Annotated in this window: 57 protein-coding genes and 1 tRNA gene (2 of these 58 cut by a window edge); 22 read left to right on the forward strand and 36 right to left on the reverse strand. The window is 67.1% G+C overall.

The window, feature by feature from the left end:
- The 3 genes in view from ACFK0J_RS27455 to ACFK0J_RS27465 are tightly spaced (at most 1 nt apart) and all read right to left on the reverse strand, a layout consistent with a single transcriptional unit that may run on beyond the window.
- Nucleotides 1-78: the beginning of a tripartite tricarboxylate transporter permease gene (locus ACFK0J_RS27455; protein ID WP_378732107.1), read on the reverse strand. The gene continues 1,449 nt to the left of window position 1, outside the view; the window shows 78 of its 1,527 coding nt (coding positions 1-78); the start codon lies at nt 76-78; its stop codon lies beyond the left edge, outside the window.
- A 1-nt stretch (nt 79) separates the two neighbouring features.
- Nucleotides 80-661 (reverse strand): tripartite tricarboxylate transporter TctB family protein, encoded by a 582-nt coding sequence (locus ACFK0J_RS27460; RefSeq protein ID WP_378732109.1) that lies wholly within the window; start codon nt 659-661, stop codon nt 80-82.
- Complete coding sequence (locus ACFK0J_RS27465) at nt 658-1,635, reverse strand: Bug family tripartite tricarboxylate transporter substrate binding protein (protein WP_378732111.1); 978 nt, start codon at nt 1,633-1,635, stop codon at nt 658-660. Before ACFK0J_RS27465 ends, ACFK0J_RS27460 begins: the two co-directional genes overlap by 4 nt.
- A gap of 179 nt (nt 1,636-1,814) precedes the next feature.
- Between ACFK0J_RS27465 and ACFK0J_RS27470 the strand changes: the two genes are divergently transcribed.
- A complete protein-coding gene (locus ACFK0J_RS27470; protein WP_378732113.1) occupies nt 1,815-3,395 on the forward strand; it encodes an ATP-binding protein in 1,581 nt (526 codons plus the stop codon).
- Nucleotides 3,392-4,075, forward strand: coding sequence for a response regulator (locus tag ACFK0J_RS27475; RefSeq protein ID WP_378732115.1), 684 nt, complete (start codon nt 3,392-3,394; stop codon nt 4,073-4,075). Before ACFK0J_RS27470 ends, ACFK0J_RS27475 begins: the two co-directional genes overlap by 4 nt.
- A gap of 17 nt (nt 4,076-4,092) precedes the next feature.
- On the opposite strand, the gene ACFK0J_RS27480 is transcribed toward ACFK0J_RS27475, so the two are convergent.
- The 3 genes from ACFK0J_RS27480 to ACFK0J_RS27490 all read right to left on the reverse strand — a co-directional run bounded on the left by ACFK0J_RS27480 (nt 4,093) and on the right by ACFK0J_RS27490 (nt 8,249).
- Nucleotides 4,093-4,881, reverse strand: a complete 789-nt coding sequence (locus ACFK0J_RS27480) for an ABC transporter permease (RefSeq protein ID WP_378743052.1) — start codon at nt 4,879-4,881, stop codon at nt 4,093-4,095.
- A 219-nt stretch (nt 4,882-5,100) separates the two neighbouring features.
- Entirely contained in the window at nt 5,101-6,873 is a 1,773-nt protein-coding gene (locus ACFK0J_RS27485; protein ID WP_378732117.1) for a hypothetical protein, read from the reverse strand.
- 230 nt (nt 6,874-7,103) lie between these two features.
- Nucleotides 7,104-8,249, reverse strand: a complete 1,146-nt coding sequence (locus ACFK0J_RS27490) for an acyl-CoA dehydrogenase family protein (RefSeq protein ID WP_218470386.1) — start codon at nt 8,247-8,249, stop codon at nt 7,104-7,106.
- Between the two features lie 254 nt (nt 8,250-8,503).
- On the opposite strand from ACFK0J_RS27490, the gene ACFK0J_RS27495 reads away from it, so the two are divergent.
- Nucleotides 8,504-10,498, forward strand: a complete 1,995-nt coding sequence (locus ACFK0J_RS27495; protein WP_378732119.1) for an ArnT family glycosyltransferase — start codon at nt 8,504-8,506, stop codon at nt 10,496-10,498.
- Between the two features lie 19 nt (nt 10,499-10,517).
- On the opposite strand, the gene ACFK0J_RS27500 is transcribed toward ACFK0J_RS27495, so the two are convergent.
- The 6 genes from ACFK0J_RS27500 to ACFK0J_RS27525 form a co-directional block, all read right to left on the reverse strand.
- The gene (locus tag ACFK0J_RS27500; RefSeq protein ID WP_378732120.1) at nt 10,518-11,423 is read right to left on the reverse strand and encodes a lysophospholipid acyltransferase family protein; all 906 of its coding nucleotides are present in this window, start codon (nt 11,421-11,423) and stop codon (nt 10,518-10,520) included.
- Between the two features lie 1,801 nt (nt 11,424-13,224).
- Nucleotides 13,225-14,682 (reverse strand): GTPase HflX, encoded by a 1,458-nt coding sequence (hflX, locus tag ACFK0J_RS27505; RefSeq protein ID WP_378743054.1) that lies wholly within the window; start codon nt 14,680-14,682, stop codon nt 13,225-13,227.
- A gap of 218 nt (nt 14,683-14,900) precedes the next feature.
- On the reverse strand, nt 14,901-15,782 hold the full coding sequence (dapF, locus tag ACFK0J_RS27510) for a diaminopimelate epimerase (RefSeq protein ID WP_378743056.1): 882 nt from the start codon (nt 15,780-15,782) through the stop codon (nt 14,901-14,903).
- 33 nt (nt 15,783-15,815) lie between these two features.
- Complete coding sequence (locus tag ACFK0J_RS27515) at nt 15,816-16,652, reverse strand: RNA methyltransferase (RefSeq protein ID WP_218470390.1); 837 nt, start codon at nt 16,650-16,652, stop codon at nt 15,816-15,818.
- A complete protein-coding gene (gene miaA / locus ACFK0J_RS27520) occupies nt 16,649-17,581 on the reverse strand; it encodes a tRNA (adenosine(37)-N6)-dimethylallyltransferase MiaA (RefSeq protein WP_378743058.1) in 933 nt (310 codons plus the stop codon). Before miaA ends, ACFK0J_RS27515 begins: the two co-directional genes overlap by 4 nt.
- On the reverse strand, nt 17,578-18,315 hold the full coding sequence (locus ACFK0J_RS27525; protein ID WP_378743059.1) for a hypothetical protein: 738 nt from the start codon (nt 18,313-18,315) through the stop codon (nt 17,578-17,580). The genes miaA and ACFK0J_RS27525 overlap by 4 nt, the downstream gene beginning before the upstream one ends.
- 253 nt (nt 18,316-18,568) lie before the next feature.
- Between ACFK0J_RS27525 and ACFK0J_RS27530 the strand changes: the two genes are divergently transcribed.
- Entirely contained in the window at nt 18,569-19,933 is a 1,365-nt protein-coding gene (locus ACFK0J_RS27530; protein ID WP_378732122.1) for a DUF349 domain-containing protein, read from the forward strand.
- 66 nt (nt 19,934-19,999) lie between these two features.
- Here ACFK0J_RS27530 and ACFK0J_RS27535 read toward each other — a convergent pair whose 3' ends face one another.
- Together ACFK0J_RS27535 and miaB are read right to left on the reverse strand one after the other, a co-directional pair.
- A complete protein-coding gene (locus ACFK0J_RS27535) occupies nt 20,000-20,578 on the reverse strand; it encodes a hypothetical protein (RefSeq protein WP_378732124.1) in 579 nt (192 codons plus the stop codon).
- Nucleotides 20,579-21,033: 455 nt separating this feature from the next.
- Entirely contained in the window at nt 21,034-22,605 is a 1,572-nt protein-coding gene (gene miaB / locus ACFK0J_RS27540; RefSeq protein WP_378743061.1) for a tRNA (N6-isopentenyl adenosine(37)-C2)-methylthiotransferase MiaB, read from the reverse strand.
- A 347-nt stretch (nt 22,606-22,952) separates the two neighbouring features.
- Between miaB and gluA the strand changes: the two genes are divergently transcribed.
- From gluA to ACFK0J_RS27565, 5 genes are all read left to right on the forward strand, one after another.
- The gene (gluA, locus tag ACFK0J_RS27545; protein ID WP_378743062.1) at nt 22,953-23,681 is read left to right on the forward strand and encodes a glutamate ABC transporter ATP-binding protein GluA; all 729 of its coding nucleotides are present in this window, start codon (nt 22,953-22,955) and stop codon (nt 23,679-23,681) included.
- A 67-nt stretch (nt 23,682-23,748) separates the two neighbouring features.
- Nucleotides 23,749-24,585, forward strand: coding sequence for a glutamate ABC transporter substrate-binding protein (locus tag ACFK0J_RS27550; RefSeq protein WP_378732126.1), 837 nt, complete (start codon nt 23,749-23,751; stop codon nt 24,583-24,585).
- Between the two features lie 96 nt (nt 24,586-24,681).
- On the forward strand, nt 24,682-25,362 hold the full coding sequence (locus ACFK0J_RS27555; protein WP_218470395.1) for an amino acid ABC transporter permease: 681 nt from the start codon (nt 24,682-24,684) through the stop codon (nt 25,360-25,362).
- Between the two features lie 67 nt (nt 25,363-25,429).
- Nucleotides 25,430-26,329 (forward strand): amino acid ABC transporter permease, encoded by a 900-nt coding sequence (locus ACFK0J_RS27560; protein ID WP_378732129.1) that lies wholly within the window; start codon nt 25,430-25,432, stop codon nt 26,327-26,329.
- A 218-nt stretch (nt 26,330-26,547) separates the two neighbouring features.
- Nucleotides 26,548-28,776, forward strand: coding sequence for a M20/M25/M40 family metallo-hydrolase (locus tag ACFK0J_RS27565; protein ID WP_378732131.1), 2,229 nt, complete (start codon nt 26,548-26,550; stop codon nt 28,774-28,776).
- Nucleotides 28,777-28,860: 84 nt separating this feature from the next.
- Here the strand turns inward: ACFK0J_RS27565 and recX are convergent, their stop codons facing one another.
- The 5 genes from recX to ACFK0J_RS27590 form a co-directional block, all read right to left on the reverse strand.
- On the reverse strand, nt 28,861-29,415 hold the full coding sequence (gene recX / locus ACFK0J_RS27570; RefSeq protein ID WP_378732133.1) for a recombination regulator RecX: 555 nt from the start codon (nt 29,413-29,415) through the stop codon (nt 28,861-28,863).
- A gap of 379 nt (nt 29,416-29,794) precedes the next feature.
- Nucleotides 29,795-30,841 (reverse strand): recombinase RecA, encoded by a 1,047-nt coding sequence (gene recA, locus ACFK0J_RS27575; RefSeq protein ID WP_218470399.1) that lies wholly within the window; start codon nt 30,839-30,841, stop codon nt 29,795-29,797.
- A 144-nt stretch (nt 30,842-30,985) separates the two neighbouring features.
- Complete coding sequence (locus ACFK0J_RS27580; RefSeq protein WP_378732136.1) at nt 30,986-31,534, reverse strand: nuclear transport factor 2 family protein; 549 nt, start codon at nt 31,532-31,534, stop codon at nt 30,986-30,988.
- A 14-nt stretch (nt 31,535-31,548) separates the two neighbouring features.
- Nucleotides 31,549-32,436 (reverse strand): pyridoxamine 5'-phosphate oxidase family protein, encoded by an 888-nt coding sequence (locus tag ACFK0J_RS27585; protein WP_378732138.1) that lies wholly within the window; start codon nt 32,434-32,436, stop codon nt 31,549-31,551.
- A 3-nt stretch (nt 32,437-32,439) separates the two neighbouring features.
- On the reverse strand, nt 32,440-32,901 hold the full coding sequence (locus tag ACFK0J_RS27590) for a VOC family protein (RefSeq protein ID WP_378732141.1): 462 nt from the start codon (nt 32,899-32,901) through the stop codon (nt 32,440-32,442).
- Between the two features lie 153 nt (nt 32,902-33,054).
- Here ACFK0J_RS27590 and ACFK0J_RS27595 point away from each other — a divergent pair, with 153 nt between their 5' ends.
- Nucleotides 33,055-33,573, forward strand: coding sequence for a CGNR zinc finger domain-containing protein (locus tag ACFK0J_RS27595; protein ID WP_378732145.1), 519 nt, complete (start codon nt 33,055-33,057; stop codon nt 33,571-33,573).
- A 3-nt stretch (nt 33,574-33,576) separates the two neighbouring features.
- On the opposite strand, the gene ACFK0J_RS27600 is transcribed toward ACFK0J_RS27595, so the two are convergent.
- The 3 genes from ACFK0J_RS27600 to ACFK0J_RS27610 form a co-directional block, all read right to left on the reverse strand.
- Nucleotides 33,577-34,821, reverse strand: coding sequence for a phosphotransferase (locus tag ACFK0J_RS27600; RefSeq protein WP_378732150.1), 1,245 nt, complete (start codon nt 34,819-34,821; stop codon nt 33,577-33,579).
- Nucleotides 34,818-35,009 (reverse strand): DUF3046 domain-containing protein, encoded by a 192-nt coding sequence (locus ACFK0J_RS27605; protein ID WP_378732153.1) that lies wholly within the window; start codon nt 35,007-35,009, stop codon nt 34,818-34,820. The genes ACFK0J_RS27600 and ACFK0J_RS27605 overlap by 4 nt, the downstream gene beginning before the upstream one ends.
- 88 nt (nt 35,010-35,097) lie before the next feature.
- Nucleotides 35,098-36,261 (reverse strand): glycosyltransferase, encoded by a 1,164-nt coding sequence (locus ACFK0J_RS27610; RefSeq protein WP_378732156.1) that lies wholly within the window; start codon nt 36,259-36,261, stop codon nt 35,098-35,100.
- Between the two features lie 209 nt (nt 36,262-36,470).
- Here ACFK0J_RS27610 and ACFK0J_RS27615 point away from each other — a divergent pair, with 209 nt between their 5' ends.
- Nucleotides 36,471-37,082 (forward strand): HD domain-containing protein, encoded by a 612-nt coding sequence (locus ACFK0J_RS27615; protein ID WP_378732159.1) that lies wholly within the window; start codon nt 36,471-36,473, stop codon nt 37,080-37,082.
- On the opposite strand, the gene ACFK0J_RS27620 is transcribed toward ACFK0J_RS27615, so the two are convergent.
- From ACFK0J_RS27620 to ACFK0J_RS27640, 5 genes are all read right to left on the reverse strand, one after another.
- Nucleotides 37,067-37,774 carry a PIG-L deacetylase family protein gene (locus ACFK0J_RS27620; RefSeq protein WP_378732162.1) on the reverse strand — a complete coding sequence of 236 codons (708 nt, stop codon included), beginning with the start codon at nt 37,772-37,774 and terminating at the stop codon, nt 37,067-37,069. The two genes, ACFK0J_RS27615 and ACFK0J_RS27620, sit on opposite strands and share 16 nt — an antisense overlap.
- 324 nt (nt 37,775-38,098) lie before the next feature.
- Entirely contained in the window at nt 38,099-38,275 is a 177-nt protein-coding gene (locus tag ACFK0J_RS27625) for a hypothetical protein (protein WP_218470409.1), read from the reverse strand.
- A 164-nt stretch (nt 38,276-38,439) separates the two neighbouring features.
- Complete coding sequence (locus ACFK0J_RS27630; protein ID WP_378732165.1) at nt 38,440-39,198, reverse strand: PRC and DUF2382 domain-containing protein; 759 nt, start codon at nt 39,196-39,198, stop codon at nt 38,440-38,442.
- A gap of 41 nt (nt 39,199-39,239) precedes the next feature.
- A complete protein-coding gene (locus ACFK0J_RS27635) occupies nt 39,240-39,407 on the reverse strand; it encodes a hypothetical protein (RefSeq protein WP_218470411.1) in 168 nt (55 codons plus the stop codon).
- Nucleotides 39,408-39,528: 121 nt separating this feature from the next.
- Nucleotides 39,529-39,798 carry a hypothetical protein gene (locus tag ACFK0J_RS27640; protein WP_378732168.1) on the reverse strand — a complete coding sequence of 90 codons (270 nt, stop codon included), beginning with the start codon at nt 39,796-39,798 and terminating at the stop codon, nt 39,529-39,531.
- 68 nt (nt 39,799-39,866) lie between these two features.
- Between ACFK0J_RS27640 and ACFK0J_RS27645 the strand changes: the two genes are divergently transcribed.
- The gene (locus ACFK0J_RS27645; RefSeq protein WP_378732171.1) at nt 39,867-40,553 is read left to right on the forward strand and encodes an HAD-IA family hydrolase; all 687 of its coding nucleotides are present in this window, start codon (nt 39,867-39,869) and stop codon (nt 40,551-40,553) included.
- Nucleotides 40,554-40,664: 111 nt separating this feature from the next.
- Entirely contained in the window at nt 40,665-40,859 is a 195-nt protein-coding gene (locus tag ACFK0J_RS27650) for a hypothetical protein (RefSeq protein WP_218470416.1), read from the forward strand.
- A 5-nt stretch (nt 40,860-40,864) separates the two neighbouring features.
- On the opposite strand, the gene ACFK0J_RS27655 is transcribed toward ACFK0J_RS27650, so the two are convergent.
- From ACFK0J_RS27655 to pgsA, 5 genes are all read right to left on the reverse strand, one after another.
- A complete protein-coding gene (locus ACFK0J_RS27655) occupies nt 40,865-41,746 on the reverse strand; it encodes a hypothetical protein (RefSeq protein WP_378732174.1) in 882 nt (293 codons plus the stop codon).
- A gap of 133 nt (nt 41,747-41,879) precedes the next feature.
- Nucleotides 41,880-42,710 carry a phage shock protein PspA gene (gene pspA, locus ACFK0J_RS27660; protein ID WP_218470417.1) on the reverse strand — a complete coding sequence of 277 codons (831 nt, stop codon included), beginning with the start codon at nt 42,708-42,710 and terminating at the stop codon, nt 41,880-41,882.
- 200 nt (nt 42,711-42,910) lie between these two features.
- Nucleotides 42,911-43,399, reverse strand: coding sequence for a helix-turn-helix domain-containing protein (locus tag ACFK0J_RS27665; RefSeq protein WP_378732177.1), 489 nt, complete (start codon nt 43,397-43,399; stop codon nt 42,911-42,913).
- 115 nt (nt 43,400-43,514) lie between these two features.
- Nucleotides 43,515-44,030, reverse strand: a complete 516-nt coding sequence (locus ACFK0J_RS27670; RefSeq protein ID WP_378743064.1) for a CinA family protein — start codon at nt 44,028-44,030, stop codon at nt 43,515-43,517.
- Nucleotides 44,031-44,047: 17 nt separating this feature from the next.
- Nucleotides 44,048-44,707: a CDP-diacylglycerol--glycerol-3-phosphate 3-phosphatidyltransferase gene (gene pgsA / locus ACFK0J_RS27675; RefSeq protein WP_378743066.1), complete on the reverse strand. Its 660-nt coding sequence runs from the start codon at nt 44,705-44,707 to the stop codon at nt 44,048-44,050.
- Between the two features lie 181 nt (nt 44,708-44,888).
- Between pgsA and ACFK0J_RS27680 the strand changes: the two genes are divergently transcribed.
- The 3 genes from ACFK0J_RS27680 (at nt 44,889) to ACFK0J_RS27690 (ending at nt 46,475) form a co-directional block, all read left to right on the forward strand.
- Entirely contained in the window at nt 44,889-45,455 is a 567-nt protein-coding gene (locus tag ACFK0J_RS27680; RefSeq protein ID WP_218470421.1) for an amino-acid N-acetyltransferase, read from the forward strand.
- Nucleotides 45,456-45,483: 28 nt separating this feature from the next.
- Nucleotides 45,484-45,768 (forward strand): YciI family protein, encoded by a 285-nt coding sequence (locus ACFK0J_RS27685; RefSeq protein WP_378732181.1) that lies wholly within the window; start codon nt 45,484-45,486, stop codon nt 45,766-45,768.
- A gap of 161 nt (nt 45,769-45,929) precedes the next feature.
- The gene (locus ACFK0J_RS27690; RefSeq protein ID WP_378732184.1) at nt 45,930-46,475 is read left to right on the forward strand and encodes a hypothetical protein; all 546 of its coding nucleotides are present in this window, start codon (nt 45,930-45,932) and stop codon (nt 46,473-46,475) included.
- A gap of 15 nt (nt 46,476-46,490) precedes the next feature.
- Here ACFK0J_RS27690 and ACFK0J_RS27695 read toward each other — a convergent pair whose 3' ends face one another.
- Nucleotides 46,491-47,474 carry a TerC family protein gene (locus ACFK0J_RS27695; protein ID WP_378732187.1) on the reverse strand — a complete coding sequence of 328 codons (984 nt, stop codon included), beginning with the start codon at nt 47,472-47,474 and terminating at the stop codon, nt 46,491-46,493.
- Nucleotides 47,475-47,604: 130 nt separating this feature from the next.
- Here ACFK0J_RS27695 and ACFK0J_RS27700 point away from each other — a divergent pair, with 130 nt between their 5' ends.
- The 3 genes from ACFK0J_RS27700 to ACFK0J_RS27710 all read left to right on the forward strand — a co-directional run bounded on the left by ACFK0J_RS27700 (nt 47,605) and on the right by ACFK0J_RS27710 (nt 49,522).
- Complete coding sequence (locus ACFK0J_RS27700; RefSeq protein WP_378732190.1) at nt 47,605-48,432, forward strand: class I SAM-dependent methyltransferase; 828 nt, start codon at nt 47,605-47,607, stop codon at nt 48,430-48,432.
- Nucleotides 48,433-48,507: 75 nt separating this feature from the next.
- On the forward strand, nt 48,508-49,128 hold the full coding sequence (locus tag ACFK0J_RS27705) for a hypothetical protein (RefSeq protein WP_378732193.1): 621 nt from the start codon (nt 48,508-48,510) through the stop codon (nt 49,126-49,128).
- Nucleotides 49,129-49,447: 319 nt separating this feature from the next.
- Nucleotides 49,448-49,522, forward strand: a tRNA-Leu gene (locus ACFK0J_RS27710).
- Between the two features lie 1,231 nt (nt 49,523-50,753).
- On the opposite strand, the gene ACFK0J_RS27715 is transcribed toward ACFK0J_RS27710, so the two are convergent.
- On the reverse strand, nt 50,754-51,935 hold the full coding sequence (locus ACFK0J_RS27715) for a PP2C family protein-serine/threonine phosphatase (protein WP_378732196.1): 1,182 nt from the start codon (nt 51,933-51,935) through the stop codon (nt 50,754-50,756).
- Nucleotides 51,936-52,075: 140 nt separating this feature from the next.
- Between ACFK0J_RS27715 and ACFK0J_RS27720 the strand changes: the two genes are divergently transcribed.
- Together ACFK0J_RS27720 and ACFK0J_RS27725 are read left to right on the forward strand one after the other, a co-directional pair.
- A complete protein-coding gene (locus ACFK0J_RS27720) occupies nt 52,076-52,558 on the forward strand; it encodes a MarR family winged helix-turn-helix transcriptional regulator (RefSeq protein WP_378732199.1) in 483 nt (160 codons plus the stop codon).
- A gap of 326 nt (nt 52,559-52,884) precedes the next feature.
- A complete protein-coding gene (locus ACFK0J_RS27725) occupies nt 52,885-53,232 on the forward strand; it encodes an STAS domain-containing protein (protein ID WP_378732202.1) in 348 nt (115 codons plus the stop codon).
- A 125-nt stretch (nt 53,233-53,357) separates the two neighbouring features.
- Here ACFK0J_RS27725 and ACFK0J_RS27730 read toward each other — a convergent pair whose 3' ends face one another.
- Nucleotides 53,358-53,939, reverse strand: coding sequence for a hypothetical protein (locus tag ACFK0J_RS27730; protein WP_378732205.1), 582 nt, complete (start codon nt 53,937-53,939; stop codon nt 53,358-53,360).
- Nucleotides 53,940-54,437: 498 nt separating this feature from the next.
- Here ACFK0J_RS27730 and ACFK0J_RS27735 point away from each other — a divergent pair, with 498 nt between their 5' ends.
- Nucleotides 54,438-54,650 carry a hypothetical protein gene (locus ACFK0J_RS27735; RefSeq protein WP_378732207.1) on the forward strand — a complete coding sequence of 71 codons (213 nt, stop codon included), beginning with the start codon at nt 54,438-54,440 and terminating at the stop codon, nt 54,648-54,650.
- Here ACFK0J_RS27735 and ACFK0J_RS27740 read toward each other — a convergent pair.
- Nucleotides 54,647-55,967 carry the 3' portion of a DNA translocase FtsK gene (locus ACFK0J_RS27740; protein WP_378732210.1) on the reverse strand. 1,250 nt of this gene lie beyond the right edge of the window, so the window shows 1,321 of its 2,571 coding nt (coding positions 1,251-2,571); the start codon falls outside the window, past its right edge; the stop codon is at nt 54,647-54,649. The genes ACFK0J_RS27735 and ACFK0J_RS27740 overlap by 4 nt on opposite strands.

Below are 55,967 nucleotides of genomic sequence, written 5' to 3' on the forward strand. Positions count from 1 at the left end.
CCCGACGGCGGCCAGTAGCAAGTGTGTCGGGGTCAGTGCGGTGCCGAATCCGGCGACCAGATTTCCCAGTGCGTCCAAGTCAGATCACCCGCTCGAGCGGGCCACCGGGCAGCGCGACGCCGAGCAGCTGCACGAAGACGATGTGGGTGACCAGCGCGAGGATGACCGCGACCAGCGGGTCACGTAACCAGTGCCTGCTACCCAACGCGTAGGCCGCCCCCCAGAACAACAGCGTGCCCGCGATCGGGAAGCCGACGATGTCGATGAGCACGATATTGGCGACGAACACCCCGACCAGCAGCGCGACGGTTCGCCACTCCGGCGGCGTGGACAGGTCGATGTCTTCGCCGCCCTCCGCCTCCCCCTTCCCGCCGCGCAACACATCGACGGCCAGCACGACGGCGACCAGCAGGAGCAGCGCACCCACCGCCACCGGCATTGCCTTCGGCCCGACCGGGCCACGCTGGGTGAAGTTCGTCGACATCGTCATGGCGTCGACGATCACCACGGCGCCCGCGCCGGCGAGCAGCGCGGCCACGGCGAGCTCGGAACGCTCGCGCAGCCAATCGGTCAGGCCGCCGGTATTCCCTCTCCCCTCGCCGCGCCCCTGCTCACCAGCGCTCGTCCCGGGACCGCTGCCCGCCGGTCCGCCGGTGCTCATCCCAGCCCCAGTTCCTTCAGCACCGAGCCGACCTGGTCGGTCTGCTGCTGGATGAAGGTGCCGAACTCGGCGCCGGTCAGGAACGCGTCACCCCAGCCGTTCGTGCTGACCGCGTCCTTCCACTGGGCCGAGTCGTGCATCTTCGTGTAGGCGTCGACCAAGGCCTTGCGGTCGGCGTCGCTGATGCCCGGCGGCGCGACGACACCGCGCCAGTTGGTGAATTCGACGTTGATACCAGCCTCTTTCAAGGTCGGCGCGTCGACACCCTCGATCCGCTTACCGCCGGTCACCGCGAGCACCCGCAGCTCACCGGCCTGAATTTGGTCGAGGTATTCGCCGACTCCCGAAACGCCGAAGGCAATCTTGTTGCCGAGCACCGATGCCAGCAGCTCGCCGCCGCCGTCGAACGGCACGTAATTGACCTGTCGCGGTTCGATACCGATGGCCTTGGCCACCAGCATCGGCGCCAGGTGATCAGGGCCGCCCGGTGCGGAGCCACCGCCGACGGGGACCGCACCCGGATTCGCCTTCCACTCGCCGACCAACTGCTTGATGTCGGTGTACTTGGAATTCTTCGACACCACGATGATGTCGGGCTCTTCGAGCAGCCGGGCGATCGGCGTGGTGTCGGACAGCTTCGACGGTGATTTGTTCGTATAGACGCTGCCGACGACACCCAGGCCCATCTGCATGACCAACTTGCCGTTGCCGTTCTCGCCGACCAGTCGGCCCAGGCCAACGGTGCCGCCTGCGCCCGGCAGGTTGAAAACCTCGACCGAGCGGGCGATTCCGGCCTCCTCCATCGCCTTCGCGGAGGTGCGGGCGGTGATGTCGTACCCGCCACCCGGGGAATTCGGCACCATGATCCGGACGCCGGTCAACTTGTCGGCCGAGCCGCCGGCACCGTTGCACGCCGTCAGCGCGACTGCCACGAAGACACCTATACAGGCGGTCAGCAGCTTCGGAGTTCTCACTGTCGATCCTCATCTCGCATCGTTGAGCTGGCCGAATTGTGAGCTGGCCCACCTGGTTCTGTCAGCTTTGCGGCCGAAACGGTCGTTGTGGTCATAGAGTTCACGCTGAATGCGGCACGCGCTCAGCACGTTTCGGTGAGACTGGCGGCGGGCACGGGGCCAGGAGGTACGAGGTAGACGTGGGCAAGAAGGGCTCGCTGGCGCGTCAATTGCTGGCCCTGCAATTGCTGATCGTGCTCGTGCTGCTCGCCGCGGTCGCCGCGGTGGTGGTCGCGCAGGTGAGCGAGACGTTCCGGAACACCGAGTCGCGGCGGATGCTCGGCATCGCCGAGGATGTCGCCGCCAACCCGAGTCTGCGTGTGCTGCTGGCCGATCCGAAGCAACATCTCCGGTTGGCGCCCTTCGCCGCATCGGCGCAGGTGGCCTCCGGTGCCGATGTGGTGGCAATCGCCAGAGCCGACGGCAAGGTGCTCACCTCGCAGAACCCGGCCGAGATCAGCAGGCCGCTCCAGTTGGCCGGTTCGACGGTGACCGAGGGCCGGGCCTGGGTCGGCGAGATCGACGGCTCGGTGATCGCGCATGTCCCGGTGATCGCGCAGGAGCAGCACCGGCTGGTGGGTTACGTTGCGGCGCAGAAGAAGCAACCCGCCATGTGGCAGATCCTGGTCGAGTCGTTTCCCGGGCTGCTCAGCCTGCTCGGCATCGCGTCCGTCGTCGGTGTCGCCGGTTCGCTGTCGGTAGCTTGGTGGCTGAAGCGACAGACCTTCGGGTTGGAGCCCGCCGAGATCACCGGACTCGTCGAACATCGCGAGGCGATGTTGCACGGAATCCGGGAGGGCGTAGTCGGATTGGACCAGCAGCAACGGATCACCTTGGTCAACGATCAAGCCAAAGCGCTGCTGACGCTCGGCGATGTGGTCGGGCGCAGTGTCTACGAACTCGGGCTCAACGAGCGGATCCTCGACGTGTTCACCGGGAAAGCCGAGGGTGCCGACTTGATCGGACTGCGCCGCGGCAAGGTGCTGGTGATGAACCGGACCCCGATCCGATGGGATCAGCACACGCTGGGTGCCGTTGTCACACTGCGTGATCGGACCGAACTGGTCCGGCTGCAAGATCAACTGACCGAGAATCGGAACACCGCGGACACGCTGCGCGCGCAGGCGCACGAGTTCAGCAACCGCCTGCACACCATCGCGGGACTGATCGAGCTCGGGGAGTACGACGAGGTGCATCGCTATGTCGACCGGGTCAGCGCCAATCGCGACCAGTGGCAGGCTCGAGTGACCAGCAAGGTCGGCGATCCGGCGGTGGCCGCGCTGTTGATCGCCAAAGCCAGCCTCGCCGCCGAACAGGGGGTCGGCTTGCGGTTGGCCGAATCGAGCGAACTGGGTGAGGTGGACACCGCGTTGTCCGCCGACATCGTCACGGTGCTCGGCAATCTCGTGGACAACGCGCTCGATGCGCTACCCGGTCCCGGTACGAGCACGGGGTGGATCGAGGTGGATCTGCGGCAGTCGGACACCGCGGTGCATGTGGTGGTCCGTGACTCCGGTCCCGGCGTTGCCCCCGAGATCGCACAGGAAGTGTTCCGGCACGGTTTCACCACCAAAGCCGCCGAGCAAGGCGGCCAGCGCGGTCTCGGTTTGGCCATCACCCGGCAGGCGTGTGTCCGGCGCGGCGGCGTCGTTTCCGTGCACAACGCCGAGGGTGCGGTGTTCACGGCGACCCTGCCGATGATCCCGGAGGGGCGCGGATGATTCGGGTACTCATCGTCGATGACGACTTCATGGTGGCGAAGGTGCACAGCGGGTACGTCTCGAAGACACCGGGATTCACCGTCGCGGGCGTGGCGCGTACCGGTGCGGACGCGCTACGCATGATCGGCGAACTACGTCCCGACCTGGTGCTGCTGGATATCTATCTGCCCGACATAGACGGGTTGTCGGTGCTGCGCGGTATTCGCGAAAGCGCCGAGGCGACCGATGTGGTGGTGATCAGCGCCGCCGACGACGTGGACACCATCCGCGCCGCCATGCGCGGTGGAGTGCTGCACTATCTGATCAAGCCGTTCACCTATGGCGCGCTCTATGACCAGCTCCAGCATTTCGCCGTATTGCACACCAAGCTCGGTGTGCTCTCGCGCGCCGCGCAATCGGATGTGGATCAGGTCTTCGCGGGTCGGCCGCGCGGCTCTGCGACGCTGCCGAAGGGCTTGACCGCGCAGACGGCGGAATTGGTAGCAGGCGTCCTGCGCGCGGCCGAGTCGGATCTGTCCGCCCAGGAATGCGCCGATGCCGCGGCGCTGTCCCGCGTCAGCGCCCGCAGGTATCTCGAGCATTTCGCGGAGACCGACCGCGCCGAGGTGCGCTTGCGTTATGGCGGGACCGGGCGGCCCGAGCGCCGGTATCGCTGGATCGCGGCCGATCCACGGCAGTAGCGACGCCGACCTGATCGCTACCGGCTCACCGCCTTCTTGTACTGGCGGATCGCCAAGGGCACCGAGATCACCAAGATCAGCGCGCTCCAGAGCAAGGAGGCCGCGACCGGATGCTGCATCGGCCATACGTCGGAGGCGGGCATTGCTGGATGGGTGTTTCCGAACAGCACTCGGGAGGCCTGGACGACCGCCGATACCGGGTTCCATTCGGCGATCACCTTGAGCACGGTGGGCAGCCGACTCGGATCCACGAAGGTATTGGCCACGAAGGTGGCCGGGAAGATGATCATGAATACCGCGTTATTGTAGACCTCCGGGGTACGGATCGCGAGGCCGACGATGGCCATCACCCAGGACAGCGCGTAGGCGAACAATAGCAGGATCCCGAAGCCCGCGAGCGCTTCCAGCAGCGAGGTGCGTACTCGCCAGCCGACCAGCAGTCCGGTGAGCCCCATGACGACAAGGCTGATCACATTGATGAAAACGTCGCTGACCGTTCGTCCGACGAGGACGGCCGAGGACGACATCGGCAGGGATCGGAAGCGGTCGATGATGCCCTTCTGAATGTCTTCGGCCATGCCGAGTCCGGTCCAGGTGCCGCCGAAGATGACTGTTTGCGCGAAGATGCCCGCGATCAAGAACTCCCGGTAGCTCATGCCCGGCATGTCGATCATGCTGCCGAGCACGAAGGCGAAGAGCAGCACGAACATGATCGGCGACAAGGTCGTGAAAACCAGCAGGTCGGGGACTCGCTTGATCTTGATCAGGTTTCGTTTGGTGATCGTCACGCCATCGCTGACCGCCATGGTTATCGAGTTCAACGCCAACCTCCTTCGGTAGGGCTCAGTAGCTGAACATCAACGACATAGGCAGCGGCGGCGTTGCGCCGTCGGCCGCGTCGACAGTATCGCGGGTGCCACCGACAAATCCGCCGTATCAACCACTAGAACGAAGCACGGGTAAAGCGTTGAGAATGAGCGTCCCGCCCGGGGAGGAGTTAGTTGCGCCTTTCGAGCGATCTGTCTTCAGCCGAGGGCGGCGATGCTTAGAAGTACGGTTACCAGGCCGAGTGCCGCCAACGCTGCTGTCGCGATAATCGCTCTCCTGCGCACACGATGATGCATGGCCGACGATGCGGCGAGGAATTCGCGTGCGAGGTGGGTGAGATTGTCGTGGCCAGTGTTCTCGGCCACGGTGAGACCGGCCCCACGGTAGCGCAACGACGGATCTCGGTGATGCGAATCCCATTCCGCCGCATCGATTTCCACCCGTTGACGAGTCAGGTGCCCGACCCGGTCCTCGTCGATCCAGGCCCGCAGCCGCGGCCACGCTTCGAGCACGATCTCATGGCTGAGATAGGCCGCGGTCGCGTCGACCGTTACCACGCGCGCGCGGATGAGGGCTTCCAAGACCGTCTCCGCGGTTTCGGGGTCGCCGGTGCGCTGAACCAGTTCGGCGCGTGTCGCATGGCGGCGCGTGTCGGGTGAATCCTGTCCGATGGTCACCAAACCGAGTAGTAGTTGCTGGGCGACGACTTGCTGGGCCGGGGACAACGCCGTCCACGCTTGTTCGGCGATCATGGCCACCGAACCTACGACTCCGCCTGCTTTGCGGTACCCGGCGAGGGTCAGCCGTCGATGCTCGCGCCGCCGCCAGGTTGCCGCCATGACGTGCGACAACAGTGGTAGCGCCGCCGGGTCGAAGCTGTGCTCACCGTGATGTCCGCTCAGCACGCACAGCTCGGCGAGCACCAACTCCTCCAAACCGGCCGCGAGTTCGAGGCCAGACCTCTCGGCGGGCTGCACGATGGCCCGAGTCAACTCGTCGGCGGACATCGAGCCGAGGCGATAGCTCGACTGCCGGAGGGCCTCGGCCAGGATCGGATAGGCGAAACACCGTGCGGAGAAGTCGGCACGTACCGCGGCGACGACGACAGTCGGACTTCCACCGCCGGGTGTGCCGAGTTCGCCGATGAGCTCGATGAACGCCTGCCGTTCCCGTTCGTCGCCGCAGACGGTGAACAGTTCCTCGAACTGGTCGATGACCACCAGGCGGCGGTCGGGCGACTTCGGCTCCACTGCGCCTGTGAGGGCCCGACGAACCGTCTTCGTCGGGGTCGCACCGGGCGTAACGCTGACGACAGACCATTCGTGCGGAGCGGTCCGGAAGGCAGGCACGAGTCCGGCCCGCAGCAGTGACGACTTGCCCGCTCCTGACGCGCCCACCAAGACGACCAGTCCGCCTCGTGCCGCGGTACTGCGCACCAGGTCGATGAGCTCCGTGGTCGCCTTCTCCCGGCCGAAGAACCGGTCCGCGTCGGTGGAGCAGTACGAGGACAGGCCGAGATACGGAGCGGTCGCGTCGACCAGTTCGGATTCCGGCTCCCGCGCAACCGCTGCCTCCCACAGCCTGCGCCATTCCAGCACCTGAAGCAGCGCCGCAGGTACCGGCGAACCTGATGCTTCGGCCTTGTCGATCAGCGTCAGCAGCACGGGTAGGAACGAGTCGAAGCGCGCGGGCAGGTTTCGCCCGGCCTTCCAATCGCTGATCCGTTGCGACCCGACGCCGCCGCTGCCGTCGGCGTGCCTGGTCGCGCGCATGTGCTCGTCCGCCGCCGCGACTCGCCGCAATGGCGGGCTGCCCGCCGCCGTGTACAGCGCCGCGAACCTTCGCTGGAATTCGGTTCTGGGTGAGACGATCCTGTTGCTGGCCTCAGTACCAATATCCGAAAGCCGTTGTGCGACACCGTGACCTGCGCGATCCGTCGATCGCGCGTTCTCGACCTTGTTGTCGGACACGTTAAATCCCCCCCGGGCTCAAACGCTGTCACCCGCCGGTTGTCCGGCAGGTGTTGGTGTGTCACTAGTTATTGACGCGAGCGGCCCCCAGACGGTTCCATCGTTTGCCAGAATCTTCCTGTGCGGCTGAGGGCCGGGATATTCGAAGCATCCGCAGACAGTGAAATGGCGGTACCCCCGGAGGGATACCGCCATAGAACAGCACCGGCTTCGGACCGGACGGCCGCCTATCAGGACAGTTTCAAGCTGCGCCCGATGATTTCCTTCATGATCTCGGTAGTGCCGCCGTAGATGGTCTGGACGCGAGCGTCCATGTAAGCCTTGGCGATCGGGTATTCCTTCATGTAGCCGTAGCCGCCGTGCAGCTGGAGACAGCGGTCGATGAGCTCGACCTGCTCCTCGGTGCTCCACCACTTGGCCATCGCGGCGTCCTCGACGGAAAGCCTGCCCGCGTTGAGGTCTTCGATGAAGCGGTCGACCAGGACGCGGACGGCCGTGGTCTTGGTGGCCAGTTCGGCGAGGACGAAGCGGGTGTTCTGGAAGGTGCCGATCGGCTTGCCGAAGGCTTTGCGGTCGCGCACGTACTGGATGGTCATGTCCAGGCAGGCCTCCATCGCGGCGGCCGCCATCACGGCGATGGACAGGCGCTCCTGCGGCAGGTTCTGCATCAGGTGGATGAAGCCCGCACCCTCCTGGCCGAGCAGGTTGGCGGCGGGGACGCGCACGTCGGTGAAGCTCAGCTCCGCGGTGTCCTGCGCCTTCAGGCCGAGCTTGTCCAGGTTGCGGCCGCGCTCGAAGCCGGGCATGCCGCGCTCGACGACGAGCAGGCTGAAGCCCATCGCACCCTTGTCGGGGTCGGTCTGCGCGACCACGATGACGATGTCGGAGTTGATGCCGTTGGTGATGAATGTTTTGGCACCGTTGAGCACCCAGTCGTCACCGTCGCGGACCGCGCGGGTCTTGATGCCCTGCAGGTCGGAACCGGTGCCCGGCTCGGTCATCGCGATGGCGGTGATGATCTCACCGGCACAGAAGCCGGGCAGCCAGCGCTGCTTCTGCTCCTCATTGGCCAGTTCCAGCAGATACGGTGCGATCACATCGTTGTGCAGCGCGAAGCCCAGACCGGAGTACTGGCCGCGGACCGACTCCTCGGCGACGATCGCGTTGTAGCGGAAATCCTTGACCCCGCCGCCGCCGTACTCCTCCGGCATGGCCATTCCGAGGAAGCCCTGCTTGCCGGCCTCGAGCCAGACCGAGCGGTCGACGATCCCCTGCTCTTCCCACTTCGCGTGGTTCGGTGCGACGTGCTGATCGAGAAACTTGCGGAACGACTCCCGGAACAAATCGTGTTCGGGTTCGAACAGTGTGCGCTCCACACCAACCTCCTAGTGACCACACGGGCCGGTCCACACCGACCGTCGTTGTCCCATACGGTACCCGGAACGAGAATCACAGTTCACTTCTGGGCTGGAATCGTTGCCTCACCAGGAGCGGTGCCGGCAGTCCAGGAAGAAGATCGAGATTCCTGACAAACCACACGGGCGCGGCGGTGTCCTCGACCACAGAATTTCGACCCGGCGTTAACCCGCTGTCCAACTTTTGGTGAACATCGGCATGCGACGGTGGGGCCATGGCGGCGACCCTCATCGCGACGGCTCCGACCGGCTCCGTTGCGTCTTCCCCCGGCTCGACAACCCTGCCACCGGCGCGTCCGGTGGAACGTCTCGGACTGGCCGTGCTGCTGGCCGGTACCGCGATCGCGTACCTGTGGAACATCACCGTCAACGGGATGGCCAACAACTTCTACGCGGGTGCGGCCTGGTCCGGGTCACAGAACTGGAAGGCACTGCTGTTCGGATCGCTCGACCCCGGCAATTTCATCACCGTCGACAAGCCGCCGGTGTCCCAGTGGATCATGGGACTATCCGGGCAGCTGTTCGGGTTCAGCAGCGCGAGCATGCTGGTACCGCAGGCGCTGATGGCGGTCGGCGCGGTAGCGCTGTTGCACGCGGCAGTGACGCGCGCGACCGGAAGCCGAGCCGCCGGACTGCTCGCCGGTCTGGCGCTGGCGGCAACTCCGGTGGCGGCCATGATGTTTCGGTTCAATCACCCGGATGCGGTGCTGGTGTTGTTGATGACCGCGTCCGCCTACTGCACGATCCGGGCGCTGGAGCGGGCGAACGGGCGCTGGTTGATGCTGGCCGGTGTCGCGCTCGGCTTCGCGTTTCTGGCGAAGCTCCTCGAAGGGCTGATGGTGTTGCCCGCGCTGGCCATCACCTACCTGATCGTCGCGCCTACTTCGTTGCGGAATCGGTTGTGGCACTTGGTCGGTGGAGCTGCGGCGTTGATCGTGTCGTCCGGCTGGTATGTGCTGCTCACCGCCGTCTGGCCGCCTTCGTCGCGGCCGTACCTGGCCGGGTCTTCGGATAACTCGTTCATGGATTCGGTGGTGGGGTTCAACGGCTTCGGCCGGTTTCTCGGCCATACTCCGTCGGCCGGTCGGATCGACCTGCCGTCCGGTTACCAAGCGCCGCCCGGGCTGCTGCAGAGCTTCAATGATTTCGGGTCGCCGGGGCTGGGCCGACTGTTCGTGGGCGAGAGCGGGTTCGAGATCTCGTGGTTGGTTCCTGCCGCGCTGCTGGCGTTCGTCCTGGTCCTCGCTTCGCGATGGGGGTTGCCGCGCACCGATCCGGTTCGTGGTGCGGCGCTGGTCTTCGGGTTGTGGCTGATCATCGTCGGCGGCGCGTTCAGTGCGATGGGCGCTATCGAGCACTCGTATTACACACTGGCGCTCGCGCCCGCCGCGGCCGGGACGGTCGCCGTTGGCGTGCACGAGCTGTGGCTGCGGCGCGAAGAGGCGTTCGGCAAGCTCGGTGCCGCTGCTCTCATTTCGGCCATGGGCGTATGGGCTTTTGTTGTGCTGCAACGGAATTCCGAATGGCTGCCGTGGTTGCGCTGGACCATCGCCGCGACCGCGGTGGTCGCCGCGCTCGGTCTGGTGATTACGGCGATACCGGCTACGGCTGCGTGGCGTACGGTGCGGGCTAGGGTGACAACGGTTTTGGTGGTCATCGGGGTGCTCGCCGGGCTCGGCGGGTCGGCCGCGTACGCGGCGGCGACGCTGCAGCAAGCGCACGGCGGGCGCAGTCCCGCTGTCGGTCCGGCCAAACCAGTGGAGACCGGGATCGCCGCCCTCATCCGGCGGCAAACGCAGAACTTCGCCGATGGTGGGGCGTTCACCAATCCGCAGCTCGTCACGATGCTGATGAATACGACGACAACGTGGTCGGCCGCGGTGGATCGGGGATCGATCGCCGCCGCACTGGAATTGGCCAGCCGCACACCGGTGATCGCCATCGGCGGGTTCGCCACGGAGGATCCGGCGCCGACGCTCGAGCAGTTCCAGGAGATCGTTGCCCGTCATCAACTGACCTATTACCTGGTGCAGGAGATGCAACTACCCGCGTCCTGGCGAGTCCCCGGCCAGCCAGGAACTCCACCACCGCCGGACAAGCCGTGGCAAGTGACCGGAAAGCCGGAGATCGCGGACTGGGTGTCCCACCACTACACCGCCACGCACATCGGCAGCATCGCCGTGTATGACCTACGGCCACAACCGAATTGACCTGCACCGTGCGAAACGGTCAGCGCTGGAGCCAGCCTCGCACGCGGCCGAGGAGAGTGCGGCCGGAGTCGCGGTCGCGTTCGGTGAAGAGGAATTTCAGTTCCTCTTCCAGGGCCTTACGGACTACGTCGCGCAATTCCTTTGCGGCCGAGCCGAGGTCTTCCGCGTCGCGCCAGGGAGCCGGGTCGATCGGGGCGCCCGCGGCGAAGTAGAAGCGTTCGGGGCGCGGGATGACGGTGGGGCCGAGGCCGCGGAGCAGCGGGGGTGTCAGTTCTGGGTTGAGGCCGAGGGCTTCGACGGTCCAGCGCAGCGGGCGCAGCAGGGGGTGGTCGCCGTCGATCACGATGTCGTAGGCGTCGTCGACGCCGATCATAGCGATGGGCACGATCGGCGCGCCCGCTTCGATGGCCATGCGGGCGAAGCCGGTGCGGCCCTCCCATTTGAGGACGTACTTCTCGTTCTTGCGGCGCACCGCTTCTCGGCCGCCGCCGGGGAACACGATCACGGCGTCGCCGCGCTTCAGCAGGGCGAGGCAGTTACCGCGGGTGCCGCGCACCGCGCCGTAGCGGTGCAGGAAGTGCCGCAGGCCCGGGACCGCGATCAGCACGTTCTCCGCGAGACCGCGGATCAGGCGACCGCGGCGGCGCAGCACCTCGGGCAGCAGCAGCGGGGCGTCGATGCCGCCCATCAGGTTGTGGTTGCCGACGAGCAGGACGGGACCGTCGGCCGGAATGTTCTCCAGCCCGTAGAACCGTGGACTCGTCCAGGCCCGCAACGGCGCGAGCAGTGCCTCGATCACTCGAAGATCGCTGTCGGTCAGCGAAACCACCAACGGCGCACCATCACTGAGTCCTGGTTCGTCGAGCAACAGAGCACCGGACGGCCGAACTCCGGAATCGGCCGAGCCAGAACGATCGTGCGACATACATCCCTCCTGATGTCGACACGAACGATACCGTAACGAAATCCACTGCGTCGCACCGAATGTGAGCCCACCCACAGTTCAACCGGTCTGCTATCAACCCCACCCCCCCACACCCCGCCTCCCAAAACCCCACCCCGCCTGCCACACACCAATTCCCACCCACACCCGAATTTGCTAACAATTTCCGCCGCACCAAACCCTTCGCACGCGCGACCATGTCTCGTACGCGCCAGCCCCCACAACAGTGCCCCGCCAAGCAACCCCAGGACGGCCAGCGGAACATGACAGCGACAAAGTGCGAGTAAGCCCTCAGTGAAGTCCCTCTCGCCCGACCACCTACCCCCGTAGGTGCCTCGAGCGGGACATGGCTGCGGCGAACTGCGGCTAGCCCCTCACTGAGGTCCCGCCCGGTGCTACCGCCACGGTCGGACCGCCCACCCGCGAGCAGCCTGCCGAGCGGGACATGACTGCGACAAAGTGCGAGTAATCCCTCAGTGAAGTCCCCTCGCCCGACCACCTACCCCCGTACGTGCCTCGAGCGGGACATGGCTGCGGCAAAGTGCGAGTAAGTCCTCGGTGAAGTCCCCCTCGCCCGACCACCTACGCCGGTAGTGCCTCAAGCGGGACATGGCTGCGGCGCGTCGCGAGTAAGCCCTCAGTGAAGTCCCGATCGGCCGACCCGCCGGGGGCGTGGCTGCGGCGAACTAGCTGCCCTCGGCGCGGTCCCGCCTGGTGCTACCGACAGTCAGACCGTCGACGACAGACAACGCGTGGGACATGGCTGCCTCGAAACGCGAGAACGCTCCACCCTGCCGTGCCCCTCAACGCTGGCGCCACGCGTGGACCGGCAAGACCCGCAACCGATCCGGATCCTCCGCCCGCCCACCCGCGGGCAGCCTGCCGAGCGGGACATGACTGCGACAAAGTGCGAGTAAGCCCCCCAGTGAAGTCCCGCTCGCCCGACCTCCTACCCCGGTAGGTGCCTCAAGCGGGACATGGCTGCGGCGAACTGGGGCTGGGCCCTCACTGAGGTCCCGCCCGGCGTAACCGCCACGTCGGACGGTTGGCGACAGACAACGAGCGGCATATGGCTGCCCCGAAACGCGAGAACGCTCCACCCTGGCGTGCCACTCCATGCGCGCGCCACGCATGGACCGGCAAAGCCGCCACATTCGACCCGGATCCTCCACCCGCCCACCCCACGAGCAGCCTGCCGAGCGGGACATGACTGCGACAAAGTGCGAGTAAGCCCTCAGTGAAGTCCCGCTCGCCCGACCACCTACCCCGGTAGGTGCCTCGAGCGGGACGTGGCTGCGGCAAAGTGCGAGTAAGTCCTCGGTGAGGTCCCGTTCGGCGCCAATTACTACTCCTGGCCGATGCTGATCGCTACTCCCGGCCGATGCCGATCACTACTCCCGGCGACGCCAATCGCTGCCCCTGGCCGACGCTGATCACTCCCGATTGGTGCCGATCACTACCCCCGGCCGATACCGATCACTCCGGATTGGTGCCGATCACTACCCCCGGCCGACGCCAATCGCTGCCCTCGGCCGATGCCGATCACTACTCCCGGCCGAAGCCGATCACTACTCTGGCCGGTTCTGATCGCTACCCGGTAGGTGCCTTGAGCGGGACATGACTGCGGCAAAGTGCGAGTAAGTCCTCGGTGAGGTCCCGTTCGGCGCCGATCACTCGCGATTGGTGCCGATCACTACCCCCGGCCGACACCGATCACTGCCCCCGGCCGACACCGATCACTACTCCTGGCCGGTGACCACTGCCCCCGGTCGACGCCGACCCACTACTCCGGGCTGTGGCCGTTGGTTTCTGGGGCGCCACCGGTGCTTGCGTGGGCGTATTCCGAGAGGGCGGCGGCGAGGGAGTGGGGGACGCGGGCGTGGACTCGGGTGCCGCCTTCCTCGTGGGTCGAGGTGATGATGCGGCCGTCGGCGTGGATGCGGGCCAGTAGGTCGCCGCGGCTGTAAGGGAGCAAGACGCTTACTTCTACGTCGAGGCCGCCAAGGACCTCGGCGAGGCGGTCGCGCAGGGCGTCGATACCGAGGCCGGTGTGGGCGGAGACGAACGCCGCGTCGGGGAGCTGGCCGCGGAGGCGGGTGAGCGCCATCGGGTCGAGGGCGTCGATCTTGTTGACTACCAGCAGTTCTGGCGGGGCGGCGGTGCCCTGCTCCTTGATCACGTCGGTGATCACCTCGCGGACTGCCTTGATCTGTTCGGCGGGCAGTGAGTCGGAGCCGTCGACCACGTGTAGCAGCAGGTCGGCACCGGTCACCTCCTCCAGCGTCGACCGGAACGCCTCGACCAGCTGGGTCGGCAGGTGCCGGACGAAACCGACGGTGTCGGTGAACACGACCTCGCGGCCGTCGTCCAGATCGGCGCGACGGGTGGTCGGATCCAGGGTGGCGAACAGTGCGTCCTGCACCAGCAGTCCCGCGCCGGTCAGCGCGTTCATCAGGCTGGACTTGCCCGCGTTGGTGTAGCCGACGATCGCGACCGACGGGATGCCGCTGGAGTTGCGGCGGGCCCGCATGGTGTCGCGCGCGGTCTTCATCTCGCGGATCTCGCGGCGCAGCTTGGCCATCCGCTCCCGAATGCGGCGACGATCGGTTTCGATCTTCGTCTCACCGGGACCACGCAGACCCACACCGCCACCGTTGCCACCCGCGCGGCCACCGGCCTGGCGGGACATGGACTCACCCCAACCGCGCAGGCGCGGCAACATGTATTCCATTTGGGCCAGCGCGACCTGCGCCTTGCCCTCGCGGGAGGTGGCGTGCTGGGCGAAGATGTCCAGGATCAGCGCGGTCCGGTCGATCACCTTGACCTTGACGACCTTCTCCAGCGCGGTCAGCTGCGCCGGGGTCAGTTCACCGTCGCAGATCACCGTGTCGGCACCGGTTTCCAGCACGACGGCACGCAGCTCGTCGGCCTTGCCCGAGCCGATGTAGGTGGCCGGGTCCGGCTTGTCCCGGCGCTGGATCAAGCCTTCGAGCACTTCGGAACCGGCGGTCTCGGCGAGCGCGGCCAGTTCGGTCATGCTCGCGTCGGCCTGCGCCGCGCTGCCCGTGGTCCACACGCCGACCAGCACGACCCGTTCCAGGCGCAGCTGCCGGTACTCGACCTCGGTGATGTCGGTGAGCTCGGTGGACAGCCCGGCGACTCGGCGCAGCGAGCTGCGTTCGTCGAGCTGCATTTCGCCGACCGTCGGCTCGGCGGCGGTCCAGCCGCCGGACCGCTTCATCCGCGCGGCGTGCTCGGCAACCACATCGCCGGTCGCGGCGTCGTCGGCAGCCGTGTCGTCGAGCTGGATGGCGTCATCGGCCGCCTCGGTGAAGTCGTCGGCCGGAGTGAATTCATACGTCTTTTTCGTCATACAAGGTCCATGGTCCCACGAGGTACCGACATAGCGCATCGGGATATTGCCCACGCCGTCCGCCGGTGTGTCGCGGAACGGTGGTTTCAGCGGCTCTGCCACCAGCTCTCGGCGAGGGTGCCCGAGGCGACCAGCACCGAGGGGCCGCGCAGCCAGGCGGTGCCATTGGCGAGCCGGACGGTGACCTCGCCGCCCGGGATCCGCACGCGCACCTCCCCGCTGTCGGTGGCGATCCGGAAACCCTCGCGGGCCAGTGCCGCCGCGGCCGCCGCGACGGTTCCGGTTCCGCAGGAACGGGTTTCGCCGACGCCGCGTTCGTAGACACGCATGTCGACAGAGCGGTCGGCGTCGAGCGCGGTCACGATCTCCACATTGACGCCGTGCGGGAACAGGTCCGGGTCATAGCCGGGCGGCACGGTGAGGTCGAGCTTGGCCAGCCCTTCCGCGGACAGACCGGGATCGACACAGGCCAGGTGCGGGTTGCCGACATCGATGCCGAGGCCGGAGTATCCCCACCCGGCCACGGTCGCGGTGGATTCGCCCAGTTCGCGCACGACACCCATCTCGGTGGTGACGTCACCGTCGACCGCGGTGGCGGCGTGCACGGTGGCCGGACGACCGCCCGCGCGGCTGCCGACGACGAATTCGTGCCTCGTCTCCAGGCCGGAAGCCACCAGGTAGTGCGCGAATACGCGAGTGCCGTTGCCGCACATCTCGGCGATCGAGCCGTCGGCGTTGCGGTAGTCCATGAACCAGTCGCTGTCGCGCACCCCGTCGGGCAGCTCGGCGAGCACGCCCGCGTCGCGCAACGCCCCGGCCCGCGCCACCCGCAGCACACCGTCGGCGCCGAGTCCGCGCTGCCGGTCGCACAGCGCGCTGACCCGCTCGGCGGTCAGCTCCAGCCGAACGTCGAGGTCCGGCAGCAGCACGAAGTCGTTCTCGGTGCCGTGGCCTTTGGTGAACGCGATGTCGGACACGTGCGTGTTCTCCCTACCTTGTCGTCATTTGGCAAACGTCCGACGCTGCCGCGAAATTTCGTACAGCGCGACGGCGGCCGCCGAGGGTGCGCCGAGCGAGCTCGCGGTGCCGCCCATCGGGATGTGCACCATATCGTCGCAGGCCGCCTGCCAGGCGGCGCTCATCCCGCTGGTCTCGTTGCCGATGACGAGGATGGTGGCCTCGGTGAAGTCGTAGTCATAGGCGGCGCGGGGGCCGTTCTCGTCGGTGCCGATGATCCGGGTGGGGATGCCGCGGCGGACCTGCCGGTCCCGGAATTCGACGACCTGTGCCGCCCCGGCCGCGCGCAGCACCGGCATGGCGAACAGCGAGCCGGTCGAGGCGCGGACGGCCTGCGGATCGTACTGGTCGGCGCCGTGTCCGGTGACGATCACGCCGCTGGCGCCGAACGCGTCGGCCGATCGGATCAGCGTGCCGAGATTGCCCGGCGAGTTCGGGCGATCGAACACCACGACGACGGGTGCGTCCTCGCCCGGCTCCCCCGGTTCGAAGGTGTCGAGTTCCTGCTGCCGCGACACCGCGACGGCCACCAGTTCCGGTATGCCGCCGACCTTTTCGCCGAGCTCGGCCATCAACTCCGGGACCAGGCCGACCTGCGGGACCTCGCTGGTGTCCAGCAATTCCCTGGCCCAGCTCGACAGTTCCGGGGCGCCGAGCCGGTAGAGCAGCGTCTCCAGCGGCCAGTCGTTGGCCACGGCCTGGGTGATCGGACGCACGCCCTGCACCAGGAAGCGGCCGTCCCGGTGGCGTTTGGTCCGGTTGTTCAGGTAGGCCTGCCACACCTGGACGGAGGCGTTGCGGGTGCTCACACGTCGGGTCACTGCGGAGTCCGTTCTTTCTCGTCGAGCAGGGCGAGGGTGCTCGCCACCAGATCGGGGGCGGCGCCGTTCACCCAGCGCACCCTGGGGTCGCGACGGAACCACGAGCGCTGCCGTCGGACGTAGCGCCGCGTGCCGATCAGGGTGCGTTCTTGTGCGTGCTTCAGGTCGTATTCGTTGTCGAGGTACGACAGGACTTGTGCGTAGCCGATGGCGCGCCGGGCGGTAACGCCCTCGCGCAGGCCGCGGTCGATCAGGGCCCGTACCTCGTCGACGAGTCCGGCGGCGAACATCAGCTCGGTGCGACGTTCGATCCGCTCGTCCAGTTCGGCGGTGTCGCGGTCGACGCCGATGATCACCGTGCCCCAGCGCGGCCTGCCGATCTCCGGCGCCGAGGCGGCGAACGGCTTGCCGGTGAGTTCGACGACTTCGAGGGCGCGCACCATGCGCCGTCCGTCGGTGGGCAGGATGGTGGCCGCCGCCGCGGGATCGGCCTGCCGCAACGCGGCGTGCACGGCTTCGACACCGCCCTCGGCGAGCACCGTCTCCCAGCGGGCGCGCACGGCCGGGTCGGTGGCCGGGAACTCCCACTTGTCCAGCAGCGCTTGGACATACATCATCGAGCCGCCGACGATGACCGGGACGTGCCCGCGCGCCATGATCGCGGCCACGTCCGCGCTCGCCGCGGCTTGGTAGGCGGCGACGGTCGCGGTTTCGGTCACGTCGAGGACATCGAGTTGGTGATGCGGGATGTCCCGCCGCTCGGCGACGGTGAGTTTCGCGGTGCCGAGGTCCATGCCGCGGTAGAGCTGCATCGCGTCGATGTTGACGATCTCGCCGCCGAGCTGTTCGGCCAGCTCGAGGCCGAGGTTGGACTTGCCGGTGGCGGTCGGGCCGACAACGGCGATCGGGGTGATGCCGGATTCGGTCACGGCCGCCACAGACTCACGTGATAGCCGACGCCGAACGGCGCGTCCCGGAACAGCGTCTCGACCATCGGATCAGTGTCGAACAACCCGGCCAGCACCTGATAGGCGGCCCGGCCGGACATGACGAGTTCCCCGCACAGTGCGGGATCCAGCGCCGTCAACCCGGCGCGATCACCGGCGGTCAACGCGCGATCGAGTTCGTCCTGGACAGCGGCGGCGCGTTCGTCGAGATAGCCCGGAGCCTTCAACGACAGGGTCGCGGCACCGTCGGCCACCACGAGCACACCGTGCCGCCCGCCGGAGCCATCCGTTTCCGCGCGCAGTTTCGCGCCGAGCTCGACACAGCGATCCGCGGCGGTGCCGTCGGCGACGATCCGCGCGTCCGCGCTCGTGCCCGGTGCGACCTGTCCCCGCAACCATCCGGCGATCAACACCGGCAGCGGAAGCTGGGCATCCGGCTCGCCCGCCGCGGCAGCCGACAGCGCGACCCGAACGTCGGCACCGAACCCACGAAACGTACCGACCGTCTCCGGCCCGAACACCTGGTCGGCGGCACCGGTACCGACGATTGTCCACCGGTCTGACACCGCCGCAAGGGCTTCCGCCGCAGCCAGCACAGCCGCCCGCAGCCGCGCCCGCGGATCATCGCGCTGACCGGGAACCGCGCCGGTCGCCGCACCGCAGAGCTCGGGCACCAGGATCGGCGGCGACGGGACCAGGGCGGCTATCGAGAACACGTGGTAACCGTAACCGTTGCGCAGGGCACCGATACGCACCGCGGGTACCGCCCGGCTTCGAGTGTCTCTGCCGCAAAGCTGGTCGAGATTGATACTGTTCGATGAGCTACAACCCAGGTCATCAGGGGTTGCAATCCCCGTGATTCCTCCGAGTGAAGGCATGGGTCGATGGTCACAAGAGCTCGGACCGGGTTCAATGGGATGAGCTAGGGCGTAACCAGGCAGCCGTGACGCGCGGCAGGGACGAGGAGCAATGACCGACAGCAACGGAACCGCGAAAGCCAGCCCCGGCGCAATGCCGCGCTCTTCCGGTGCCCCGAAACCCGGTGGCTCGATCCAACCGCCCAAGCCGCACGCGACCCCGGGCCAGGCTCAGCACCCGCATCCCGTCGTCGTGCCCTCGGTTACCGACCCCAGCGCCTGGGGCCGGGTCGACGAGGACGGCACCGCCTGGGTGAAGACCGCCGACGGCGAACGCCAGGTCGGCTCGTGGCAAGCGGGCGACGCCGCCGAGGGTCTCGCCCACTTCGGTCGCCGATTCGATGATCTGGCCACCGAGGTCGCACTGCTCGAGGCCCGCCTCGCCGCGGGCGCGGACGCCCGCAAGACCAAGGCCGCCGCCGTCGCCCTCGCCGAATCGCTGCCCACCGCCGCCGTCATCGGGGATATCGAAGGGCTCGCGAAGCGCCTGGCCGCGATCGCCGAACACTCCGAAGAGGCTGCCGCGCACGCCAAGGAGGAGAAGGACCGGGCCAGACACGAGCACACCGAACGCAAGGAAGCGCTGTGTGCCGAGGCCGAGAAGATCGCCGCCGAATCCACCCAGTGGAAGGCGGCGGGCGACCGGCTGCGCGAAATCCTCGACGAGTGGAAGTCGATCCGTGGCGTGGACCGCAAGGTCGACGACGCGCTGTGGAAGCGGTACTCCAAGGCCCGTGAGGCGTTCAACCGCAGGCGCGGCGCGCACTTCGCCGAGCTCGACCGGGAACGCGCCGCCGCGAAGACCCGCAAGGAAGAGCTGTGCGTGCGCGCCGAGGAACTGTCCGGTTCGACCGATTGGGTCGGCACCGCGGGCATCTTCCGTGACCTGCTCGCCGAGTGGAAGGCCGCGGGTCGGGCACCGCGCGAGGCCGACGAGGCGCTGTGGCGGCGCTTCAAGAGCGCTCAGGACGTGTTCTTCGCCGCCCGCAATGCCGCCGTCACCGAACGCGACGCCGAGTTCGACCAGAACGCGGCCGCCAAGGAAGAACTGCTGAAGGCCTACGAGCACATCGATCCGGCCAACGGTTTGGAAGCGGCCCGCGCCGCCCTGCGTGAGCTGCAGGACAAGTGGGACGCCATCGGCAAGGTGCCGCGCGAACGCATGCAGGAACTGGAAGGCAAGCTGCGCGCCATCGAGAAGCGGGTCCGCGACGCGGTCGACGCGCAGTGGCGCCGCACCGACCCGGAGGCAATGGCCCGCGCGGCCCAATTCCGGGAGCGGGTGGCGCAATTCGAGGAGCAGGCCGCCAAGGCGCAAGCCGCGGGCAAGGCTCGCGATGCCGAGAAGGCCCTCGAGCAGGCCAAGCAGTGGCGCGAATGGGCCGAAGCCGCCGAGGGGGCAGTCACCAACCGCTGACGCACCGAACGATCAAGGCGGGCTTCCAGCAATGCGCTGGAAGCCCGCCTTTGTCGTTGTGCGAGGTCAGTTTTCGCCGGTGAGGCGGCGGCGGTCGCGTTCCTCGGCGGCGGCCGACGCGGTGCGGCGTTGTTCTTCGGCGGCCAGTTGCAGGGCGGTGCGGCTCCAGACGACGCGGATCCAGTGGAAGGTCAGCACGATCGCGGCGATGGTGCCGAGGATGAGCCCGATTGCCGGGCCCGCGCCCTGGTAGTTGCCGATGCCGGGCGTCTGCCGGTGCCAGATGGAGAAGACGCCGAACACGCTGGTGATGGCGGTGCCCGCGACGGCGATCCAGGCGAGGAACCAGCGGCGGGTCATCAGGGCCAGCGTGGAGAAGCCGATGCCGAAGACGACGAGGAACCAGACGAAGATCCGCGACGGCAGGCCGATGTGCTCCAACCGGGCGGCCTCGGTGCTGAGCAGTACGTCGAAGCCGCGCGCGCCCCCGGCGTGCGGCAGCACCAGCGAGAGCAACAGGACGAACACCGCGCCCGCGACCACCATGGCGCGCACCCCGGGGTCGATCTCCCCGGCGATGCGACGTTCCACCGCGTCCAGGTCGTCGCGGAACTGTTCGAAATTGTTGGTCTCGACCGAGTTCACTGAACCCTCGTTTCCTTCGGCTCGTTCGTGGTTCGCTGCACTGCCCGCGTCCACTGTGCCATCACCGGATTCGGTCGGATCAGTCGACCCACTACCGCCGGTAGTAGGTTTGGGGTCTATCGGTTGCCCGGCCCCATCAGGCGTGGCGTCCGCTCCCCCGGCGCCCCGCACCCCGTCACGTTCTTCGCCCGGTCCGCTGCTCACGACTCCACCTCGCTAGCGCTCGGCTCCGTCGTGCGCAGTGGCGCGCTGCATCCTCGGTTCACTCGCTGACGCTCGCTCACGACTCCACCTCGCTGCCACTGGGTTCCGGCACGACACAGCTGGATGTGGCCATCGCAATGTGCTCACTCATGACCCGGCCTCGCCGCTCGCGCTCGACAGGACAACGGTACCGGCGATCGGCCCGCCCATCGCTGACCTTCGCCGCCACCCGATCCGTTCGCCGCGCTCCCTCACGCGCCGCATCCGGTCGAGCAGCCGGCGGCCGCGACCGGTTCCGGTGCGGGAGCGCCGATTCGGGGCAGCCCGAGCCCGACGCCGATGGGTTCGGTCTTCGGCGTGATGCCGCGTTCGTGCGCGTCACCGGCGGCGGTGCGGCGGTGCGACTTGATCGGGGCGTCGGCGATCAAATGATGCGGTGCCGCCTCGGTGATATCGACGGTGATGATGTCGCCGGGGCGGATCGACTCGGCGGTGCCGCCCGGTCGGAAGTGCACCAGCCTGCCGTCGCGGGCGCGGCCGCTCATGCGCGCGGTGGCGGCGTTCTTCTTGCCCGCACCGTCGGCGACCAGCAGTTCGACCTCGGTGCCGAGGAGCGCCCGGTTCGCGTCGAGCGAGACTTCCTCCTGCAACGCGATGAGCCGCTCATAACGTTCCTGCACAACGGCTTTCGGCAGCTGATCGGGCATCTCCGCGGCGGGCGTGCCGGGCCGCTTGGAGTACTGGAAGGTGTAGGCGCTGGTGAACCGCGCCCGGCGGACCACGTCCAGGGTCTCCTGGAAGTCCTCCTCGGTTTCCCCGGGGAACCCGACAATGATGTCGGTGGTGATCGCCGCGTGCGGCATGGCGGCCCGCACCTTCTCGATGATGCCCAGGTAGCGCGCCTTGCGGTAGGACCGGCGCATGGCTTTGAGCACCTTGTCCGAGCCGGACTGCAGCGGCATGTGCAGCTGCGGGCAGATGTTGGGGGTCTCGGCCATCGCCTCGATCACGTCGTCGGTGAACTCGGCCGGGTGCGGGGAGGTGAAGCGCACGCGCTCCAGTCCGTCGATGCCGCCGCACGCGCGCAGCAGCTTGGCGAACGCACCGCGGTCGCGCGCTTCGTCCGGATCGGCGAACGAGGCGCCGTAGGCGTTCACGTTCTGGCCGAGCAGCGTTACCTCCAGTACGCCCTGGTCGACCAGCGCCTGCACCTCGGCGAGCACGTCACCGGGGCGGCGGTCGACCTCCTTGCCGCGCAGCGAGGGCACGATGCAGAAGGTGCAGGTGTTGTTGCAGCCCACCGAGATCGACACCCAGCCCGAGTACGCGGACTCGCGCTTGGCGGGCAGGCTCGACGGGAACGCCTCCAGCGATTCCAGGATCTCCACCTGCGCCTCGGCATTGTGCCGCGCCCGTTCCAGCAGCACCGGCAGCGAGCCGATGTTGTGCGTGCCGAACACCACGTCCACCCACGGCGCCTTGCGCACCACCACGCCGCGGTCCTTCTGCGCCAGGCAGCCGCCGACGGCGATCTGCATGCCGGGCTGGTCGGCCTTGATCGACGCCAGATGGCCGAGGGTGCCGTAGAGCTTGTTGTCGGCGTTCTCGCGCACCGCGCAGGTATTGAGGACGACCAGGTCGGCCGTCGCCCCCGGCGCGGCCTTCACGTAACCCGCGTCCTCCAGCAGTCCGGACAAGCGTTCGGAATCGTGCACGTTCATCTGGCAGCCGAAGGTGCGGACCTCGTAGCTGCGCGTGCCTTCAGCGGGAAGTTGGGTGGGAGTCAACACTGGCCCGCCCGTCGCCCGACCACCGCCCCTCATCGAGTCGCTTCGCGACGCTGCGTCTCCGATCGAATCCACGCGTCCAGGGTACGGGGACGCGCAAAGCGGGTTTCGGGGGCATCGGCGCAGGCAACGGACGCCGCACCGGCTGGTCACGTGACACCGTTCCACCTATCCCCGGGCCACCCTGGGACCCGCACCGGAGGCATTCATCGGACGTATTACCGAGACGTGTCTTTTCGGCGCGGCGTGACGGTGTGTCGCGGAAACTCGGGCAAATCCGTGTTTTCCCCTTAAGGTCTTTGACCATGACCGACGACGCCGCCGCGCCCGATACAACGGGGGACGCTTCAACCGGGGACGCCAGCGCCGCCACCAGCGCGCCGATGATCTCGATGCGCAATGTGCAAAAGCACTTCGGTGAACTGCACGTACTGCGCGATATCGACCTCGAAGTTCCCAAAGGACAGGTAGTCATTGTTCTCGGACCCTCGGGTTCCGGGAAGTCGACGCTGTGCCGCACCATCAACCGCCTGGAACCCATCGACTCCGGTGACATCGCCATCGATGGTGTCCCGCTACCCGCCGAGGGCCGCGGCCTGGCCGCGCTGCGCGCCGATGTCGGCATGGTGTTCCAGTCGTTCAACCTGTTCGCGCACAAGACGATCGTCGAGAACGTCATGCTCGCGCCGATCAAGGTGCGCAAGATCAAGAAAGACGCGGCGCACAAGCACGCGATGGAACTGCTCGACCGGGTCGGCATCGCCGACCAGGCCGACAAGTACCCGGCCCAGCTGTCCGGTGGCCAGCAGCAGCGCGTCGCCATCGCCCGCGCGCTCGCGATGAACCCCAAGGTGATGCTGTTCGACGAGCCGACCTCGGCGCTGGACCCGGAGATGGTCCAGGAGGTGCTCGACGTGATGGTCTCGCTGGCCAAGGACGGGATGACCATGCTGGTCGTCACCCACGAAATGGGTTTCGCCCGCCGCGCGGCCAACCGGGTCCTGTTCATGGCCGACGGGCAGATCGTCGAAGACGCGGAACCGGAGGTGTTCTTCACCGCGCCGAAGTCCGACCGTGCGAAGGACTTCCTCGGCAAGATATTGAGCCACTGAAACGCCAGATCGACCCGCTGTGTGAAGACCACGGCCAGCAAACCCACGAGAGGGAGAAGGAAACTCGATGAGGATCAACCGTGCCCTGCGACTCGGTGTCGGAGCGATCGCTCTGACACTCGCCGCCGCAACCGCCACCGCGTGTGGCGGCGGTGACAGCAAGTCCGCCTTGGACAACGCCAAGGACGGCAAGCTCACCATCGGCATCAAGTTCGACCAGCCGGGCCTCGGTCTGCGCAACAAGGACGGCTCCTACAGCGGCTTCGACGTCGAGGTCGCCAAGTATGTCGCGGAAAAGCTCGGGGTGAAGCCGGAGGGCATCACCTGGAAGGAGTCCCCGTCCGGCCAACGCGAGACGCTGATCGAGAACGGTCAGGTGGACTACATCGTGGCCACCTACTCGATCAACGACGCGCGCAAGCAGAAGGTCGACTTCGCGGGGCCGTACTACATCGCAGGCCAGTCGCTGCTGGTCCGCGCCGACAACACCGACATCACCGGCCCGGACAGCCTCAAGGGCAAGAAGGTCTGCTCGGTGAAGGGCTCCACCCCCGCCCAGAACATCGAAAAGAACTTCAAGGACACCCAGCTGCAGGCCAACGACACCTACTCGCTGTGCCTCGAGGGCCTGCGCGCGGGTTCGTGGGACGCGGTGACCACCGACGACATCATCCTCGCCGGTTACGCCGCGCAGAGCACCGGCGCGTTCAAGGTCGTCGGCAAGCCGTTCACCACGGAGAACTACGGCATCGGCCTGAAGAAGGGCGACAAGGAACTCCGCGACAAGGTCAACGACGCGATCGAGGCGATGATCGCCGACCAGTCCTGGAAGAAGGCGTTCGACTCGACCGTCGGTGTGTCCGGCTACCAGGCGCCGGAGCCGCCGAAGGTCAATCGGTACTGAGCTTCCGCCTCGCACGGTGGTCCGGCCCCACAGGGCCGGACCACCTCCACATTTTTCCCCTGAGAATCGAGACCCGATGGGAGGGACGCGTACGCCGTGTTCGACCTGATCTCGAGGTATGACGACCAAATCCTCGACGCCTTCTGGGTGACCATCAAACTGACCGTCTTGTCGGCGGTCGGGGCGCTGATCCTGGGCACTTTCGTCGCCGCGTTGCGCGTGTCCCCGGTTCCGATCGCCCGTGCGGTCGGCACCGCCTACGTCACCATCTTCCGCAATACCCCGCTCACGCTGATCATCGTGTTCATGTCGCTCGGCCTCTACACCACCATGGGCTGGCGACTGGCCGGTGAGGGACCGAACTCGGTCGCGGAGAACAACTTCCGCTACGCCATCGTCGGCCTCAGCATCTACACCGCGGCGTTCGTCTGTGAATCGCTGCGATCCGGTATCAACACCGTGGCCATGGGCCAGTCGGAGGCGGGCCGGTCGCTCGGTTTGACCTTCGCCCAGAATCTGCGGCTCATCGTGCTGCCGCAGGCCTTCCGTTCCGTCATCGCTCCGCTGGGCAGCGTGCTGATCGCGCTGACCAAGAACACCACGATCGCCTCCGCCATCGGCGTGGTCGAAGCGGCGTTCCTGATGGCGAACATCAACGAGAACGAGGCAGCCGTCGTCGCCGTCGGTGCCATCTTCGCCCTCGGATTCGTCGTCCTGACCCTGCCGACCGGCCTGTTCTTCGGCTGGCTCGCCAAGCGATTCGAGGTCGCCCGATGAGCGAGCGAACAATGCACACAGCTGCCCCAGCGGTCATGACGGAACCGAGCGTCAGCGAGGTGGAGTCATGAGTGCCGCACCTTCGGTGCTGTTCGACGCGCCCGGTCCCCGCGGACGTCTTCGGCACCACTTCTACTCGGTCATCGTTGTCGCCGCCGTCGCGGCGCTGCTGTGGGTGCTGTACAGCGGCTTCGCCGACAAGGGACAGTTCACCGCGGAAAAGTGGAAGCCGTTCCTCGACGCCGAGGTCTGGCAGACCTACTTGCTACCCGGTCTGAAGGGCACCGTCGTCGCGGCGCTGCTGTCGATCGTGTTCGCGCTCGTGATCGGCATGGTCTTCGGCATTCTGCGCATGTCGGATCATCGCCCGGTGCGGTGGATCGCGGGTGCGGTCGTCGAGGTGGCGCGTGCCATTCCGGTGCTGATCCTGATGATCTTCCTGTTCGCGGTGTTCTCCAAGAACCGGGTCTTCCAGTCCGAGGACCTGGCGTTGGCCGCGGTCGTGATCGCGCTGACGGTCTACAACGGTTCGGTCATCGCCGAGATCGTTCGCGCGGGTATCCGGTCGCTGCCCAAGGGGCAAACCGAGGCAGCGGTCGCGCTGGGCATGCGGAAAAGCCAGCTGATGCGGCTGATCCTGCTGCCGCAGGCGATCACCGCCATGCTGCCCGCGCTGGTGTCGCAAATGGTGGTCGCGCTGAAGGATTCGGCGCTCGGCTACCAGATCACCTACACCGAGATCGTGCGCTCCGGCCAGCAGCTCGGTGCGGCCGAGCAGAACACCATTCCCGCTCTGATGGTCATCGCACTGGTCATGATCGCGTTGAACAGCGCCCTGACGTTCGTGGCGACCAAGCTGGAGGGACGACTGCGCGCCCGCAAGAAGGGTAAGGGTGGCGCCGTAGTAGCGGCCGACTCCATCCTCACCGACGCCGCCCCCGGAATGGACATCACCGGCAAGAAGTAACCGTTCGAATCGACGCTGCGCTGGATACCGTTCCAGCGCAGCGTCTTTTCTTTCCCTGTCGCGCGCATCATTTGTGACGGCGCGCACGAAACCGCCCGCAATTCGTGCGCGGGTCGAGAAACCGTGCGCGCCAACGGGCGCTGACCTCGATCGCGACCGGTCAGTCGGATCGGCCGACTACGATCGCGTCCGTGCGGGTAGGGCGACGAGTTTCTGGTTTGCTGGCGTTTGCTGTCTTGCTGGCCGTGGCTTTCCTGGCCGCGTGGGATCAGCAACCACGGGGTCATCGGTCGGAGTCCGCGCCTGTCGACGTTTTCAGTGCCGAACGCGCGTTCCGGGTGGTCGAGGAGATCGCGCAGCGGCCGCATCCGGTCGGCACCGCCGAACACGACCGCGTGCGGGACCATCTCGTCGCGGAATTGCGAGAACTCGGCTTGCAGACCGAGATTCAAGAGAGCATCGGCCGGTACCCGGCGGCCTTGCAGCGCGACGTGCTCGGGATCGGACGGGTCGCCAACATCATTGCCCGGCTGCCGGGGACGAATTCGACCGGAACAGTTTTCCTTACGGCACACTACGATTCCGTCGCTTCCGGGCCCGGTGCGAACGACGACGGGGTCGGGGTCGCGGCGGTGCTGGAGGACGTCCGCGCGCTACGGGCCGGCGGCACCACGTTGCGCAATGACGTGGTCGTCCTGCTGACCGACGCCGAGGAGACCGGGCTGCTCGGTGCGGAAGCCTTTGTCGCCGCGGGCAAGGACGGCAGAGACACCGGCGTGGTCATCAACCACGAGGCGCGCGGTGCGGGCGGTCCACCGTTGCTGTGGCGGACCACTCGGCCCGACGGCGCGCTGATCCGTGCGGTCGCGAACGCCGCACCGCATCCGAACACCGACTCGTTGTCCACCACGTTGGCCGGCGCGCAGACGTCGAGCAATACCGACTTCGCCTCGTTCGAGCCGGGCGGGCTGCGGGTGCTGGACTGGGCCTATGCCGGTCGAAGTGCGTACTACCACAACCGGCTGGACGACCCCGCGCACGTGGACTTGGCGACCGTGCAGCAGATGGGCGACAACAGTCTCGCCATGGTTCGAGAACTCGGCGACACCGACCTCACGGTGTCCGAGGATGCCGATCGGGCGTATTTCCAGTTGCCTTTCGGCGTTCTGGTGGTGCTGCCGCTCTGGGTGATCATCGCGCTCGCCGTCGCCACAGTCGTTGCCGTGGCCTTGATCGTCGGGCAACTCCGGCGCGCCGGTGAGACCAGTCTGCGGCGCGTACTCGGTGCGGCCGCAACGGCTGTCGTCGCGGCGCCGATCGCGACCGGTGCGGTGTACGGATTGTGGGAGGCGGTGAAGGCCATCCGGCCCGAGTATCGTCCCCTCTTCGTCGACCCTTACCGACCCGAGTTCTATTACGTCGCGATCCTCGTGGTGTCCGTCGCCGTGCTCGCCACCTGGTATGCGATCGCGCGGAGGTTGTTCGGCACGCCTGCCACGGCGGCCGGGCTGCTGTGCGGCATGGCGGTGCTCGGCGCGGTGCTCGCGGGCATCGCGCCAGCGGCCGCCCACGTGCTGGTTGTCCCCACCTTTGCGGCGGCGGTAGGTGTGGCGGCCACGTTCGCGGTGCCCGATCGCTGGCGGCTACCGGTGCTCACCGTCTTTCTCGTACCGGCGGCGGTATTCCTCGGCGGCGCAACCTGGCCCGTGCTGCAGACCGGTATCACCACTGCCCCGTTCCTGGTCGCTCCCGCGGTGGTGCTGCTCGGCGGTCTGCTCATGCTGACCCTCCCCCACTCGTGGCCGAACCGGCACGGATGGGCGATTCCGTCGGTCGCCTTCGCCCTTGCCGTCGTCCTCGCGGCCGTCGGTCTGGCCGTGGACCGTTTCGACGATCGCCATCCCCTGACCTCCCAACTCGTCTACGCACTCGACGCCGACCGGAACGAGGCCCGCTGGCTCTCCCGGGAAGTCCCCGACCGCTGGACCCGGCACTTCGTCGGCGACACCGCGCCAGACCAGCGGTTCGCCCAACTGTGGCCCACCGTCGTCGCCAGCGGCCCGGCCCCGGCCGAAGCGCTGGCCCCGCCGACCGCCGAAATCCTCTCCGATACCACCGAATCGGGGCAACGCACCGTACACCTGCGAATACGGTCACCCCGCGGCGCCACGAGCATCGCCCTGCGCTACGAAACACCCTTCCAGTCCTTGCGGGTCGCGGGCCGCGACATGAACCCGCTGCCGAAAACCGGCTTCCAGTTCTACGCACCCCCGCCCGAAGGCGTCGACGTACAACTCGTCGCCCCCGCGGGACCGTTGTCACTGACCCTGGTCGACTACACCTGGCTCCCCGACTCCAAAATCCAGTCCTACCGAAACCCCCCGGACGACATCTACTTCCGCCAGGACAGCACCGGAGCCGTCTTCACCACCATCCCAGGACTGTAGACGTCAGTTTCGACGACCCGCCGTGTTCAACGCCTGGTGGCGCCCGCTCCATCGAAACCGAACCAGCCACGGCCGGAACGTCGGCTAACTCGGATCGGCGTCGAGGTCTGAGGTGTCGATTTCGGCTTGGGCCAGTTCGGTTTTCACCACCGTGTATGCGACGGACTGGTTGTAGCCTCGGCGGGCGAGCATGCCTACCAGGCGGCGGATGGTTTTGTCGCGGTCGAGGTTGGTGGGGAGGCTGCGGAGTTTGCGGCGGACCAGGTCGCGGGCGCGGGATTCTTCGTCGTCGGCGGTGATGGCGTCCAGGGCGGGGGCGGCGTCGGATTGGGCTACGCCTTTGCGCCGGAGTTCTTGGGCCAGCGCTTGTTTGCCTTTGCCGGAGAAGGTGTGCCGGGAGTGCACCCATTGTTCGGCGAAGGCCGCGTCGTCGATGAGGCCGACCTCGGTGAGGCGGTCCAGGGCGCGGTCGGTGATGTCGGGGGTGAACCCCTTGGCCGCTAGGCGTTGGGCGAGTTCCGCGCGGCTGCGGGCGCGGACGGCGAGCAGGCGAAGACACGCCTCTTTCGCCTGCTCGACCGTCCCGCCTGGCGGTGTGGGCTCCGTGGAGCGCGCACCCCGCTCGGATCCGGCCGCCACCGGATCCGCCCATCGGCCGTCGGAAGGTGCGGAATCAGCCGACTGGGAGTCGTTGCGCCGGGACGACTTTCGCCGCCCACGGCGGGACTGTGCCGTTGCGAAGGACGCAGCCGCGGAGAAGGACCCAGTCGAACGCGCCCGCTGCGGATCGGACGCGCTCGACCGAGTTCCCATGGTGTCCGATTCGGCCGAACCACCTTCGGCCGTCCGGACTCGTCCGGGGTCCTGTTCGCCGGGCCGTGATCCCGTGGGACCGGTGGAGGCACCAGAGGCGGACAGGAGTTCTTGGAGTCGGCGTCGCATCTCCTGCACCGGTTCGGACCGCGACTCTTCGGGCGCGGTCCGGCGCGGCTGGGGCGAGCGTCGACCGTTCATCGGATCAGAAATCGGCGGGGACCTCGGCGGCGGCCGCATCCGCGGTCACGTCGGCGCCGATGCCGAGCTTCTCCTTGATCTTCTTCTCGATCTCGTTGCAGATGTCGACGTTGTCCAGCAAGAACTTACGAGCGTTCTCCTTGCCCTGGCCGAGCTGGTCACCCTCGTAGGTGTACCAGGAGCCGGACTTGCGAACGAAGCCGTGCTCGACACCCATGTCGATGAGCGAGCCCTCCTTGGAGATGCCGTGGCCGTAGAGGATGTCGAACTCGGCCTGCTTGAACGGCGGGCTGACCTTGTTCTTCACGACCTTCACCCGGGTGCGGTTACCGACCGCGTCGGTGCCGTCCTTGAGAGTCTCGATGCGGCGCACGTCGAGGCGGACCGAGGCGTAGAACTTCAACGCCTTACCACCGGTGGTGGTTTCGGGAGAACCGAACATCACGCCGATCTTCTCGCGCAGCTGGTTGATGAAGATGGCGGTGGTGTTGGAGTTGCTGAGCGCGCCGGTCATCTTGCGCAGTGCCTGGCTCATCAGGCGGGCCTGCAGACCGACGTGGCTGTCACCCATCTCGCCCTCGATCTCGGCGCGCGGCACCAGGGCGGCCACCGAGTCGATGACGATGATATCGATGGCACCGGAGCGGACCAGCATGTCCGCGATTTCCAGCGCCTGCTCACCGGTGTCCGGCTGCGAGACGAGCAGGGCGTCGGTATCGACTCCCAGCTTCTTGGCGTATTCCGGGTCGAGGGCGTGCTCGGCGTCGATGAACGCGGCGACACCGCCCGCGGCCTGCGCATTGGCCACCGCGTGCAGCGCGACGGTGGTCTTACCCGAGGATTCCGGGCCGTAGACCTCGACGATGCGGCCGCGCGGCAGACCGCCGATGCCGAGCGCGACATCCAGCGCGATGGAGCCGGTGGGGATCACCGCGAGCGGCTGACGTACCTCTTCACCGAGGCGCATGACCGCGCCCTTGCCGAAGCTCTTCTCGACCTGGGCCAGCGCGAGTTCGAGAGCCTTGTCGCGGTCGTACGCCTGTGGTGCCATGTCCTGATCCCCTTTTCGACGGGTAAGTCTCTGCTGTGGTTGGCGCCAACATTAGAGGGCGGCACCGACAAGTTCTGGCGCCAAGACTAGACGAACAGATGTTCGAGTCAAGCGACGCGCCGGGCCGGTCCGCTCTCCGCGCATTTACGCCAGGCCGAGTGCACCCGACGCGCGCAGCTGCTCTTCGGTGAAGAGGTGGCGGGGGCGCGGCCATTCCTCGTCGGCCGGGAAGCGGTGCCCGCGTATTACTGCTGCGGCAGGATCGAGTCGTCCCCCGGCTCGCGAACCGAAGATACGGCGGGCGGATTCGGGGATGCGGACGTCGTTGATACTCGCCTCGCGGCGGGCCATCAGACCGTCGGCAGCGAACTCCCACTGTTCGTTGCCGTAGCTGCGCCACCACTGACCCGACTCGTCGTGCCACTCGTACTGGAAGCGCACCGCGATCCGGTTGTCTTCGAAGGCCCAGAGGTCCTTGCGGAGCGCGTAGCCGTTTTCCGAAGCCCATTTGCGGGTGAGGAATTCGACGATCGCGGCGCGACCGGTGAAGAACTCGTCCCGGTTACGCCACACCGAGTCCTCGGTGTAGGCCGCGGCTACCCGCTCGGGATCGCGGGTATTCCACGCATTCTCAGCGGCGAGCACCTTCGCCTTGGCGGTTTCGAGATCGAACGGTGGCACGGGAGGTCGCACGAACGACTCCTCTCTCAGGGATTGACGGGGGATAGTTCGGGCGGACCCCAGCGCAGGGGGCCCGCGCCGGGGCGCTCGACGACCTCGGTGATGGTGAAGTCGATCGAGCACTGCGCACCGGTAGCGAAAGTCTCCGGCGCCCAGCTCAATTCGGCGGTACCGGTGAGTTGGAGGGTGCCGCCGGTGGCCCAGTCCGGGACGAGGATGCCGCAGCGCGGATTCACCTCGATATTCCCGAGTGTCATGAACATCGAGTTGCCTCGATAGTCGGGCCAGCGCAACCGCGTCGGCGAAAGCACCTGGAGGAAGCCGGGATTCCCGCCTCGATGCGAGGCATCGGCATTCCCTTCGGTATCGGCGGTGGCGACGAAGAACGCGTCGGCCGCCGCGATCGCCGCCTGCTGACGCGCGTCGAGTTCGGTGCCGTGCTGTGCGGGCGGCGGCTCGACGTCGGGCCGATAGGACTCGAGCTGCCTGCGCGTGATGTATTTCGGACAGTTGGAATAGACCTGGTCGGTGACGATGAGCAAGCCACCAGCCACCGCCGTCGCGGCACCGTTGACGCGCATCCGCCTGCGCCGCTGCGGTTGCAGGGCGATCATGCCGACCCGCGCCGGGCGGGTCAGCGCCTCCCGCAACGGATCCCCCGCGGTGGGCTGTGCGTCGACGGCGATGGTGTCCGCGTCGATGGCGTGCACGAATCCCGGCGGTCCGACCAGTTCGGTCGCCCACAACCGGCCCGCGTCATCGGCCGCGGCGATCACCACCATCGGCTGCTCGGCCAGGAAAGCGGCGGCGACGGCCGGGATGTCGGCCCGGATCATCCGGCCGACCCGGTCGGCGACCTGTGCCTGACCCATGCGCTGCTGGACGGCGAGTTCGCCTAGGTGGAAAGGCGTCATGGCTCAGAAGAATCCACAGGTCGGCGCGGCACCGGTCGGCGCGGGCGCGCATTCGGCGCCGGACGGCGCGTAGACCTCTAGCCGGATGCCGTCGGGGTCGACGAAGAAGATTCCGCCCGAGGCCACCCCCTCGCCGTGCGCGACGACGCCGTCGTACACGAATGGCACCGACTGTTCGCGCAGCGCCGCCTCCACCGCCCGCACCTGGTCGATGGTGTCGACCTGGAACGAAAGATGATGCAGCCCCGCCGTTTCGGCCGAGAATGCGGCTGCGCTCTGCTGCCACAGCGTCACCAGCAGCTTGCCGTCCGCGCCGAGGAACGCCCACTTCTGCTCGCCGTCGGTGCTCGCGGCGAGCTGCTCGAAACCGAGTGCGCGGCGGTAGAAGTCGACCGAACGGTCCAGGTCGGAGACGTTCAGGCCGATGTGCCCGGTGACGAGCTGGGGCGCGGCGACAGTGGTCATGGGATCCTCCTCGACAGGTAAACCGTCTTTATCGGTTTAACTGGTTAGAAGATAGCCGGAGCCGTGAACACCGGTCAACCTGTAAACTGAAAATAACCGGTTAGATAGGCGGTGGTCGACTCGGCGGCCAGAAGGAGGTCGATACCCTCAGTTATGCGCGATCCACGTCCCCACCTCGGCGAACCGCTTGCCCTCGACCTGTTGGACACGCGGTGGAACGAGAACGGACACCCGCAGGACCTGCTCACCGACGTGGCGGGCTTGGGCATCTGGCTGGCTTCGGCGGGGCTGGCCGATCGCGCGACCGCCGACCAGGCGACCCTCGACGCGGTCCTGACGGCCCGCACCGCCATCTACGACGTGGTGCAGAGCGCCGCGCACACCGCGCTGAACGAGGTGCTCGACCGCGGCCGAATCCGGCGCACCCTCACCGACACCGGCCCCGCGAATGTCATCGACGTCCCCGATCCCGCCTGGCTACCCGCCTGGCTGGCCGCCGACAACCTGCTGCACCTGCTCGCCGACGCGCCGGACCGCATCCGCCAGTGCGCCCACCCCGACTGCGTGCTGTTCTTCTACGACACCTCGAAGAACGGCACCCGCCGCTGGCATTCGATGGCGACGTGCGGCAACCGCACCAAGGCGGCCCGGCATTACGCCAAGAAGGCTTGAACCTCAGAACAATTCGTCGAGCAGATGGTAGTACGCCAAGCGGCGAGGGTCCGGTTCCGCCAGCCCGTACGCGGCGAAGAAGGCGGCCACCTCGGCGTCGCCGAAGTCGTCGCCCAGATCGCGTACGGCAAGGGCCAAGTCGCGGTACCGGTCCGCCACCCCGAGCGCGCCGACGTCGAGCAGGATCGGGCCCTCCAGCACGTTGGGCGGGGTGAAGTCGCCGTGCGCCACCACGAGATCCTCGTGGTCCGGGCGCTCGGCGAGTAGCCGGGCCAGGACGTCTTCGGGTGTCGCTCCCTGGTTCACGTCGTCGAAGTCGTCGCGATCGACCAAACCCTCGATCACCTGTCGGCGCGCCTGCGCCAGCACGACGTCGAGCCGTCCGTCGAAGGGGCACTCGGCGACCGGGATGCTGTGCAGCCGACGCAGCAGCGCCCCCATGATCGCGCCCACCGACGTGGCACCCGAACCCGCGTCGTCCCGCGCGGCCAGACTAGCAACGCCCGCGTCGGCGAGCACCAGCACGTCGCCGTCGAACTCGACCACCTCGGGAAGTTGGATTCCGCGGCCGCGCAGCCAGTTCAGCCGCTCGTGTTCGGCGGCGGCCTTCGATCCCCGCTTGACCCAATAGGTTTCGTTGACGAACGCGACCCCACCACTCATCCCCTCGTGCTCGTCCGACCAGGTCGGTGTGGCACCGAGCAGCGCGGCGACCTTCGGCGGCAACGGAATCGGCAGCGCGGGCAGCGTCTCCAGCGCGACCCGGGTGGATTCGATCAGTTCGGGATCGCCCTCGGCCGTGCGCAATTCGAGTGCCTCGCGCAGCAGTGCGTGCGCTTCGGTCAGCTGACCCTGTTCGGCCAGCGCCCTGCCGAGGTGCTGAACGGCGAACGACAGCACGTCCGGCGCGGCCAACCGAGCGTGTTCGACGGCCCGCCGGTACAGCGTCTCGGCGGTGCTCGCGTCACCTCGATAGCGGTAGACGTCGCCGAGATTGATCCACACGCTGATCCGGCGCTGCTCGGTGTCGACCAGTTCCAGCGCCCGATCCAGCCGATCGAGCGCCTCGTCGTAGCGTCCGAGCAGCATCAATTCGATCCCGGTCTGCCGGAAGCTCGCGAAGTCGTCCGGCTCGGTCGCCGCCAGCCGCGCGGTCAGCCGCTCCGGGTCGACCGGAATCATCCGCTGCCGCTCATCGAACCGGTATAGCGGCCCGTCCTGGTCGACCGTCTCGCCCGGCGTGCTCACCAGCGCGCCCGCGGGACATCGAACTCGGCGCAGAGGGCCCGCCACACATCGCGCGGGTCCACCCCGGCTTCGATCGCGTCGGCTCCCGTTCGCCCCAGCGCGGGGATCACGTGATCGGTCAGCAAAGCGTCACCCCTGGCCGTCCCGAATTCGGTATGCAACAGCTCCTGAAACTCAGTCAATCGCACCGTGCCCAAGATACCCGCGCGGTCCCGCGAGCCCCACCTGCCCCATCGTTCGTCGACCGTGGCCGCGTGGAGCTACACCCGACCGCCGCTACCACGCTCGCACCGTGTCCAGCACTTGGTGGCACAGCTGGATCGGATCGGCGACATCCCGAGCGCTCGCCGCCGCTCGTTCGGCGGCGGCGGTGAAGTGGGGCGTGGACAGGATTTCCAGGACGGCAGCCCGGACTGCGGCGGGCGTCAGGGGGCGCACCAGGAGGGAACTTCCTTGGCGGACAGCGCGATTAGCGAGCTCCCATTGGTCGCCGCCGCCAGGGATGGTGACAACGGGGACGGCGGCGGACAGGGACTTCGCGAGCAGCCCGTGGCCGCCGCCGCCCACGACCACCGAGGCGTGGGTGAGCAGTTCGTCTTGGCGACCCAAACCCGCGGTGGCCCACGGCGGTAGCTCGGCCGGTGGCGTATCGAGGGTCGAGATCGCCACGCGGACACCGGCATCCGTGAGGGCCGCCAGGACCGTGTCGACCATGCCGGTCACGCCGGTGTGCGCGGTGGAGGGGGCGACCATCACCAGGGGGGCGTCGCCCGGCGGCGGCTGCAGGATCGCGTCGGTGGGTTCCCAGAACAGCGGCCCGATGACGTGGGCGTTGTCGGGCCAGTCCGGGCGCGGCACCTCGAGGGCGGGCAGGGTGGCGATCAGCCGGGCGGCCGGGCCGGGATCGGTAGCGGGCAGGCCGACACTCTCGCGGGCCTGTTCCCGCTGACGCAGTCCGTGCCGGATATCCCGGGCGGTCATGGTACGCAGCACGCCGTCGCGCACGCGGCCACGCAACCCCTCCCCGGGGGCGAGGCCACTGCCGATGGGCGGCAAGGCTTTCGACGGCAGGTACAGCGGATGCGGGGACAGCTCCACCCAGGGAACGCCGAGCCGTTCCGCGGCCATGCCGCCGCCCGCGGTCAGCACGTCGGAGACGACCAGTTCGGGCAGCATCGCGCCGAGGTCGGGCAGGATCTCGGTGGAGATGTGCGCGGCGCGCTCGTGGATGCGCTGGCCCGCGTCGGTGTCGTCGTCGGCGGGGCGTGGGGCCAGCCCCTTCAATCGGCGCACGCCGATTCCGGCGTCACGTGCGGCGTCGAACCAGCGCGGACCGGTGAACAGCACCGGCTCATCGCCGGCGGCCAGGAAACGCAAGCACAACGCGATAGCGGGAAAGGCATGCCCTGGATCGGGTCCCGCGACTACGGCTACTCGCATTCGCCCAGCCTGCCACACCGCGGAACAGGTGGTGCCGAACGGAGTCCGTCGTCATGTCGCGGATAGCCGGAGCGAAAGCAGAGGTCCGCATGATCGCCCGGCCGCACCCAGCCGCGCGTCTTCACCTGCTGGACAGCAGAACTTCACGTGACCTCTTGCGTGAACGGCGCTATGGTCTAGACCAATAGATATCGGCGAGTGGAGCGATCGTGCGGGTGTCCACGGTGGACGAATTGATGGTGCTGCTGGCGAACGGCGAGGACGTCTGGGACATGCCGGACCGCAGCGGCGATCCGGTCGACATCCTCGATCACGACCGGCAGTGCGCGGCCTTGCTGCGGCAGCGGCACCCCGATGACGAGGAGTTACAGGTCGCCGGACTCGTGCACGACATCGGTCACCAACTCGTCCCCGGCGACGACGCGGGTCACGGCAGACACGGCGCGGACGCGATCCGCGAGTTGCTCGGTGCCCGGGTCGCCCGGCTGGTGGAGCTGCATGTTGTCGCGAAACGCTATCTGGCGGCGACGGATTCAGCGCACACCGAGAGGCTGTCCGCCGCCAGCCGACGCACGCTGATCGCCCAGGGCGGCCCGATGACGGACCAGGAGATCGCCGAATTCCAGGCCGACCCGGATTTCGACGCCGCCCTAGCCCTGCGCCGCGCCGACGACGCGGGCAAGGTGGTCGGCCTCGCCGTAGCTCCGCTCGACTCCTGGTTCCCGGTCATCAGACGCGTCGCCGCTCGAGCTGATCACCGTGGCGTATCGCGAGAAGCCGCTACCACGCTCACGGCAACCACGGGTCACCCGCCGAAGTAATAGAGCTCGAAGCCGACCGCCCGTTCCGCGGGGAAGCCCTCGATGGGCCCGGTCGCCCGGTCCACGATGAAGCGCACCTGATCTTCCACCGGATCCGAACTGAGCACCTCCAGATACCGGCGATGCTCGGACAACGACGCGGTGGCCTGGTCGATGTTCGCCGTGACGTCGACGGCGTGGGTTGCCTTCGGCCCGGCAATCGCTCCCCAGCGCGCGGACCACGGCTCCTCGGCGAGGTCGGGGAAGATCCACTCGTTACCCGCGTCGGAGATGGCGTCCAAGGCGGCGCGGCCGACAGCGCGGTGGTCGGCGCTGTTGGCGTAGCCGGGAGCCCAGGTGTCACCGAAGTTGAAGAGCACCACCAGCTCTGGCCGGTGACGGCGGATCGCGGCGGCCAAGTCGCGACGCAACTGCAGAGTTTCCTCGACCCGGCCGTCGGGGTAGCCGAGGAACTCCACCTGATGCACGCCAACGGCTTTGGCGGCGGCGATCTCCTCCGCTTCGCGCAGCGGCCCCGACTCCGCGGGCGGGAGACCCGCGATCCCCGCCTCGCCGCTGGTGACCAGGACGTAGCGAATGTCTTTGCCCTGCCCCGTCCAGCGGGCCACCGCCGCGGCCGCGCCGTATTCGATGTCGTCGGGATGCGCCACGATCACTATCCCGCGCCGCCAATCCTCCGGCATCTGCTCCATTTACTCCGCCTCTCTGTCTCGCCACTTCGCGTGGTCAGGCCAGACTAAAGCGCCGTGACAGTTGCCTCGGCGGCAGGCGGTCCGGCACCGATCAGGCCCGGCGGGACGCCCGCTGGCAAACGAAATATGTTGTGGCGGTTGACATGAAGAAGGGCCGTGCGCTTACCCCTCATCGGGGAGCGCACGGCCCCTGGTCGGACGGTTTCGCGACTTCGCTCGCGCTACCTGGTGGCGTCCCGGCCACACCCGGATCCGCCCGACCGCCGCTCGCAGTACGACTTCGCGGCGCTACCCGGCGCGCAGAAGTCGCTCCGCAGGCGGAGACTACAACTTGCTGAGTGGCGCCTTGTTGTCCGAGCCCGCCACCGCCTTGTACAGCAGGTACAGGCCGAACACGATGGCGCTGATCACCAGGATCGGGAACAGCCCCTTGATCAGCGCACCGATGATGGCCAGCGCGATCCAGACGACCGCGACGATACCGATGATCTTCCACAACATTGCCAGCCTCCGAGGGTTTCCGCGAACCGCTCTCCCACGATCCGACATGTTCCACTCTGGCAGCTGGCTGCGGATAAAGCACCAGGTCAACAACGATATCCGGGTGAAGATCAGGGTTCACCCTGACCTTCACCCGGCGCTATCCATCGCGAGGCGGACGGTCACTACTGTCGCGGGTTGCGGGGGTTGCGGGGGTCGTTCTTCTCCACACCCTCGGTCTCGATCCGCTCCTTGCGGACGGTGCCGGACACGGTCTCCGTGTCCTCGACCTCGTCGACGGCGAGGCGGACCCGCTCGACGGGGACCGCTTCCTTGTTCACCGTCACCCGCTCCTCGTGCAGGGTGACCTCGCGTTCCTGCTCGCCGATGTCGGCGCGGCCCACCTGGGACGGATCGGTGATCGGCTCGCGCTCGATCCGAACCTCCTCGTGCGTGGTCGGCACATTGACGGACTGTTCCTCGGTCACCACGTACTTGTGCAGGCGCGCGGTGCCGACTTCCTCGTTCTGCTTGCCGACCGCGAGGCGCTCCTCGGAGCGCACCATGCCCGCGTCATCGGGCCTGCGGCCGCCGCGCATCTGCTGCCTGCCGCCGAGTTCCATGCCGGCCCGGTTCGGGTCGATGTGATAGTGGTCGAACAGTTCGCGCTCGGATTCGGGGCTGATCAGACCGTCGTGCTCGAGATGCGGCGCGGTCTTCACCTCCTCCTTTTCGACGCGGACCTGCAGTGCTTCCGGATCGTGGCGCAGCTCGGCGCCCGCCAGCGGAACCAGCGAGTCACCGCTGAACAAGCCGGTGGACACTGCCACCCAGGTCGGTGCGCCGGAGGTGTTGTCGACGTAGATCCGCTTGACCTTGCCGATCTTGTCGCCTTCCGGGTCGTACACAGCGCTTCCGATGAGTTCTTCCAGCATTCCGGTCATGATTGTGAGTCCTCCGCGTTGCATTCGGTGATGAAAGTGATTCAGGCACTTGCCTTTTGATCGGGCTGATCGAGATCGTCGGCGATGCGCTGCGTTTGCCGCGAGCGTCGGACCGGATCTTCGACGTTGCCCCTGGCCAGGTATCTACTGATATCCAGCCGTTGCGTGTCCTGGTCGATCGCGGATTTTCGGTAGGCAATATCAAGCATCTGACTGCTCCTGCCCTTGTAGTGAATGTTCCCGACCCCTGTATGGAATCGGGCCGATCAGCTACAAGAAAGCAACTACCCGGCTGAATGTGTACCAAACACTTCGCCGGTGAATTGCCCGTCAACCGGCCGATCCCGCATCCCGGGTGAGCAGCGCGGCCTGGACGCGGTTGGTGACATCCAGGGCGGTGCGGATGCGGCTGACGTGTGCCTTCAGCGCCGGTGCCGCCGTAGTGTGGGCTGCGGCGGCGGCCCCGGGGCCGGTTACGCCGCCGCGGCCACCGCGCAACGGCTGATCCCGCTGGCCGGGGCCGCGCTGGCCGGACCCGCGCTGGCCGGGGCCGCCGGGCTGGCGGCGCTGATCGCGTATGCGTTCGCGCGCTTGCGCCACACGGCCCCCGGGTGCCGCGCAGCACGCAGTACCGGAACCGAGGTCGACGAACGTGGAGGAGAAATCCCATGCACAGTGAAGTGCCGTGCACCGCAGTACTTTTCGACTGCGATGGCGTGCTCGTGGATTCCGTCGACAGCGGCGAGCGCTCCTGGCGGCGTTGGGCGCACGAGTACGGCCTGGACCCCACCGAGGTGTTGCGCGGCATCCACGGTCGCCGCTCGGCGGATACCGTGCGCCTGTTCCTGCCCGCCGACGCGCAGGAGGCCGGGCTGGCCCGGATCGAGGACATCGAGATCTCCGAGGCGGTCGACACCGCGGCGCTTCCCGGCGTGCATCAGCTGCTGAATCGGATGACAGCGGACTGGGCCATCGTCACCTCGGCCTCGCCCGCCCTGTTGCAAGCGAGGCTGCGCGCGGCCGGGATTCCCCCGCCACCGGTCACGATCACCGCCGCGGATGTCTCGGTGGGCAAACCGGCCCCGGACGGATACCTGCTGGCCGCGCACAAACTCGGTTCGCCTATCGAGCACTGCGTGGTCTTCGAAGACAGCGTCACCGGGGTGGCGGCCGGGATCGCGGCCGGTCCGCGCCGCGTCGTCGGCGTCGGCGCGCAAGCTCTGGATACCCCGGCCGATATCGTTGTGCGCGACCTGTCGGGTACCAGCCGAACCGACCTCGGATTACGCTTCGCGGAGGCATCGATTCTGCGCTCTCCCGGCCAGGACTCAGGTCAGTGTACGGTTGTACTCTGATCTTACTCGCAGCGTTCCGAATAGCGTGATTTGGGAAGGATGGTTGGCCTATGTACACACCTGGTTCAGCACACACTTATTCACTGAATCCCACGTGACGGTCGGTGCCTGATGGAAAACGAACTAGCCCAAGAATTAGCGGCGGCGGCCCGCCGGCACGGCGGGGCGATCGCGGGCATCGTCGGCGGCGCGGCCCGTAAGGCGTCCTGGGAGGTGCTCGACCTGATGGCCGAGGGCCGCGAGCTGGTGAGCGCCGCCCTGCGGGCCAGGGCGGAAGAGCTGCGCCGCCGCGATCAGCCGCGCTGATCCGCTCAGAGCGGCGGCGGCGGTGCCGCACTCACTGATCGGTCGGCGACTTCGGTGAGTGCTTGCGCCCAACCGTCCAAACGGTCGGCCGCGTGCCGCAGATCGGCGACGATCGCATCGAAATTGTGCCGCAGCACGGCGCTTTCGGGGACCGCGAGGATCCGTCCGGCGGCCGCGACGACCTGTTCGTACTCGACGACGCCGGTGTCGAGGCGGCCGAGTGCGAACTGCAAGTTCTCGGTGAGACCCACGGCCGCGGGGGAATTCGAGCGGCCCATGGCGCCGAGTGCCTGTTCCATGGCGGTCACGTCGGCGGCGAGGGCGTGCAGGGCGGCCGAGCCGGAGCTCGCCGTTTCGAGCATGTCGGCGAGCTCGTCCTCGGGCAGCCGGTTGCCGCGGGCGATCTGCGCGCCGAGCCCGTGCAGCGCTCGTTCGGCGCGGACCAGCCTGGCGATGGGTCCACGCGCGCGGGACCACAGCGGTGGTTGCTTGGGTGGAATGAACGTGGCCTGCGGCAGCGGCGAGTTGCGCAACCGCAGGTAGCGGCGGGCGCTCAGCGCGGTACCGGTGACCAGCGCGACCGCCCCGCCGCCGAGCACGACGGCGACCCAGACGGGCGCCGAGACGATGGCGAGCCCAACGGCTCCCACGGTGAGACCGGAGGCGGTGCCGAGTTGGAAGCTGCGGCGGCGCGCTCGGCGACGACGGCGTAGTTCCCGCTCGCGCGGGTCGGCCCAGCGGCGGACCGCGACCAGTGCGGTCTCGCCGACCTCACGCAGATTGTCGGGCAGGCTTCCCGGTTGCGGTGCGAGCGCGGCCTGCGCCCGCACGATCGCGGCATCGCGCTTGCGGCCCGGCAGCGCCTTGCCGGACTGATCCCGAGTCATGCCATCTCTCCCACTGCTAGCGCGGATCGAACCAGCACGGTCCCGGCATGGCCGACGGCCGGCCCGCCGGGTACCCGTGCGTTGTCCAGTGAACCAGTCACCACCGACAAAGTCCTCGCCGAGCGTCCGACCGTTACTGCTGTGCGGTCTGGCCCTTGTTCATCTGCGGCTGTGCCGGATTGGCCTGGGCCGGTGCGGGATTGACGGCGGGCTGGGCCGCACCACCCGCGGGCAGCTGATCGCCGCGCATGGACGCGCGGATCTGCTCCAGCTTGCTGTGCCCGGCCATCTGGATGCTGGCCTGCTGGACCTCCAGCATGCGGCCCTGCACGGTGTTCTGCGCGAGCTCGGCGGAACCGAGGGCGTTGGCGTAGCGGCGCTCGATCTTCTCGCGCACCGCGTCCAGGCTGGGGGTGGTGCCCGGCGCCGACAGGGTCGAGTCCATCTGCTGCAGTGACGCGGAAACCTGCTCCTGCATCTTGGCCTGCTCCAGCTGACTGAGCAGCTTGGTGCGCTCGGCGACCTTCTGCTGCAGCAGCATCGCGTTCTGCTCGACCGCCTTCTTGGCCTGGGTGGCCGCCTGCAGCGACTGGTCGTGCAGCACCTTCAGGTCTTCGACGGACTGCTCGGCGGTGACCAGCTGCGCGGCGAACGCCTCGGCGGCATTGGTGTACTGGATCGCCTTCTCGGTGTCGCCCGCGGCGCTGGCCTGATCGGCGAGGGTGACCGCCTGGCGCGCGTTGGCATTGAGCTTCTCGACCTCGTCGAGCTGCCGGTTCAGCTTCATCTCCAGCTGACGCTGGTTGCCGATGACCGACGCGGCCTGCTGCGAGAGGGCCTGATGCTGGCGTTGAGCTTCCTCGATAGCCTGCTGAATCTGGACCTTCGGATCCGCGTGCTCCTCGATCTTCGAATCGAAGAGGGCCATCAGGTATTTCCAGGCCTTGACGAACGGATTAGCCATCGATTGATCCCGCCTCCATCTGACGTGCCGCGCCGTCAGCGCGACTCCAGTGCGCGACCGTCACGCACTCGATATATGCCTATCCTCCACCATGCGGCAGGTGGGCCGGGTGTACCCGGCCCAACCGACGCCCGATGAGAATCTATCCGCTTTCGGCGCCGGTCCGCAGTGTTGCCGCGGCTGCCACCTGTTGCTGTCTGTCACATGCCCTTCACCAGGACCAACATGTCGGCCTTCGGTGCCGGAATGACGATTCGGGTGTCCATGGCCAGCGGCAGCGGGCGGGCGCCTGCTCCGGCCACCGACAGGCTGGCGCTCGCGGGGGCGAGCGCGGGCTCGGCGGCGGGCGCCTCCGTGGCCTGCTCGGCAGGCACGGCCTCGGCCGCCGTGGTCTGCTCCGCTTCGGCGGGCAGCGGCACAGCCGCGGCGTCCGCCGGGGTGCGGGTCGGCAGGCCGTCGGCGCCTGCCATGATCGTGCTCACGTCCCAGAGCACCCGGGACAGCGGCACGTCGAGGGCCGCGCAGATGGCGGCCAGTAATTCGCTGGAGGCTTCTTTGCGGCCCCGCTCGACCTCGGAGAGATAGCCCAGGCTCACGCGCGCCGAGGTGGACACCTCGCGCAGGGTCCGGCTCTGGGCGAGACGAGCACGCCGCAGACTGTCCCCGATGGCCTCTCGCAGCAGCGTCATCTCGTTCTCCTTCGCTCCCTGTCAGGGGACCTGCATGACACTCACGAGTGCCACGCACGCCGTTCTTTCTGGCACAACGTCGGACGAGGCCCGGTTGGTTCCCGCCCGGCACAAATCACTCACCTGGCCCACCGCGCTCGTCCGGCCGGCGCACACATCGCAGCAATTCCCGCACGGCGGTGTGTGTCGCACTGATCCTGATCGTCCACCGGTCGCCGAGGAGTTTCAACCGCATCACCTCGGTGTGCCCCGGACCGGCCAGGCCGAGGAAGACGGTGCCGACCGGGTGTCCGTCCTGCGGATCGGGCCCGGCGACACCGGTGAGCGCCACCCCCCAGTCTGCCTCGCACCGGGTGCGGGCGCCCACCGCCAGCTGTTCGGCGGTGCTGGCGGCGACCGGACCTTCCGTCGCGAGTACTTCGTCGCTGACGCCGCCGAGGCTGTGTTTGAGATCTGTGGCGTACACCACGAGGCCGCCCCGGAGCACCGCGCTCGCCCCCGGCACACCCGCGATGGTCGCCGACAACAGTCCGGCGGTGAGTGATTCGGCGGTCGCGACGGTCTGACCCGCGGCCTTCAACGTCCGGACCAGCTCGGCGACGGGGACGTCCGCGGTCAACGGATCGGTCAGCACCGAGGACGCCGTGTTCATGCGCCGCGCGTTCGGCCCGGCCCGCCCGCGAACCACACCCGTGCCGCCTGGCCGACATAGTCGAGTCCGGTGATCACGGTCAGTGCGACGGCCACATACATCAGCACCATGCCCGCGCCGGCGAACCAACCCGCCAGCGGCAACAGCAGGACCGCGATCGCGATCGACTGCATCAACGTTTTCAACTTGCCGCCACGTCCAGCGGGGATCACGCCGCGGCGCACCACGGCCAGACGGAGCAGGGTCACACCGATCTCACGACCGCAGATGACCAGGGTGATCCACCAGGCCAGGTCGCCGAGCACGGACAAGCCGATCACCGCGGAACCGATCAGCGCCTTGTCCGCGATGGGGTCGGCGAGCTTGCCGAAGTCGGTGACCAGGCCGTATTTGCGCGCCAGTTGCCCATCGAAACGATCGGTGATCGCGGCAATGCCGAACAGCGCGGCCGCCACGATCCGCCAGAAGGTCTCGTGCCCGTCGCCGACGAACAGTGCGACCACGAACAACGGCACCAGCGCGATCCGCAGCATGGTCAGGATGTTCGCGATGTTCATCAGCGGCACCGCCGGTTCGGCGTGCGGCGGGACGAAGCCGGACCGGATCGGCGTGGTCGCCGCCCAGCTGCGGTCGATCTCCTCCGGCTGCGCACTCACGCCGCTACCTCGCTGCGCTTGCTCATCGACACCCCAGAACGTGTGCGGCACGACGAATACCGGCGCCGGTGCGGCGCTCGTCACGCCGGACCCGCTGCCCGGCGCGATGCGGTGAGCGGGACGACTGGATGTGTGGCACACGTTCAGCCTATCGGTAACCCACCCGACTACTCTGCACCCCATGAACTCTCGGGGACCACTAGGTGGTTCGACCAGCGACGCACATCCGGGCGTGCCTCTCGGCGCGCAGCACTCCGCACTGGTTGTCCGACGCGCGCGAACCTCCGATGTGCCCGAGATCAAACGCCTCGTCGATGTCTACGCCGGTCGGATTCTGCTGGAGAAGAACCTGGTCACGCTGTACGAAGCCGTGCAGGAGTTCTGGGTGGCCGAGTTGGACGGCCGGGTGGTCGGCTGCGGTGCGCTGCATGTGCTGTGGGCCGATCTCGGCGAGGTGCGCACGGTCGCGGTGCATCCGGATGTCAAGGGCAGCGGGGTCGGCCGGATCGTGGTGGAACGGCTGATCGCGGTCGCCCGCGAGCTGGAGTTGCGGCGGGTATTCGTGCTGACCTTCGAGGTGGAGTTCTTCGCCAGGCACGGGTTCGTCGAGATCGAGGGCACGCCGGTGACCGCCGAGGTGTACGCGGAGATGTGCCGGTCCTACGACACCGGCGTCGCCGAGTTCCTCGACCTGAGCTACGTGAAGCCGAACACCCTCGGCAATACTCGGATGCTGCTCACTCTCTGAAACCCGACGTACAGGAAGCGATCCACCCGTGCCGATCTTCGCCGTCCACTACACGTACTCCGACGCCACCGTTCCGGGCCGGGACACGTACCGTCCCGAGCACCGCGGATGGCTGAGCGGTCTGCTCGCGGACGGCACGCTGCTCAGCAGTGGGCCGTACCCGGACGGGTCCGGTGCGCTCATCCTGTTCCAGGCCGAGGACGCGCCCGCGCTCAACGCGCTGCTCGCCCAGGATCCGTTCGCCCGGGAAAAGTTGATCGACGATGTTCGTGTCGTCGAATGGCAGCCGGTGATGGGCACTTTCGCGTCTTGACCGGCCGCTCCCGCCTCGGTCCCGATTCCCCCGCACGCCACCTCGCGGGTGCGGGGGAATCATCGGCATCTTCGCCGGGTTGGCGGAAAGTCAGCTAACTTGCGGCGACACACCGGGCGTGATACGGACATACCGCCTGCTCGACACGGCAGACTCGCGCCATGCGCACATACGTAGCGGTTTTCGCGTCGACGGCCGCCACCGCCGGCCTGTTGTACGCGTATCTGGGTGCACCGGACAAATCGGACCCAGCAACCTCGTCCTCGGCTCGTCCGCTGACCCGGCCCGGTGTCGCCGACCCGGTGCTGTACCGGTCGGTGGACGGCTACTACTTCCAGACCGCGGATCGCCGCATCACCTGCGGCATCCTCGATCAGCCGATCGGCCAACCGCGGCGCACCGCGGGTTGTCAGGGCGCGACCGGGCCCGCGCCGCCGCACATGCAGAAGTGCTGGAGCACCGATCCGGCCGCCGCCGCGCTCGCGGTCGGCGAGGACGCCGGATACCTGTGCGTGAACCAGGGGTTCTACACCGGGCCGCAGGTCCAGCCCGGCGATGGCACCGGCGTCGGGCCGGTGCTGCCCGCCGGATCCACCCTGAGCGCGCACGGATACACCTGTCGGGCCGAGACTTTCAGCGTCACCTGTAGCAATGACGAAGACGGGCACGGTTTCGAGATCGCACCGGACAGCAACCGGGTGTTCTGAACGGTTACGCCCCGCTCAGTCCACCCGGGTCCGGGTCCGGGTACGCAGCAGGCTGGCGACCGTCGCGATGATCAGGATGCCGAGGATGACACCGAGCGATAGCGCGGTGGAGATTTCCGGCACGCTGACGTGCTCGCCGCCGTTGATGAACGGCAGCGTGTTCTCGTGCAACGCGTGCAGCACCAGCTTCACGCCGATGAACGCGAGGATGGCCGACAAACCGTAGGACAGATAGACCAGCCGATCGAGGAGTCCACCGATCAGGAAGTACAACTGCCGCAAACCCATGAGTGCGAACGCGTTTGCGGTGAATACCAGGTACGGCTCGCTCGTCAGACCGTAGATCGCCGGGATCGAGTCCAGAGCGAACAGCAGGTCGGCGAAGCCGATCGCCAGCAGCGCGAGCAATAGCGGGGTCACCGCGCGACGTCCGTCGATGCGGGTGACCAGCTTGTCGCCGTCGTAGCTGTCGGTGGTCGGCAGTACCCGTTTGGCCAGCGCGACAACCCGGCTGTCGCGCTTCTCCTCGTGCTCGACCTCGTGGCCGCTCTCCCTGACGAGCTTGGCGGCGGTGTAGATGAGGAAGATGCCGAAGAGGTAGAACACCCAGCTGAACGCGCTGATCGCGGCCGCGCCGACGGCGATGAACACCCCGCGCATGACCAGCGCGATCACAATGCCGATCAGCAGCACCTTCTGCTGATAGATCCGCGGCACGGCGAAGGTGGACATGATGATCAGGAAGATGAACAGGTTGTCCACCGAGAGCGCCTTCTCGGTGACGAAGCCCGCGTAGTACTCGCCCGCGAAGGTGGACCCCCATTGCCAGGCGACATAACCGCCGAAGGCGAGAGCGAGTCCGATATAGACCGCGGACCAGAACCCGGATTCCCGGAAGCTCGGTTCGTGCGGGGTGCGCACGTGGGCGTAGAAGTCGAAAACGAACAGGGCGAGGACCACCGCGATGGTGATCACCCACTCGAGTGCGGTTACCTGCATGCGATGTGTCGATCGTCAGGGGTCATGTCGTCCATAGTGCCCGATTTGTCCGTTCCAGTCGGCTAGCGGCGTGATTGCTGACCATAATTTCACATGCGTCCAGTCGTACGTCCGTGCCACAGTGGCGAATGTGACCGACAACTACCTCCTCCTGAACAGGGCCAACTGGGACGAGCGCGCACCGGTACACGCCGCGTCGCGCGATTACGCGGTAGAGCGGTTCCTCGCCGAACCGGACTTCCTCAGCGAGGTGGTGCGGTTCGATCGGCCGCTGCTCGGCGATGTCAACGGGCTGCGGGGGGTGCATCTGCAATGCCACATCGGCACCGACACGCTCTCGCTGGCCCGGCTCGGCGCCATCATGACCGGACTCGACTTCTCACCGGCCTCGCTGGCGCAGGCCCGAACGCTCGCCGAAAAAACCGGTGCGCGTGTCGATTTCGTCGAATCGGATGTCTATGACTCGGTATCCGCGCTCGGCGGTGCGCAATTCGACCTGGTGTACACCGGAATCGGTGCGCTGTGCTGGCTTCCGAGCATCGACCGCTGGGCGCGGACCGTGGCGGGGCTGCTGCGGCCCGGCGGGCGGCTGTTCATTCGGGAGATCCATCCGACGCTCGCCACGATCGACGAGAGCCATACGGACCGGCTGGTCATCGGCTACCCGTACTTCGAAACGCCGGAGCCGATGGTGTTCTCCGACGGCGGCACCTACGTGGAATCCGATGTGCAGTTCGACCAAACCACCACGCACGAATGGAATCACGGGTTCGGTGAGATGGTGACCGCGCTGTTGCACGCGGGTCTGTCGATCACCGGACTCACCGAACACCGCAGTGTGCCATGGGAAGCACTGCCCGGACAGATGACGCTCGGGATCGGCGGTGAATGGCACCTCACCGCGCACCCGGAGCGGTTGCCGCTCAGTTACACCCTGCAAGCGCGCAAGCTGGAGTGATAGCCATTCAACACAGTGCCGCGTGACACGGCGCGTCCCAGCCGAAAGCCGAGTACCGCACGACAGAATGCCGTCATGCAAATCCGAGAAGCTCGTATCGCCGTGGTGCCGTGCGCCGTCGCGCTGGCGTTGCTGGCCGGATGCGGGGACGACGACAAGGGTTCGGGGACACCGACCTCCAGCTCGGTGCCGCCGAGCTCGCAGGCGCCGAGTTCCTCGGCCACCCCGACGACCCCGATGACCACCACCGCCGCACCGACCACCTCGCGCGGCCCCGTGTCCGGTCCGGTCGATCCGGAGCAGTACCGGCAGCAGATGGGGTACTACTTCCAGTCGCCGACCGGTTCGTTCCTCTGCGCGATCCTCGATCAGCCGATCGATGACAACGCTCAGGTCGGCTGTCAGGGACCGACCGCGCCCGCGCCCGCCGACCTCCAGGACTGCTGGAGCAAGAGTCCGATGGCGAGCACGCTGACTGTCGGAAAACGCTCGGGGGCACGCTGCTTGAATCAGGGCGTGTTCGTCGGCGCGCCGATCGACGGCGGTAGCCGCGGTGGCGGACGAGTACTTCCGTATGGTGGGATGCTCACCGTCGGACCGTTCACTTGCGACTCCGCCGAGAGCGGCGTGACCTGCACGAACAACACCACCGGAGCTGGGTTCAAGATCGCCCGCGAGACCAACCGAACGTTCTGAGACGGCTGCACCCGGTTCCCAACGCGGGATCCGGATGTTAGCGTCGATACCAGAGAACGCACACGACCAGGAAGGCGAAGGACGATGGCAGGGACCGAGCAGCGGCAGCGCTCGCGCAACGGTGCCTGGCAGTCCAACGCCGTGCTATCGACCGTCACCTATCGCCGGCTGAACGTCCGGAGCGGCCCCTGACCCGTGTCTTCCATAGACCCGTGAAAGGGGTCACTCCGCGGCAAACGCCAAGGGGTGACCCCTTTTTCGTGCACCCGCTGAAGGTGCAGGTCGGTGGTTCGTCTCCACCCACGGATACGAAACCCGATCCCTCGTAGCCCAATCGGTAGAGGCACCGGACCTAGATTCCGGGAAGGTGCGAGTTCGAATCTCGCCGAGGGAACATACAACATCTACACAATTGTCGTTCGCGCGTTGACCTGGCATTTCCGTGGTCACGGTAGCCGTGGTGACGCCTTGCCGCTCAACGATTCCGAGCAGTCGACTGGCTGAGGTCGCCCGTGCGAGCCCAAATACCTGAGTCGCCCATAACCGCTACGGCAAATCGGTTGTGCCCCAGTTCGGTGGTTGAAAACCGAGCAGTCGCATACAAGAGCTTCTGGCAGTGATGTATCAGCGCTGCTGGAGGGCGGTTTTGGAAGTGGGGATACGGTGTTGAAAATTCGAGTTGATTGGGTGCGTCGCATTCTAGAAAATTAGTACGCAAGGCATTTCAACAGTAAAGGTCCCGCAATGCCAATTGCCCTGCGTCTGGATGGCAGGGGGCCTTGAAGTTCATTGCCGCTGGCTCAGGTGCATTTCTAGGAAGAAATTTCCGACCTGGCCTGAAAAGTCACACCACAGAAAAGGAATCACAGACGTGATCAATCGTCTCGGAAAAGCTCTGGTATGCGCCACGATGGCCGCATCAGTAATCGGATTCGCAGCCCCCACCCAGGCTGCACCGACGGTCAAAACAGTCGAAGCGCCTGGGGGATGGTGGCGTACTGGCTGTGAACCTGGGCGGGCCTGCATCAGGGGGGTTGAAGGGCCACACAGAGGGCAGTGGTACAACTTCGATGGCTGCGGCCCCCATGCCCTCAACGGCCATTTCGATTGGGCTATCGCCCACGGCAACGAGTTGCGTGTCGACTACGTAAATGGCAGATTTGACCATACCTACCCAGGGACCAACCGAGGTTTGGACGGCGGAACCTTGATCTTCAACGCGCACGTGTTCTGCTGAACCTCACTCAGCTGGGCGCTTTAGGCGGCAGCGCTACTACCCGATAGCGGTGGCAGTGCAGACAAGAATCCTGCTCCACTATCTAGAAGACGGGCCCGGTCCTGCCCCATATAGGCAGACCGGGCCCGTCGACGTGGATAATCGAATGCCAACCAGAAATGTATTCCGACAGCTCCGTAATCACGATCATAACGACGAATTTGTCGTTGCCAGACACAATTTCATCCGATGGCAGCGCGGTCAAATCGATACGGCTGATCGGCTCTAGGCCGCGATCATCCCGCAGTGTTCGGTGCAGTCCGTCATCGATGCGCCGGGCTTCAGCGAGTTGGTCTTTCGAGGACGACGATGTGTCACTGTCGCACCGACGCGAGCGCGTGGGCTTTGCTCAGTTGCCGCGGGGGCTGTTCCAGTCGATGCAGACCACGACGGCGTCGTCGAGCAGGTCGGTGCCCTCGTGGTAGTCGAGCAGTTCGGTGATGATGGCTCGTGCGGCCTCTGAGGCGGGCAGGTTGCTGGAGGCATGTATCGCGAGGTCGAGGTTGGTGGTGCCGTATTCGACACCGGTGGGGGCCTGCGCGGTGTGTACGCCGTCGCTGACGATGATCAACCGGTCGCCGGGATCGACTTGGAAGGTTTGTTCGCGGTAGTCGGTGCCGTCGAACATACCCAGCGGCAGTTGCTCCTCGAACGCGATCAGTTCGACCACGCCGTCGCGCAGCCGCAGCGCGCGCGGCGAGCCCGCGTCGACCACCCCCACGCGGCCGGTGGCGACCTCGAAGCGCATCAGCAAAGTCGCGACGTGCTGGCTGCCCCCGTACTGGGCGTAGAGGGCTTGGTCGGCCAGGCATGCCTGGTCTGCGATGTCCAGACCCGCCCGGCGCGCGTTACGTAGTGCGCTGATGGCGAGGTTGGTGAGCAGAGCGGCGTCGATGCCCTGACCCATGCCGTTGGACACGGTGACGGTCAGATATTCGGCCGAGGTGCTCCAGTCGAAGTTGTCCCCGCCGATGGTGTAGGCGGGCTCGAGTTGCCCGCCCAGGGAGTACGCCGTGCGGGCACAGCCGCGCCCCGGCAGCAGTTGCCATTGCATCTCCGCGGCGAGGCTGAGGCGTTCCCGGCGGCGGGCTTGCAGGTAGAGGTCGGTGTCGCGTTCGGCGACGATCAGTTCGTGCCCGAGCATGGTGGCCAGCCCGGCCAGGGCGTCTTGCTCGTCGTCGGTGGGCGCTGCCGGCAGGCAGGCCCGCAGGATGCCGAGCCGGTCGCCGCGCACGGCCACCGGCAGGTGGATCACGACCCCTTCGGCGTCCGGACCCGGTTCCAGCAGCACCTGCTGGGCGGTGAAGGCCCGGCCTGCGGTCGTGGTCCTGATCGGCAGCGGTGTCGCGGTGTGGGGCAGTTCGATAACCGGCTGCAGCATCGACAACCGGTAGTCGGCCAGCAGCAGGTCCACCGAACTCGCCGCGAAGTCGGTTCGCAGCGTGGCCCGCAAGACATCGAGCAGAGCATGGGGGGCGCTGGCGCGCAGGGCTCTCTCGGCGTGACCGAACGAGTCGCCGATGCGGGTCATATGGGCCTCCGAGAGTCGGCGAGCCCGCGGGGGCTACGTGGCTGCGGTCGATCGCAACAATTGTCGCGCGACACGGTTCTGACGACGTTACCTCGTGCCAGGGGTGTCGCGATGCCGGGTCGACGTGTAACAGTAGTGGCATGAGCAGTGCGCGGCGGCCGGACCGGTCCGGAACCGATCTCGCCGCGTCTGTGGAGCAGGCGGCGGCCCGGCTGGTCATGCTATGGGGTCGTGCCCAGCAGGCTGCGGCGACCCGCGTATCGCCCTCTCAACTGCAAGCATTGGCCATTGTGCAACAACACGGGCAGATCAACCTCAACGGCCTGGCCGCCGAATTGGACGCCATGCCGTCCTCGGCAAGCCGACTGTGCGACCGGCTCCAGGCAGCGGGATTGCTTGCCCGTACCGCCAGCCTGGCCAACCGCCGGGAAGTGATGCTGGCGTTGACCAGGGACGGGCACCGGCTGCTCACCGAGGTCAGCACCACCCGACAGCGGGAGCTGGCCCAGGTGCTCCAGGGCATGAGTGCCGCAGGGCGAGAAGCCCTGCTGGTGGGATTGGCAGAGTTCACCGCAAGCGCCGAGCAGAGCCCCGACCTCACACAGCAGGAGCGTCGAGCCTGACCAGCTCAACCACCAGCCAACACTTTCCCTGCAACAATCGACAATAATGACGCCCGGTTCACCATGGCGAGACATTTCTGCCGAGAATTCGCAGCTCACAGGCGAATCCCCGCAGCTCATGCGCGGAGGCCGCATTGTGCCGCCGCCTGACCCCACCAGGTGCCCAGCCGCTGATGCGCAGTGGAGATCGACGTGATGCGTGGCCTGGCAACAGCTTTCGCGTGCTACCGGAGTGTTCCGCCTCGAGGACTAGCGTCTCCATGATTGTCGTGCGACAATTGTTTGGTGGATCGCACCGAACCGATCCCATGGAGGTGAGGTCGGTCGTGAGTTCATCCAGCGCCATCCTGACGGAATCCCCGGCTCAGCGATATCTGGACCTCGGACCCGGTGAGGTGCGGTGTTTTCCGCAGGAATGCCCTCCACGGGTGGCGATGCGCGGTGACATCGACTTGACCACCGCGCCCCAACTCGACCAGGCCTATCTGGAACTCGCACAGCTGGCAGCCGCCGATGTCGTGATCGACCTGGCCGAGGTCACCTTCCTGGGATGCGTGGCACTACGGCTACTGGTCGGATTGACCGAACGACTGTCGCCAACCGGACACGAGGTGGCCATTCAGTCGCCGAGTCTGCCCGCACGGCGCCTGCTCGAACTCGCCGGATTTCTGTAGTAGACCGCTCCCCCACCCCGCCTCAGACCCCTGCTGGTACCAACAGTGCGTGAGTTCTCAGATGGGCTCTGAAATCAGTTAGCATCGACGGAAAGTGACGCCGCGCGGACCGCATCCCCGTACCTCTACTTGCGGATCTTCTTGATTTTCTTGACTTCGGGAGCGCCGAATGCCTTGTTGAAGGCTTCGATGGCGGCATCCTCGGCCTTGGCGGCAGCATTGGCCAGGTCTACATCATCAGGAGCGTCGGCAGCGGTCCTGGCGGCATCGGCGGCACGGTCGGCAGCATGGTCGGCGGCACGTTCGGCGTCGGAAGCTCCGTACTCACTGGCGGCGTCTACGTAGGCGTTGGCCAATAGCGCGGCCACGTCAGCGGCGTCTCTGGCCTCCTCGGCGGCGGTCTTGGTGTCGGTGGCACTGTCTGCGGCACTCGCGTTGGAGTCAATTTTCTCGGCTGCTGTCCGAGCGAGAGCTAATTTGTCAGGGTAGGCACCGGCCTTGTCTGCGGCTTCGACCAAGGCATGGCCGCGTTTACTGGCGCTGTGGGCGCGTTCCCGCGCCTGAGTGATCAGGTTCTGTTCGGGAGCCGCGACATGCATACCGAAACCGGTAACAGGCGCGGCCGCAGCAGGAACCGCTGCCGCTATGCCATTCCAGAGTATGGCGGCGGAGACAGTCGCTACGAGTGTGGTACGCAGTACAGGCATGTGGCCTCCAACATGATCGGGATTCCAATCGAACCAACGAGAATCACCCGCACAACCACAGCAGGTGCTGTCAGTACATTCGCCACCGCGCGGCGCAAAGATGGGCTCCGTCACCACAATCCATGCCCAGTCAGCACCCGGTATCCGGTCATGACCGTCCGCGCGGACCTTGACCTACACGAGCGCGCGAAAGCCACTGTCGCCGAGATCGACTCGAACCCGAACACTTACGTGGTCGCGTTCCTGCGCTGGCTGGACGTGTAGTTGGTTTGCGTGCGGGCTCGCTCCGAGAGGGCGTGTCGAGGGCACCGTTGCGCCATCTTCAGTGGCTCTGGACCTGCGGACTACAAGGCGCGGTGTTGATGCGGTCGCGGCTTCTGCCTGCGTCGAGACCGGCTGGCGGACCGTGTAGTCGGTGGTGCGGGAGCGGCTCGGTCCGGGCTGGTGCCTGCCGATTCGGCAGCCCCGGCTGGGGTGGGCAGGCGTTTCGATTCACCGGTGGCGACAAGCTGTTCGAGTGATCCGAGCGACAAGGACCACACCGAACACGGCGACACCTTCACAGCTGGCGAGGTCAGCTACCTCCACGCCGACTCATCGAACACTTTCGTCGCCGACGAGGACACCGAGATGGCGTATGTGGCCAGCCCACCCGCGACCTACGCCGCGCATGTGGCGGCGTCGGGACCGTCGGCCGACGGTCGAAACTAGGCGGAATCCTCCGGTGGGGGTTCGCCTTCGCCGCCGCGGATCGACCACAGCAAACCTTCGAGTTCGTCGGGTTTGATGAGGACGTCGCGGGCCTTGGAGCCCTCGCTGGGACCTACTACGCCGCGGGTTTCCATCAGGTCCATCAGGCGGCCGGCCTTGGCGAAGCCGACGCGGAGCTTGCGTTGCAGCATGGAGGTGGAGCCGAATTGGGAGGTGACGACCAGTTCCACGGCTTGGATGAACACGTCGAGGTCGTCGCCGATGTCGGGGTCGACATCTTTCTTCTCGCCCGTCTTGGCGGCGGTGACGCCCTCCTGATATTCGGGCTCGGCCTGGTTTTTGGCGAAGTCGACGACGGCGTGGATTTCCTCGTCGCTGATGAACGCACCCTGTAGACGGGTCGGCTTGTTCGCGCCCATCGGCAGGAAAAGGCCGTCGCCCATGCCGATCAGCTTCTCGGCGCCCGGCTGATCCAGGATGACCCGCGAGTCCGTCAACGACGAGGTGGCGAAGGCCAACCGGGACGGCACGTTGGTCTTGATCAGGCCGGTGACCACGTCGACCGAGGGGCGCTGGGTGGCGAGCACGAGGTGAATGCCTGCGGCGCGGGCCTTTTGGGTGATCCGCACGATCGCGTCCTCGACATCGCGGGGCGCGGTCATCATCAGGTCGGCGAGCTCGTCGACGATGGCGAGGATGTACGGGTAGGGCCGGTACACCCGTTCGCTGCCCAGCGGCGCGGTGATCGCGCCCGACTTCACCTTCTTGTTGAAGTCGTCGATGTGGCGAACCTTGTTGGCCTGCATGTCCTGATAGCGCTGCTCCATCTCCTCCACCAGCCAGGTCAGCGCGGCGGCCGCCTTCTTCGGCTGGGTGATGATGGGCGTGATCAGGTGCGGAATGCCTTCGTATGGGGTGAGTTCCACCATCTTCGGGTCGATCAGGATCATCCTGACCTCTTCCGGCGTCGCCCGATGCAGCAGCGAGACCAGCATCGAGTTCACGAAACTCGACTTACCCGAGCCGGTGGAACCAGCGACCAGCAGGTGCGGCATCTTGGCGAGATTCGCCGCGAGGTAATCGCCCTCGATGTTCTTGCCGAGCCCGATCACCAACGGGTGGTGGTCGTTTCGGGTCGACGGCGCCTTGAGTACGTCGGCGAGGCGGACGAGTTCCCGGTCGGAGTTGGGCACCTCGATGCCGACGGCGGACTTGCCGGGAATCGGGGCGAGCAGCCGAACATTCTCCGTCGCAACGGCATAGGCGATATTGCGGGCCAGCGCGGTGATCTTCTCGACCTTCACACCCGGCCCGAGT

This window comes from Nocardia brasiliensis (assembly GCF_042691675.1).
Lineage (GTDB): Bacteria > Actinomycetota > Actinomycetes > Mycobacteriales > Mycobacteriaceae > Nocardia > Nocardia brasiliensis_D.

What these genes read in the sequence shown, in the direction of transcription:
- ACFK0J_RS27460 (WP_378732109.1), bottom strand. Translation starts at nt 661, where the DNA reads ATGAGCACCGGCGGACCGGCGGGCAGCGGTCCCGGGACGAGCGCTGGT.
- ACFK0J_RS27475 (WP_378732115.1), top strand. Translation starts at nt 3,392, where the DNA reads ATGATTCGGGTACTCATCGTCGATGACGACTTCATGGTGGCGAAGGTG.
- ACFK0J_RS27480 (WP_378743052.1), bottom strand. Translation starts at nt 4,881, where the DNA reads ATGGCGGTCAGCGATGGCGTGACGATCACCAAACGAAACCTGATCAAG.
- ACFK0J_RS27495 (WP_378732119.1), top strand. Translation starts at nt 8,504, where the DNA reads ATGGCGGCGACCCTCATCGCGACGGCTCCGACCGGCTCCGTTGCGTCT.
- ACFK0J_RS27500 (WP_378732120.1), bottom strand. Translation starts at nt 11,423, where the DNA reads ATGTCGCACGATCGTTCTGGCTCGGCCGATTCCGGAGTTCGGCCGTCC.
- hflX (WP_378743054.1), bottom strand. Translation starts at nt 14,682, where the DNA reads ATGAAGCGGTCCGGCGGCTGGACCGCCGCCGAGCCGACGGTCGGCGAA.
- ACFK0J_RS27530 (WP_378732122.1), top strand. Translation starts at nt 18,569, where the DNA reads ATGACCGACAGCAACGGAACCGCGAAAGCCAGCCCCGGCGCAATGCCG.
- miaB (WP_378743061.1), bottom strand. Translation starts at nt 22,605, where the DNA reads ATGAGGGGCGGTGGTCGGGCGACGGGCGGGCCAGTGTTGACTCCCACC.
- gluA (WP_378743062.1), top strand. Translation starts at nt 22,953, where the DNA reads ATGATCTCGATGCGCAATGTGCAAAAGCACTTCGGTGAACTGCACGTA.
- ACFK0J_RS27550 (WP_378732126.1), top strand. Translation starts at nt 23,749, where the DNA reads ATGAGGATCAACCGTGCCCTGCGACTCGGTGTCGGAGCGATCGCTCTG.
- ACFK0J_RS27560 (WP_378732129.1), top strand. Translation starts at nt 25,430, where the DNA reads ATGAGTGCCGCACCTTCGGTGCTGTTCGACGCGCCCGGTCCCCGCGGA.
- recA (WP_218470399.1), bottom strand. Translation starts at nt 30,841, where the DNA reads ATGGCACCACAGGCGTACGACCGCGACAAGGCTCTCGAACTCGCGCTG.
- ACFK0J_RS27585 (WP_378732138.1), bottom strand. Translation starts at nt 32,436, where the DNA reads ATGACGCCTTTCCACCTAGGCGAACTCGCCGTCCAGCAGCGCATGGGT.
- ACFK0J_RS27590 (WP_378732141.1), bottom strand. Translation starts at nt 32,901, where the DNA reads ATGACCACTGTCGCCGCGCCCCAGCTCGTCACCGGGCACATCGGCCTG.
- ACFK0J_RS27595 (WP_378732145.1), top strand. Translation starts at nt 33,055, where the DNA reads ATGCGCGATCCACGTCCCCACCTCGGCGAACCGCTTGCCCTCGACCTG.
- ACFK0J_RS27610 (WP_378732156.1), bottom strand. Translation starts at nt 36,261, where the DNA reads ATGCGAGTAGCCGTAGTCGCGGGACCCGATCCAGGGCATGCCTTTCCC.
- ACFK0J_RS27620 (WP_378732162.1), bottom strand. Translation starts at nt 37,774, where the DNA reads ATGGAGCAGATGCCGGAGGATTGGCGGCGCGGGATAGTGATCGTGGCG.
- ACFK0J_RS27625 (WP_218470409.1), bottom strand. Translation starts at nt 38,275, where the DNA reads ATGTTGTGGAAGATCATCGGTATCGTCGCGGTCGTCTGGATCGCGCTG.
- ACFK0J_RS27630 (WP_378732165.1), bottom strand. Translation starts at nt 39,198, where the DNA reads ATGACCGGAATGCTGGAAGAACTCATCGGAAGCGCTGTGTACGACCCG.
- ACFK0J_RS27635 (WP_218470411.1), bottom strand. Translation starts at nt 39,407, where the DNA reads ATGCTTGATATTGCCTACCGAAAATCCGCGATCGACCAGGACACGCAA.
- ACFK0J_RS27645 (WP_378732171.1), top strand. Translation starts at nt 39,867, where the DNA reads ATGCACAGTGAAGTGCCGTGCACCGCAGTACTTTTCGACTGCGATGGC.
- ACFK0J_RS27650 (WP_218470416.1), top strand. Translation starts at nt 40,665, where the DNA reads ATGGAAAACGAACTAGCCCAAGAATTAGCGGCGGCGGCCCGCCGGCAC.
- ACFK0J_RS27655 (WP_378732174.1), bottom strand. Translation starts at nt 41,746, where the DNA reads ATGACTCGGGATCAGTCCGGCAAGGCGCTGCCGGGCCGCAAGCGCGAT.
- pspA (WP_218470417.1), bottom strand. Translation starts at nt 42,710, where the DNA reads ATGGCTAATCCGTTCGTCAAGGCCTGGAAATACCTGATGGCCCTCTTC.
- ACFK0J_RS27665 (WP_378732177.1), bottom strand. Translation starts at nt 43,399, where the DNA reads ATGACGCTGCTGCGAGAGGCCATCGGGGACAGTCTGCGGCGTGCTCGT.
- ACFK0J_RS27680 (WP_218470421.1), top strand. Translation starts at nt 44,889, where the DNA reads ATGAACTCTCGGGGACCACTAGGTGGTTCGACCAGCGACGCACATCCG.
- ACFK0J_RS27690 (WP_378732184.1), top strand. Translation starts at nt 45,930, where the DNA reads ATGCGCACATACGTAGCGGTTTTCGCGTCGACGGCCGCCACCGCCGGC.
- ACFK0J_RS27695 (WP_378732187.1), bottom strand. Translation starts at nt 47,474, where the DNA reads ATGCAGGTAACCGCACTCGAGTGGGTGATCACCATCGCGGTGGTCCTC.
- ACFK0J_RS27705 (WP_378732193.1), top strand. Translation starts at nt 48,508, where the DNA reads ATGCAAATCCGAGAAGCTCGTATCGCCGTGGTGCCGTGCGCCGTCGCG.
- ACFK0J_RS27715 (WP_378732196.1), bottom strand. Translation starts at nt 51,935, where the DNA reads ATGACCCGCATCGGCGACTCGTTCGGTCACGCCGAGAGAGCCCTGCGC.
- ACFK0J_RS27720 (WP_378732199.1), top strand. Translation starts at nt 52,076, where the DNA reads ATGAGCAGTGCGCGGCGGCCGGACCGGTCCGGAACCGATCTCGCCGCG.
- ACFK0J_RS27730 (WP_378732205.1), bottom strand. Translation starts at nt 53,939, where the DNA reads ATGCCTGTACTGCGTACCACACTCGTAGCGACTGTCTCCGCCGCCATA.